This is a genomic window from Idiomarina sp. 28-8 (assembly GCF_000320945.2).
GTDB classification, from domain to species: Bacteria; Pseudomonadota; Gammaproteobacteria; order Enterobacterales; family Alteromonadaceae; genus Idiomarina; species Idiomarina loihiensis.
Window position 1 is genome coordinate 868,999 of the sequence record NZ_DF266789.1, and the last position, 57,671, is coordinate 926,669.

54 protein-coding genes (1 of these 54 running past the window's edge) are annotated in these 57,671 nt (G+C 46.5%); 31 read left to right on the plus strand and 23 right to left on the minus strand.

The genetic code is table 11. The features are described 5' to 3' along the window. Together pepQ and RJ32_RS04300 are read right to left on the minus strand one after the other, a co-directional pair. Positions 1 to 796, minus strand: partial view of a Xaa-Pro dipeptidase gene (gene pepQ / locus RJ32_RS04295; RefSeq protein ID WP_034819381.1) — the 5' portion only. The gene continues 563 nt to the left of window position 1, outside the view; 796 of the gene's 1,359 nt are visible here — the first part of the coding sequence; it begins with the start codon at positions 794 to 796; its stop codon lies beyond the left edge, outside the window. A gap of 11 nt (positions 797 to 807) precedes the next feature. Further along, positions 808 to 2,757, minus strand: a complete 1,950-nt coding sequence (locus RJ32_RS04300; protein WP_034819392.1) for a transglycosylase SLT domain-containing protein — start codon at positions 2,755 to 2,757, stop codon at positions 808 to 810. Between the two features lie 135 nt (positions 2,758 to 2,892). Here RJ32_RS04300 and fadB point away from each other — a divergent pair, with 135 nt between their 5' ends. From fadB to tusA, 3 genes are all read left to right on the plus strand, one after another. Next, the gene (gene fadB, locus RJ32_RS04305; RefSeq protein WP_034819394.1) at positions 2,893 to 5,049 is read left to right on the plus strand and encodes a fatty acid oxidation complex subunit alpha FadB; all 2,157 of its coding nucleotides are present in this window, start codon (positions 2,893 to 2,895) and stop codon (positions 5,047 to 5,049) included. A 20-nt stretch (positions 5,050 to 5,069) separates the two neighbouring features. Beyond that, positions 5,070 to 6,233 (plus strand): acetyl-CoA C-acyltransferase FadA, encoded by a 1,164-nt coding sequence (gene fadA / locus RJ32_RS04310; RefSeq protein ID WP_034819396.1) that lies wholly within the window; start codon positions 5,070 to 5,072, stop codon positions 6,231 to 6,233. A 217-nt stretch (positions 6,234 to 6,450) separates the two neighbouring features. Continuing rightward, positions 6,451 to 6,690: a sulfurtransferase TusA gene (gene tusA, locus RJ32_RS04315; protein ID WP_034819398.1), complete on the plus strand. Its 240-nt coding sequence runs from the start codon at positions 6,451 to 6,453 to the stop codon at positions 6,688 to 6,690. Between the two features lie 18 nt (positions 6,691 to 6,708). Here tusA and RJ32_RS04320 read toward each other — a convergent pair whose 3' ends face one another. Together RJ32_RS04320 and RJ32_RS04325 are read right to left on the minus strand one after the other, a co-directional pair. Then, positions 6,709 to 7,200: a GNAT family N-acetyltransferase gene (locus RJ32_RS04320; protein WP_034819400.1), complete on the minus strand. Its 492-nt coding sequence runs from the start codon at positions 7,198 to 7,200 to the stop codon at positions 6,709 to 6,711. 16 nt (positions 7,201 to 7,216) lie between these two features. Further along, positions 7,217 to 7,816: a DNA-3-methyladenine glycosylase I gene (locus RJ32_RS04325; protein ID WP_034819402.1), complete on the minus strand. Its 600-nt coding sequence runs from the start codon at positions 7,814 to 7,816 to the stop codon at positions 7,217 to 7,219. 93 nt (positions 7,817 to 7,909) lie between these two features. Between RJ32_RS04325 and glyQ the strand changes: the two genes are divergently transcribed. Both glyQ and glyS read left to right on the plus strand, forming a co-directional pair. After that, the gene (glyQ, locus tag RJ32_RS04330) at positions 7,910 to 8,830 is read left to right on the plus strand and encodes a glycine--tRNA ligase subunit alpha (RefSeq protein ID WP_034819530.1); all 921 of its coding nucleotides are present in this window, start codon (positions 7,910 to 7,912) and stop codon (positions 8,828 to 8,830) included. Positions 8,831 to 8,842: 12 nt separating this feature from the next. Beyond that, complete coding sequence (glyS, locus tag RJ32_RS04335; RefSeq protein ID WP_034819404.1) at positions 8,843 to 10,909, plus strand: glycine--tRNA ligase subunit beta; 2,067 nt, start codon at positions 8,843 to 8,845, stop codon at positions 10,907 to 10,909. 93 nt (positions 10,910 to 11,002) lie between these two features. On the opposite strand, the gene gyrB is transcribed toward glyS, so the two are convergent. The 4 genes from gyrB to dnaA are packed head-to-tail and all read right to left on the minus strand — an operon-like array spanning position 11,003 to position 17,012. Then, entirely contained in the window at positions 11,003 to 13,420 is a 2,418-nt protein-coding gene (gyrB, locus tag RJ32_RS04340) for a DNA topoisomerase (ATP-hydrolyzing) subunit B (protein ID WP_034819406.1), read from the minus strand. A gap of 15 nt (positions 13,421 to 13,435) precedes the next feature. After that, complete coding sequence (gene recF / locus RJ32_RS14720) at positions 13,436 to 14,500, minus strand: DNA replication/repair protein RecF (protein ID WP_011233267.1); 1,065 nt, start codon at positions 14,498 to 14,500, stop codon at positions 13,436 to 13,438. 12 nt (positions 14,501 to 14,512) lie between these two features. Then, a complete protein-coding gene (gene dnaN / locus RJ32_RS04350; protein WP_011233266.1) occupies positions 14,513 to 15,616 on the minus strand; it encodes a DNA polymerase III subunit beta in 1,104 nt (367 codons plus the stop codon). A 31-nt stretch (positions 15,617 to 15,647) separates the two neighbouring features. Beyond that, a complete protein-coding gene (gene dnaA / locus RJ32_RS04355; protein WP_011233265.1) occupies positions 15,648 to 17,012 on the minus strand; it encodes a chromosomal replication initiator protein DnaA in 1,365 nt (454 codons plus the stop codon). A 405-nt stretch (positions 17,013 to 17,417) separates the two neighbouring features. Here dnaA and rpmH point away from each other — a divergent pair, with 405 nt between their 5' ends. The 6 genes from rpmH to RJ32_RS04380 all read left to right on the plus strand — a co-directional run bounded on the left by rpmH (position 17,418) and on the right by RJ32_RS04380 (position 22,626). After that, the gene (rpmH, locus tag RJ32_RS04360; protein ID WP_011235863.1) at positions 17,418 to 17,552 is read left to right on the plus strand and encodes a 50S ribosomal protein L34; all 135 of its coding nucleotides are present in this window, start codon (positions 17,418 to 17,420) and stop codon (positions 17,550 to 17,552) included. Further along, entirely contained in the window at positions 17,545 to 17,922 is a 378-nt protein-coding gene (gene rnpA / locus RJ32_RS04365) for a ribonuclease P protein component (RefSeq protein ID WP_034819410.1), read from the plus strand. The genes rpmH and rnpA overlap by 8 nt, the downstream gene beginning before the upstream one ends. After that, a complete protein-coding gene (gene yidD, locus RJ32_RS14485; protein WP_011235861.1) occupies positions 17,874 to 18,185 on the plus strand; it encodes a membrane protein insertion efficiency factor YidD in 312 nt (103 codons plus the stop codon). Before rnpA ends, yidD begins: the two co-directional genes overlap by 49 nt. Beyond that, the gene (gene yidC, locus RJ32_RS04370; RefSeq protein ID WP_034819412.1) at positions 18,182 to 19,843 is read left to right on the plus strand and encodes a membrane protein insertase YidC; all 1,662 of its coding nucleotides are present in this window, start codon (positions 18,182 to 18,184) and stop codon (positions 19,841 to 19,843) included. Before yidD ends, yidC begins: the two co-directional genes overlap by 4 nt. A gap of 55 nt (positions 19,844 to 19,898) precedes the next feature. Then, positions 19,899 to 21,275, plus strand: coding sequence for a tRNA uridine-5-carboxymethylaminomethyl(34) synthesis GTPase MnmE (gene mnmE / locus RJ32_RS04375; protein WP_034819413.1), 1,377 nt, complete (start codon positions 19,899 to 19,901; stop codon positions 21,273 to 21,275). Between the two features lie 169 nt (positions 21,276 to 21,444). Then, positions 21,445 to 22,626, plus strand: a complete 1,182-nt coding sequence (locus tag RJ32_RS04380; RefSeq protein ID WP_034819414.1) for a site-specific integrase — start codon at positions 21,445 to 21,447, stop codon at positions 22,624 to 22,626. A 41-nt stretch (positions 22,627 to 22,667) separates the two neighbouring features. Here the strand turns inward: RJ32_RS04380 and RJ32_RS04385 are convergent, their stop codons facing one another. The 4 genes from RJ32_RS04385 to RJ32_RS04400 all read right to left on the minus strand — a co-directional run bounded on the left by RJ32_RS04385 (position 22,668) and on the right by RJ32_RS04400 (position 26,505). Continuing rightward, positions 22,668 to 23,012 carry an AlpA family transcriptional regulator gene (locus RJ32_RS04385; protein WP_034819415.1) on the minus strand — a complete coding sequence of 115 codons (345 nt, stop codon included), beginning with the start codon at positions 23,010 to 23,012 and terminating at the stop codon, positions 22,668 to 22,670. 60 nt (positions 23,013 to 23,072) lie between these two features. Further along, positions 23,073 to 24,749 carry a DUF927 domain-containing protein gene (locus tag RJ32_RS04390; RefSeq protein ID WP_034819416.1) on the minus strand — a complete coding sequence of 559 codons (1,677 nt, stop codon included), beginning with the start codon at positions 24,747 to 24,749 and terminating at the stop codon, positions 23,073 to 23,075. A 15-nt stretch (positions 24,750 to 24,764) separates the two neighbouring features. Further along, the gene (locus tag RJ32_RS04395) at positions 24,765 to 24,962 is read right to left on the minus strand and encodes an AlpA family transcriptional regulator (RefSeq protein ID WP_034819418.1); all 198 of its coding nucleotides are present in this window, start codon (positions 24,960 to 24,962) and stop codon (positions 24,765 to 24,767) included. A gap of 331 nt (positions 24,963 to 25,293) precedes the next feature. Next, positions 25,294 to 26,505, minus strand: a complete 1,212-nt coding sequence (locus tag RJ32_RS04400; protein WP_233420303.1) for an MFS transporter — start codon at positions 26,503 to 26,505, stop codon at positions 25,294 to 25,296. A gap of 98 nt (positions 26,506 to 26,603) precedes the next feature. On the opposite strand from RJ32_RS04400, the gene RJ32_RS04405 reads away from it, so the two are divergent. Further along, positions 26,604 to 27,392, plus strand: a complete 789-nt coding sequence (locus RJ32_RS04405) for a helix-turn-helix transcriptional regulator (protein ID WP_034819422.1) — start codon at positions 26,604 to 26,606, stop codon at positions 27,390 to 27,392. A gap of 453 nt (positions 27,393 to 27,845) precedes the next feature. Here RJ32_RS04405 and RJ32_RS04410 read toward each other — a convergent pair whose 3' ends face one another. From RJ32_RS04410 to RJ32_RS04445, 9 genes are all read right to left on the minus strand, one after another. Next, positions 27,846 to 29,945 carry a DUF262 domain-containing protein gene (locus RJ32_RS04410; protein ID WP_034819424.1) on the minus strand — a complete coding sequence of 700 codons (2,100 nt, stop codon included), beginning with the start codon at positions 29,943 to 29,945 and terminating at the stop codon, positions 27,846 to 27,848. Between the two features lie 27 nt (positions 29,946 to 29,972). Then, on the minus strand, positions 29,973 to 30,293 hold the full coding sequence (locus RJ32_RS04415) for a hypothetical protein (protein WP_034819426.1): 321 nt from the start codon (positions 30,291 to 30,293) through the stop codon (positions 29,973 to 29,975). A gap of 50 nt (positions 30,294 to 30,343) precedes the next feature. Continuing rightward, positions 30,344 to 33,259, minus strand: coding sequence for a TrlF family AAA-like ATPase (locus tag RJ32_RS04420; RefSeq protein ID WP_034819435.1), 2,916 nt, complete (start codon positions 33,257 to 33,259; stop codon positions 30,344 to 30,346). Between the two features lie 207 nt (positions 33,260 to 33,466). Further along, on the minus strand, positions 33,467 to 34,039 hold the full coding sequence (mobI, locus tag RJ32_RS04425) for a conjugative transfer protein MobI(A/C) (RefSeq protein ID WP_034819437.1): 573 nt from the start codon (positions 34,037 to 34,039) through the stop codon (positions 33,467 to 33,469). A 109-nt stretch (positions 34,040 to 34,148) separates the two neighbouring features. Beyond that, entirely contained in the window at positions 34,149 to 34,304 is a 156-nt protein-coding gene (locus tag RJ32_RS15050) for a hypothetical protein (protein WP_162838081.1), read from the minus strand. A gap of 41 nt (positions 34,305 to 34,345) precedes the next feature. After that, positions 34,346 to 34,975, minus strand: coding sequence for a recombinase family protein (locus RJ32_RS04430; protein ID WP_034819439.1), 630 nt, complete (start codon positions 34,973 to 34,975; stop codon positions 34,346 to 34,348). Between the two features lie 120 nt (positions 34,976 to 35,095). After that, the gene (locus tag RJ32_RS04435; protein WP_034819441.1) at positions 35,096 to 35,485 is read right to left on the minus strand and encodes a hypothetical protein; all 390 of its coding nucleotides are present in this window, start codon (positions 35,483 to 35,485) and stop codon (positions 35,096 to 35,098) included. 70 nt (positions 35,486 to 35,555) lie between these two features. Further along, entirely contained in the window at positions 35,556 to 35,969 is a 414-nt protein-coding gene (locus RJ32_RS04440; protein ID WP_034819443.1) for a hypothetical protein, read from the minus strand. Then, positions 35,962 to 36,810: a hypothetical protein gene (locus tag RJ32_RS04445; protein WP_034819445.1), complete on the minus strand. Its 849-nt coding sequence runs from the start codon at positions 36,808 to 36,810 to the stop codon at positions 35,962 to 35,964. Before RJ32_RS04445 ends, RJ32_RS04440 begins: the two co-directional genes overlap by 8 nt. Before the next feature lie 254 nt (positions 36,811 to 37,064). Here RJ32_RS04445 and RJ32_RS04450 point away from each other — a divergent pair, with 254 nt between their 5' ends. The 4 genes from RJ32_RS04450 (at position 37,065) to RJ32_RS04465 (ending at position 43,969) form a co-directional block, all read left to right on the plus strand. Next, a complete protein-coding gene (locus tag RJ32_RS04450) occupies positions 37,065 to 40,388 on the plus strand; it encodes a VPA1262 family protein (RefSeq protein WP_034819446.1) in 3,324 nt (1,107 codons plus the stop codon). A 586-nt stretch (positions 40,389 to 40,974) separates the two neighbouring features. Next, the gene (locus tag RJ32_RS04455) at positions 40,975 to 41,346 is read left to right on the plus strand and encodes a hypothetical protein (protein WP_051018726.1); all 372 of its coding nucleotides are present in this window, start codon (positions 40,975 to 40,977) and stop codon (positions 41,344 to 41,346) included. A 34-nt stretch (positions 41,347 to 41,380) separates the two neighbouring features. Further along, positions 41,381 to 41,827 (plus strand): hypothetical protein, encoded by a 447-nt coding sequence (locus tag RJ32_RS04460; protein WP_034819448.1) that lies wholly within the window; start codon positions 41,381 to 41,383, stop codon positions 41,825 to 41,827. Positions 41,828 to 42,289: 462 nt separating this feature from the next. Then, positions 42,290 to 43,969, plus strand: a complete 1,680-nt coding sequence (locus RJ32_RS04465; RefSeq protein WP_034819450.1) for an FUSC family protein — start codon at positions 42,290 to 42,292, stop codon at positions 43,967 to 43,969. Here the strand turns inward: RJ32_RS04465 and RJ32_RS04470 are convergent. After that, positions 43,958 to 44,203 (minus strand): GIY-YIG nuclease family protein, encoded by a 246-nt coding sequence (locus tag RJ32_RS04470; protein WP_034819452.1) that lies wholly within the window; start codon positions 44,201 to 44,203, stop codon positions 43,958 to 43,960. The two genes, RJ32_RS04465 and RJ32_RS04470, sit on opposite strands and share 12 nt — an antisense overlap. Positions 44,204 to 44,279: 76 nt before the next feature. Between RJ32_RS04470 and gloA the strand changes: the two genes are divergently transcribed. Beyond that, positions 44,280 to 44,834, plus strand: a complete 555-nt coding sequence (gene gloA / locus RJ32_RS04475; RefSeq protein ID WP_034819454.1) for a lactoylglutathione lyase — start codon at positions 44,280 to 44,282, stop codon at positions 44,832 to 44,834. A gap of 74 nt (positions 44,835 to 44,908) precedes the next feature. Here gloA and RJ32_RS04480 read toward each other — a convergent pair whose 3' ends face one another. Continuing rightward, positions 44,909 to 45,406 (minus strand): beta-lactamase hydrolase domain-containing protein, encoded by a 498-nt coding sequence (locus tag RJ32_RS04480; RefSeq protein ID WP_034819456.1) that lies wholly within the window; start codon positions 45,404 to 45,406, stop codon positions 44,909 to 44,911. A 58-nt stretch (positions 45,407 to 45,464) separates the two neighbouring features. On the opposite strand from RJ32_RS04480, the gene RJ32_RS04485 reads away from it, so the two are divergent. The 14 genes from RJ32_RS04485 (at position 45,465) to RJ32_RS04550 (ending at position 57,651) form a co-directional block, all read left to right on the plus strand. After that, a complete protein-coding gene (locus RJ32_RS04485; protein ID WP_034819458.1) occupies positions 45,465 to 45,914 on the plus strand; it encodes a flavodoxin domain-containing protein in 450 nt (149 codons plus the stop codon). 393 nt (positions 45,915 to 46,307) lie between these two features. Beyond that, positions 46,308 to 48,203: a tRNA uridine-5-carboxymethylaminomethyl(34) synthesis enzyme MnmG gene (mnmG, locus tag RJ32_RS04490; protein WP_034819460.1), complete on the plus strand. Its 1,896-nt coding sequence runs from the start codon at positions 46,308 to 46,310 to the stop codon at positions 48,201 to 48,203. A 9-nt stretch (positions 48,204 to 48,212) separates the two neighbouring features. Further along, positions 48,213 to 48,833, plus strand: coding sequence for a 16S rRNA (guanine(527)-N(7))-methyltransferase RsmG (gene rsmG / locus RJ32_RS04495; RefSeq protein ID WP_034819462.1), 621 nt, complete (start codon positions 48,213 to 48,215; stop codon positions 48,831 to 48,833). 48 nt (positions 48,834 to 48,881) lie between these two features. After that, the gene (locus RJ32_RS04500; RefSeq protein ID WP_011235851.1) at positions 48,882 to 49,673 is read left to right on the plus strand and encodes a ParA family protein; all 792 of its coding nucleotides are present in this window, start codon (positions 48,882 to 48,884) and stop codon (positions 49,671 to 49,673) included. 19 nt (positions 49,674 to 49,692) lie between these two features. Next, positions 49,693 to 50,568 carry a ParB/RepB/Spo0J family partition protein gene (locus RJ32_RS04505; RefSeq protein WP_011235850.1) on the plus strand — a complete coding sequence of 292 codons (876 nt, stop codon included), beginning with the start codon at positions 49,693 to 49,695 and terminating at the stop codon, positions 50,566 to 50,568. 169 nt (positions 50,569 to 50,737) lie between these two features. Beyond that, on the plus strand, positions 50,738 to 51,124 hold the full coding sequence (locus RJ32_RS04510; protein WP_011235849.1) for an ATP synthase subunit I: 387 nt from the start codon (positions 50,738 to 50,740) through the stop codon (positions 51,122 to 51,124). A gap of 12 nt (positions 51,125 to 51,136) precedes the next feature. After that, complete coding sequence (gene atpB, locus RJ32_RS04515) at positions 51,137 to 51,934, plus strand: F0F1 ATP synthase subunit A (RefSeq protein WP_011235848.1); 798 nt, start codon at positions 51,137 to 51,139, stop codon at positions 51,932 to 51,934. A gap of 64 nt (positions 51,935 to 51,998) precedes the next feature. Continuing rightward, positions 51,999 to 52,256: a F0F1 ATP synthase subunit C gene (gene atpE, locus RJ32_RS04520; protein ID WP_011235847.1), complete on the plus strand. Its 258-nt coding sequence runs from the start codon at positions 51,999 to 52,001 to the stop codon at positions 52,254 to 52,256. Between the two features lie 37 nt (positions 52,257 to 52,293). Beyond that, positions 52,294 to 52,764 (plus strand): F0F1 ATP synthase subunit B, encoded by a 471-nt coding sequence (gene atpF / locus RJ32_RS04525; protein ID WP_011235846.1) that lies wholly within the window; start codon positions 52,294 to 52,296, stop codon positions 52,762 to 52,764. Positions 52,765 to 52,781: 17 nt separating this feature from the next. Further along, entirely contained in the window at positions 52,782 to 53,315 is a 534-nt protein-coding gene (gene atpH / locus RJ32_RS04530) for a F0F1 ATP synthase subunit delta (protein ID WP_011235845.1), read from the plus strand. A gap of 14 nt (positions 53,316 to 53,329) precedes the next feature. Then, the gene (gene atpA, locus RJ32_RS04535; protein WP_011235844.1) at positions 53,330 to 54,871 is read left to right on the plus strand and encodes a F0F1 ATP synthase subunit alpha; all 1,542 of its coding nucleotides are present in this window, start codon (positions 53,330 to 53,332) and stop codon (positions 54,869 to 54,871) included. Positions 54,872 to 54,925: 54 nt separating this feature from the next. Then, positions 54,926 to 55,789: a F0F1 ATP synthase subunit gamma gene (atpG, locus tag RJ32_RS04540; RefSeq protein WP_011235843.1), complete on the plus strand. Its 864-nt coding sequence runs from the start codon at positions 54,926 to 54,928 to the stop codon at positions 55,787 to 55,789. A gap of 42 nt (positions 55,790 to 55,831) precedes the next feature. Further along, positions 55,832 to 57,217 carry a F0F1 ATP synthase subunit beta gene (gene atpD, locus RJ32_RS04545; protein WP_011235842.1) on the plus strand — a complete coding sequence of 462 codons (1,386 nt, stop codon included), beginning with the start codon at positions 55,832 to 55,834 and terminating at the stop codon, positions 57,215 to 57,217. Between the two features lie 17 nt (positions 57,218 to 57,234). Continuing rightward, positions 57,235 to 57,651 carry a F0F1 ATP synthase subunit epsilon gene (locus RJ32_RS04550; protein ID WP_011235841.1) on the plus strand — a complete coding sequence of 139 codons (417 nt, stop codon included), beginning with the start codon at positions 57,235 to 57,237 and terminating at the stop codon, positions 57,649 to 57,651. The last annotated feature ends 20 nt before the right edge of the window (positions 57,652 to 57,671 follow it).

The window sequence follows — 57,671 nt, forward strand, 5'->3', positions numbered from 1 at the left end:
GTTTAGACCAGGTACGGCTAATGTCGGCGGCATAACCGCAAACCTCGGCGCCAGCGTCAACCAGCATCGACTTGAGCGAGCCTGAAACTTTTTTATCAGGCATCCAGTGATGCAAAACGCTGGCGTTTTCATTTTGTCCAATAATATGATTGTAAGGCACTTCATTCTGCCCTTGCCGAGTAGCTGCCATATATTTCAGTAGACAATCAAACTCCGACTCACCGTTAAAAAAGGCGTCAGCGGCCGCAACATGGCCTTCAGCCGCAATATGATTAGCCTGGGTCAAACAGGCAATTTCGTAGTCGGTTTTAAACAAACGGTGATAATGAAAGAAATGAAGCACGGGGTCTGGGTTTATATTCTCAAAGCCCAAAGCCTTGGCAACCTCAATATGTTCACCAAGGTAAGCCGCATTTTTCTTATCGTAAGGAAGTAGTTTTTCAATGGCCTCTGGCGAACTGATGTGTTCCACGTGGAACTCTTCTAACCAGGGAGCCCCCTCTAGGCTTGTCGCCGTATGCCAAAAGTCCGGAGAACTTAATAAAACTAATGTCGGCCGCGTGTTGGGCTTTAAAATAACCCAGGCATTAGGCAACTGAGTTTCCGGGCACCAGGCTTTAAAGTGAGGATTTGCACGGAAAGGATAATTCATATCATCCAAAAACCAGCGCTTTTGCTGGCCTGAGTGAATAGCAACTAAATCTAAATTTTCTCGTTTAAAAAGTCGTTCAGCACGAGTCTGAAGCTGCTTTATATGGTCAGGAAACAACGGCCACAAATCTGCTATCGCAGTCATATTGGATCGCCTTATTCAGTATCAACAATTGTCATATCAACAACTTGCTCAAACAAATTATCCTCGTTACCACCCAACATCCTATAAATTTGCTGATAACTCAATACCGCTTTTACATAATCTCTGGTTTCATGGTACGGAATGGTTTCGACCCACTCATCGGCAGCAACAGGCTCGTCGGGTAACCAGTCTTTGACTCTATAATAGCCTGCATTATAGCTTGCCGTAGCTAATAACCAATTATTCTCAAAGCGGTGTTTCAGTCGACTTAAATAGTCAGTGCCCAGGCGCACATTCACAGCGGGGTCGTTCAACCGCCGCCAACTATTGTTTTTAGTGTCCAGTTGCTTTGCAGTACCAGGCAGAATCTGCATTAGTCCCCTTGCACCGGCACTTGAATACGCATCATGCCTAAAGTTACTTTCCCGGCGCGTAATAGCTAAAGCCCAGTTTTCATCAATTCCTGCGGCCTGTGACGCCCGCCCTAATATGTCTTTGTAGGCTAAAGGGAAACGAATGCCCACAGCGTCAAAGTGCCCTATTTGCGCTAACGTCCATATTGCCTGATCGTGCCATCCCCACTCGCTGGCGAGATATGCTGCTACCTTTTGCTCCTCGCCATCAAGCTGCGTCAATAAATGGTTCCATTCGCGCCGGGCGTCGACCCAACGCTCCAGTTGAATCAGTTCATACGCACGTTGCACGCTAGGATGATTACGAATTTGTTCAAGCTGAACAACACTGACTTCAAGTTTCTCTTGTTCAAGGCTCACCGGCTTCTGCAACCGCGCTGCCGCCAGAAAACCGTAGTAATGCCGTTCGTCGGCTAAATCTTCGTACAGCTTTTGTGCGGCCAAAGCGTTACCGGTTATCTCCTGTGAGCGAGCCAGCCAGTAACGCCATTGATTACCCTGCCGAATGGCAACCGGCAAACTTTGAATCGCGTCTCTCAGGCCCTCGTAATCTTTGTCCTTAAGATAAATAGCCAAACGCCACTGTAAAACTCGTTCATTTAGCGCGTTGACCGGAACGCGATCATGCCAGACACGAGCTTCGGGATGAGAGTTTAAGCTTAACGCAACAGCAAATTCTTCGGCGATGCGGCCCTCTTGCTGTTCGGTAAAGGGCAGTTGTGAACTCAGCTTTTTATAGCTTCGCAGAGCAATGTTTTCATCACGCCAAACCAGCTTGGTTAAAGCATAGGTGACTATTTGTGCCTCTTTTCCAGGATAGCGCCCCTTGTACCAGGAGTCGTCCTCTATAGCGGCGGGTGAATACCTCACCTTGTGATAAAACTCACCCAGATACTGCTGTAATTCCGGCAATAAACCAGTTAAATACGGGAGCAGAGTCGGATTACCATGCTCAGCTGCCAACTCCAGTCTTTCCCAAACTTTGTCTTCGGTACGCCCACCCAATTCTTGCCATTCGTCCAAAATTGGATCGCAAGCCGAAGGAAGCGAAAACCCGTGCTTCCAGATAGCATCAACCTGACGCCTGAAAGGCCCGTCGTCCAGACCCTTTTCACGCTGCGACTCAATAAATTGACAACGGTGAGTTAAGGTTCCCGGATGCCGGAAGTCCCGAATAAAACGAGAATACTCCTCCTGCCCTGCCAAATAAGTAAGCCAGGGCTGTCTTAGTTGCCAGTCGAGGGGCGTCTTTTCATACTTATCGAGAAAAGCCAGAACGCGGTCTTCATTGGCCAGGTATCCAATTTGCTCAAGTCGAGCCAATTCCAAGTACGGTAGCAAAGGGTAATCTTTCAGCTTTTTAAGTAATAGCCGATACTCACCCAGACGACCACGCTTAGCCGCGTACTCTGCTTTTTTGAATAGCTCACGCTGCTGCTCCCGTTGCTTTGTATCAACAGGTTCAGACTGAACCGCACCAATGCTTAACAGGGACAACACGAAAAACAATGGCGCACTGTAACGTATGATAAACGACTGCTTTTTCATTAATTCAAACGCATGTTTAAATAACCGTTGAAAAATTGGCGTATTCGCGCCAAACTCTCTCTACCTTAACCCAAAGCTATAGCAGAATCAGTTTCTTTATAGCAACAAATTAATGGAAGTCGTGGGAGACCCAAGATGATCTATCAAGGTGAAAGCATTCGGGTCGATTTTATCGAACCAGGTTTCGCAGAATTACAATTTGATGCGAAAGGCTCGGTTAATAAATTCGACCAGGCGACATTAGAAGAATTCAGTGAAGCACTGACAAAATTACAAAACACTAACGACCTGCGCGGCGTCATTGTTACCAGCAGCAAGTCGACCTTTATTGTCGGCGCTGATATTACCGAGTTCCTGACACTGTTCTCTGATCAGGAGAAAACCCGCAGCTGGGTGGCAAAAGCCTCGCGCGTATTTGACCAATTGGAAGACCTGCCTGTACCAACGGTTGGTGCGGTAAAAGGTTTCGCATTAGGCGGCGGTTGTGAAGCATTGTTAGCCTGTGACTACCGTGTAGCAGACACCACAGCAACTATCGGCCTGCCAGAAGTTAAACTGGGCCTTATTCCTGGCTTTGGCGGCACCATGCGTTTACCTCGCGTGATTGGTCCGGACAACGCTTTAGAATGGATAACTACTGGTAAAAACAACAAGGCACTGGATGCACTGAAAGTCGGCGCAGTTGATGCCGTTGTTGAACCAGAAAACCTGACTAAAGCTGCTCTTAACCTGGCAAAACAGGCAGCAGCCGGTCAACAGGACTGGAAAGCGAAGCGTCAGCCAAAACTTGAACCGTTAAAAGCTAACGACACTGAGTTGATGATGACTCTGGTGACCGCTAAAGGCTTAATTGCAGCGAAAGCAGGCAAGCACTATCCGGCACCGCACAAAGCGTTAGAAGCAATTGAAAAAGGTGCCCGCGAGCATCGTGAAGGCGCGCTAACAGCTGAAAACAACGCGTTTTTCGACCTCACTCAAACCGAGGCATGCCAGGCACAGGTCGGTATCTTCCTGGCCGATCAGGCCGTTAAAGGTAAGTCGAAGAAGTACGCTAAAGCCGCAACCAAAGAAATCAAAACAGCGGGTGTTTTAGGCGCTGGTATTATGGGCGGCGGCATCGCTTACCAGTCTGCGTCCAAAGGCGTACCTGCGGTGATGAAAGACATCAAGCAAGACGCTTTAGACCTGGGCATGAAAGAAGCCGGCAAGATCCTGAAAAAAGGCGTTGAGCGTGGCAAGGTTAGCAACGAGAAGATGATAAAAGTCTTGTCGTCTATTACCCCGACCTTGCTGAACGATTCCGTTAAAGATGTCGACATTGTGGTTGAAGCCGTTGTTGAAAACCCGAAAGTTAAAGGCTCGGTGCTTGCTGAAATTGAAGGTGTGATTGGTGATGACGCTATTCTGACTTCAAATACTTCGACCATTTCTATTACTGAACTGGCTAAGAACCTGAAGCGCCCTGAGAAATTCTGTGGAATGCACTTTTTCAACCCGGTACACAAAATGCCGCTGGTTGAAATTATCCGTGGTGAGAAAACCTCAGATGACACCGTTAATGCGGTAGTCGCTTATGCACTTAAGCTAGGCAAAACTCCTATCGTTGTTAACGACTGCCCGGGCTTCTTAGTAAACCGCGTATTGTTCCCTTACCTGGCAGGCTTTGCCGGTATGGTTGATGAAGGCGTTGATTTCGTCGGCATCGACAAGGTTATGGAGAAGCAGTTCGGTTGGCCAATGGGTCCTGCGTACTTAAGCGATGTTGTTGGTATAGACACAGCTGATCATTGTACCGTTGTTATGGAAGCAGGCTTCCCGACCCGCATGAAACGCGACGAGTCCAGCGCCATTGCTAAACTGGCAGCTGCTGAGCGTTACGGTCAGAAAAACGGCAAAGGCTTCTACGTATACGGTACGGACAAAAAAGGTAAGCCAACCAAAGAAGCCGATCCGGCGACTTATGAGTTACTAGGCTGTGAACAAGGCAAAAAGCTGGACGCAGACGAAGTCATTGCTCGCTGCATGATCCCTATGGTGAACGAAGTGGTTCGCTGTCTGGAAGAAGACATTGTTGGTTCTGCTGCAGAAGCCGACATGGCGCTGCTTTATGGCTTAGGCTTCCCTCCATTCCGCGGCGGTCCTTTCCGTTACCTGGAAACGCTTGGCATGGACAACTTTATTCAACTGGCAGACAAGTACGCGCACCTGGGTGAAATTTATCAGGTTACCGACGGCATGCGCAAAATGGCTAAAGCCGGTAAATCTTACTTTGACACAACCAGCGCGAAGTAAGGCTTGAGGAGGTTATTAAAATGAAAGACATCGTCATAGTAGATTGTATTCGTACGCCAATGGGGCGTTCAAAAAATGGTGTTTTCCGCCATACTCGTGCCGAAGACCTCTCAGCTGCGCTGATGAAGGGCTTACTTGAGCGTAACCCGGAAGTTGACCCGGAAGAACTGGAAGACATTTACTGGGGTTGCGTACAGCAAACCCTGGAGCAAGGCTTTAACATTGCGCGTAACTCGGCGCTTATTGCTGGTATTCCGCATAAAGTGGCTGGTGTAACGGTTAACCGTTTGTGTGGCTCTTCAATGCAGGCTCTGCACGACGCAGCCCGCGCTATTATGAACGGCGACGGCGACATCTTTATGGCCGGTGGTGTTGAGCACATGGGTCACGTACCAATGACTCATGGAATCGACTTTCACCCGGGCATGAACAAGTCTGTAGCGAAAGCCTCTGGCAGCATGGGTATGACCGCTGAACTATTGTCTCGTAAGTTCGGTATTACCCGTGAACAACAAGACGAATTCGGCGCTCGCTCTCATCGCAAAGCGCACGAAGCCACGGTTGAAGGCCGCTTTGCTAAAGAGATTTACCCAATTAACGGCCACAATGCCGATGGCGAACTGGTACGCGTGACTGAAGACGAAGTGATTCGTCCAGAAACCACCGCAGAAGGCCTGTCACAGCTTCGCCCAGTGTTTGACCCTGCTAACGGTACGGTAACCGCAGGTACTTCGTCAGCCTTGTCTGACGGCGCCGCTGCCATGTTGGTTATGTCTGCTGACAAAGCCAAAGAACTGGGTCTGACGCCACGCGTTAAAATCCGTTCAATGGCCGTTGCAGGTTGCGATCCTTCCATTATGGGTTACGGCCCGGTTCCGGCAACAGAAAAAGCACTGAAGCGTGCTGGTGTGTCTATTGACGACATCGATGTTGTTGAACTGAACGAAGCCTTTGCCGCACAGTCACTGCCTGTTCTTAAAGGCCTGAAACTGTTCGACAAGATGGAAGAAAAAGTGAACCTGAACGGCGGTGCTATCGCTTTAGGTCACCCATTAGGCTGCTCTGGCGCACGTATCTCAACGACGCTAATCAACTTAATGGAAGAGAAAAACGCGAAGCTTGGCTTAGCAACCATGTGCATTGGCCTTGGCCAGGGTATTGCTACTGTCTTCGAACGCGTTTAAAAGAAACAGCAAAGTTAGGGCGGTTTAACACTTTAACTGCTCTGAGGAAGGGGGGAGCGAAGGCTCGCCCCTTTTTATTGTCAGGAAATACTCAGAAACACGCCGTGAACCCATCCCTGGGGGCTTGACTGCAGCAATCCATCACTCCCCCCTCACCTCTTAGTCACGAAAGTGTTAAACTACTCGGTAATTTCGCTTAACATCTTTTAAAGAAGTCATGACCCAGATTAACTGCGACAAAGAACTCGATACCCTTGGCCTTAAATGCCCGGAGCCAGTCATGCTGGTAAGAGCTGCTATTCGTAAAATGAAGGTTGGTGAGGTATTACTGATTATTGCGGATGATCCCGCAACAACCCGGGATATTCCGGGCTTTTGCGAGTTTATGGAGCATGAGTTGGTGGAGTCTGAGACCGAAGAAATGCCCTACCGCTACTGGGTTAGGAAATCTCATTAATAGCCTGACGCTTAGATGTCAGGCTTTGTCTTTATTTAAGTACATTTCCCAAAACTCGGCCTGACCTACGTCACCTAATTCATAAGGTGCGAAGCCGAAGTTCTCATAGGCTTTTTTCGCCCGGTCGTTGTTCTCAAGCACTTCCAGTGTCAGCTTCACGCAACCGCGAAATTCCGCCAGCGTTTTCACTTCTTCTAAAAGCTTTTTAGCAACGCCCTGCCCCCGATATTCGGGAATAACGGCTATGTCATGAATATTCATTAGTGGTTTAGCAGCGAAGGTTGAGAAGCCTTCTACACAGTTTGCAACGCCAACCGGAGTGTCACCATCGTAGGCCAGCAAAGAAAACACATGGTCTCGCTTTGCCATTTCATCTATCAGGCTTTCTTTAACTTCATCTGATATGCCTTCACCGCCACCCATTGGGTCTTTGGCATAAGCATCTAACATAGCAATAACGGCATTGCGGTGTTTGGGGTTGCTGTAATCCGCAAGAGTAATTTCTATCATTCTTCCTTCGCTCATTTTACAACGTAAACTGTTTCATTTGGTCAGCAACAGGCTGATAACAATGACAGCTAGTAACATGGTCGTTCACCATACCAACTGCTTGCATAAAAGCATAGCAAATGGTCGGTCCGACAAACTTAAAGCCTTCCTTTTTTAACGCTTTTGCCATGCTTTGGGAAGCTTCTGTTTCTGTTGGGATCTGATTTTGCGCCTGGTGCTCATTAATAATCGGTGAGCCGCCTACAAACTCCCATAACCACCGCTCAAATTTGACGCCCTTTTCTTCCATTCTTAAATACGCTTCAGCGTTAGTAAAAATGGCATCAATTTTGGCCTTGCTACGGATAATATCACGGTTGCTGTACAACAATTCACGATCAGCGTCACTCATTGCCACGATAGCTTGTGGGTCAAAACCTAAAAAGGCTTTCTCATAGCCGGCCTGTTTACGCAGAATGGTTAACCAGCTAAGCCCCGCCTGCTGCCCGTCCAGACACAGTTTGGCAAAAAGTTCTATCGGGTCGCTTACCGGACGCCCCCACACATTGTCATGATAAGCACGGTAGTCGTCAGTGGATTCACACCAGGAACACCGTTCTGGCTGATTATTTGTCATACCTTCCCCTATAACCAAGGCGATTCAGAGGGTATAATCTACGCATATTTCTCGACCTTCGGTCAACCACAAATAACAAAGCAGAGAATGCGTATGTCGACGTACGATGTGAAAACCTTTCAGGGGCTTATTCTTGCTCTTCAGGATTACTGGGCTCAGCAAGGCTGTGCCGTGGTTCAGCCACTGGATATGGAAGTGGGCGCGGGTACCTTTCATCCAATGACCTTTCTGCGCTCATTAGGCCCGGAGCCTGCCAGTTTTGCCTATGTGCAACCTTGCCGCCGCCCTACCGACGGCCGTTATGGCGAAAACCCGAACCGCCTGCAGCATTATTATCAGTTTCAGGTCATTATGAAGCCATCGCCTAAAAACATTCAGGAGCTTTATCTGGGTTCTTTAGAAATGCTGGGCTTTGACACACTGACTCATGACATACGCTTTGTAGAAGACAACTGGGAATCGCCTACTCTGGGTGCCTGGGGTCTGGGCTGGGAGGTCTGGCTTAACGGTATGGAAGTCACTCAGTTTACTTACTTCCAACAGGTTGGTGGTATTGAGTGTCGCCCGGTGGCCGGAGAAATCACCTACGGTCTTGAACGTTTAGCTATGTACATTCAGGGCGTGGACAGCATTTATGACCTGGTCTGGACAGACGGCCCGCGCGGTAAAATCTTGTATCGCGATGTTTTCCATCAGAACGAAGTTGAACAGTCGACTTACAACTTTGAATACGCCGATGTTGATGTGCTGTTCCGCCGCTTCGACGACTGCGAAAAAGAATGTGAACTGCTAATTGAAAAATCGCTGGCTTTACCCGCATACGAGCAGGTTATGCGCGCATCTCACGCCTTTAACTTACTGGATGCCCGACACGCGATATCTGTAACCGAAAGACAACGCTACATACTTCGCGTCAGAACCATGGCAAAAGCCGTTGCCGAAGTCTATTACCAGACTCGTGAAGCTCTTGGCTTCCCTTTAGCCGACGATAAAAACAAACCAGCAGCGAACTAAGGAGAGCAGAGCGTGCAAAAAGAAAACTTATTGATTGAGTTAGGTACTGAAGAGCTTCCTCCAAAAGCCTTAAAGTCGCTGCGTGACAGCTTAAAGTCGGGTATTGAGTCAGGCTTAAAAAGCGCCGAACTGAGTTTTGATAGCATCAAGGCGTATGCAACCCCTCGCCGACTTGCCGTGCTGGTGAAACAAGTTGAAACCGAACAGCAGGACAAAGAAGTCGAGAAGCGCGGGCCAGCAGTAAATGTAGCCTTTGATGATACCGGTAAGCCAACTAAAGCTGCCGAAGGCTGGGCACGCTCAAACGGCATTACGGTAGAGCAGGCTGACCGGCTTAAAACAGACAAGGGCGAATGGCTGCTGCATAAGGCGACAGTAAAAGGCCAGACACTAGCTGACTTAGTTCAGGGTATCTTAGAAGCAGCAATTAAAGCTCTACCTATCCCAAAACCGATGCGTTGGGGCGACAGCACGGCGCAATTTATTCGTCCTGTGCACACACTCACTGTTATGCTGGGTAGCGAGCTTATTGAAGCTGAAATTCTGGAAACGAAGAGTGCCCGCTTTATCCAGGGTCATCGCTTCCATTCGCCCCAAGGTTTTGAGCTCGACCATGTCGACAACTACCTAACTAAGCTTCATGAAGCGAAAGTGATCGCTAACTTCGAAGAGCGTATTGAAACCATTCAGTCGGAAGTATCACGTCTTGCCTCAGAACTCGGCGGCCAGGTTATTCAGGATGACGAGTTAGTTGAGGAAGTTGCGGCCTTGGTGGAATGGCCGGTTGCTTTAACAGCTAGTTTCGATCAAGGCTTCCTCGCGGTACCAAAAGAGCCGCTTATCGTTACCATGAAAGACGACCAGCGTTACTTTCCGGTGGAAGATGGCAAAGGTAACTTACTGCCACAGTTTATTTTCATTACCAATATTGAAAGCCGTGACCCTCAACAAATCATTAAGGGTAACGAGAAAGTCGTTCGCCCTCGCCTGGCGGATGCACAGTTTTTCTTTGAGTCCGATAAGAAAGTCCCTTTAGAGTCGCGAGTTGCTGCACTGGATTCTGTTCTGTTCCAAAAACAACTGGGTAGTATTGGCGATAAGGCTCGTCGTATATCGGTATTAGCAGGTAAAATTGCAAACCAGTTAACTGCCGACGTAAAAGCCTCAGAACGAGCCGGTCTGCTGTGCAAGGCCGATTTGGTTTCCGATATGGTTTCTGAGTTCCCTGAAACCCAGGGCGTTATGGGTAAACACTATGCGTTAAACGACGGCGAAAGCCCGGTAGTAGCCGAAGCAATAGAACAGCACTACTGGCCTCGTTTTTCCGGTGACGAACTGCCTTTAACTAAAGAGGCTTGTGCCGTTGCTTTAGCTGACAAACTCGACACACTGGTCGGTATATTCGGTATTGGTCAAGTACCTAAAGGTGACCGTGACCCATTCGCTCTGCGCCGTGCCGCTCTTGGCTTATTACGTACCCTGGTAGAACGAGAGCTTTCATTAGACTTGCATGAACTGTTAGCGGCATCCGTCGAAGGTTTTGGTGACAAGCTATCGAATAGCACCGTAGCTAACGATGTTTTCGAATTTCTACTCGGTCGTTTTCGTCCCTGGTACCAGGATCAAGGCATCTCTGTCGATGTTATTCAGTCCGTACTTGCCCGCTCACCCTCTAAGCCAACGGACTTCGACCAAAGGGTAAAGGCGGTTCAGTCATTTAAGTCTATGGATTCTGCTGCCAGCCTTGCCGCTGCCAATAAGCGGGTGGGTAATATCCTGGCAAAATCTGACGAAGAGATATCCGGTAACGTGGATGAAGCTCTTCTACAGGAAGAGTCTGAAACAACACTTTATCGTTTGGTTAATCAAACAGAAGGCGTCGTTAAGCCACTAATTGCTGATGGTAAATATAACGACGCCCTCACGCATTTATCCGAGCTTAAAGAGCCTGTGGATGCGTTTTTTGAGCATGTCATGGTCAATGCCGATGACGATAAAGTCCGTATTAACCGCCTCAACTTGCTGTTCCGCTTGCGTCAGCTGTTCTTAGAAATAGCGGATATTTCTTTGCTTCAGTAACTAACGCTTTGATTTTTAATAAATAAAAAGCCGGCTTCATTTTCATGAGCCGGCTTTTTTGTTGCCTGTCGCTTGCTAATGTCGCTGTTAAGCCTAGACGTCCAAATTGGCAACCTTAAGAGCATTGGATTCAATAAAGGCTCTACGCGGTTCAACTTCGTCACCCATTAACGTGGTGAACAGCTGATCAGCGCCAATCGCGTCTTCAATCGTTACCTGAAGCATACGACGAGTATCAGGATCCATCGTAGTTTCCCACAGCTGGTCAGGGTTCATTTCACCCAGGCCTTTATAACGCTGAACGTATAAACCACGCTTAGATTCACCAATAAGCCATTCCACAGCTTCAACAAAGTGTGTAACTGGCTGCTTCTTCTCACCGCGAAGCACATAGCCATCCGGCTCAACCAAAGAGTCAATCTCTTCGCCAAGCGTCACTATTTGTTCGTAGTCTTTAGACATTAAGAATTCATAGTTCAGCGGGTAATCCGTGTCGACACCGTGTTGACGAATCGTCGTCGACGGTAACCACATCTTACGTTCAGCATCTTCATGCAGAGAAACGGTATAAGTTGCCGAATTAATTTCACGGGCGGTTAAGTCATCGTTTAATGTTTTAACCCACTTCTCCATGTAATCTTTATCTTTCAAACGATCATCCGTTAAACGAGGAGCATAGAACAGACGCTGTAAGAAACGCTCAGGCATACGACGACTTAAACGCTTAATATTTTCCTGCGCCATCTGATAGCCGTTAACCAAAGTTTCGAGCTTCTCACCAGAAATACCTGGCGCAGTTTCATTAACGTGCAGCGATGCATTATCCAGAGCCAAACTGGTTAGATAGCGGATCAATGCAGGGTCATCTTTAATATAAACTTCCTGCTTGCCCTTCTTCACTTTGTAAAGCGGGGGCTGAGCAATATAGATGTATCCGCGCTCAATAATTTCGGGCATTTGACGATAGAAGAACGTCAACAACAAAGTACGAATGTGAGATCCGTCAACGTCCGCATCCGTCATAATAATAATACGGTGATAACGTGTTTTATCCGGGTTGTACTCATCACGACCAATACCACAGCCCATAGCAGTAATTAATGTACCAACCTCGACTGAAGACAGCATTTTGTCAAAACGCGCTTTTTCTACGTTAAGAATTTTACCTTTAAGTGGCAAAATCGCCTGGTTTTTACGGTTACGGCCCTGCTTAGCGGAACCGCCTGCAGAGTCACCCTCCACAATATAAAGTTCAGACAGTGCCGGGTCTTTTTCCTGACAATCGGCCAACTTACCAGGTAAGCCCGCAATATCCAGAGCACCTTTACGTCGTGTCATTTCACGTGCTTTACGAGCGGCTTCACGAGCTCTTGCTGCATCAATAATTTTATTGATGATAAGTTTCGCTTCGCCTGGGTTTTCTAATAAATAGTCCGCTAACTGCTCGTTCATTGTCTGCTCAACAGCAGATTTCACTTCTGAAGAAACCAGCTTATCTTTTGTTTGAGACGAAAACTTAGGATCAGGAACTTTAACAGAAATAATGGCGGTTAGACCTTCACGCGCGTCGTCACCTGTTGCAGAGGTTTTGGATTTTTTATTATAACCCTCTTTTTCCATGTAGGTGTTCAATGTACGCGTCAAAGCGGCACGGAAACCGGCTAAGTGTGTACCACCATCACGCTGTGGAATGTTGTTGGTAAAACAATAGATGTTTTCCTGGAATGAATCATTCCACTGCATGCTGACTTCAACACCAATACCGTCTTCTCTTTGTATTGTGAAGTAAAAAGCCTTCTGGTGAATTGGCGTTTTATTCTTATTCAAATAATTAACAAAGGCAGCAATACCGCCTTCATATTTAAATAAATCTTCGCGGTCGTCACGCTCGTCGCGCAACCGAATACCAACACCAGAGTTAAGGAACGAAAGTTCGCGCAGGCGCTTGGCCAGAATATCGTAGTGAAATTCAGTATTGGTAAAAGTTTCATGGCTAGGCCAAAAACGCAGTTCTGTACCCGTTGTATCAGTATCGCCAACAGGTTTTACATCACTGTCAGGCTCACCCATATGATAAGTCTGTTCGTAAACCTGGCCTTGTCGACGAATAGTCAGTTGCAGCTTTTCAGATAGCGCGTTTACAACAGAGATACCCACCCCGTGCAAACCACCGGAAACTTTATAAGAGTTGTCGTCGAATTTACCGCCGGCGTGCAATACGGTCATAATAACCTGTGCAGCTGAAACACCTTCTTCTTCATGTATATCAACTGGAATTCCGCGACCATCATCCTTCACGCTAACTGAACCGTCAGAGTGAATGGTAACCATAATTTCTGAACAGTGACCCGCTAAGGCCTCGTCAATAGAGTTATCGACAACTTCAAAAACCATGTGGTGCAAACCAGTTCCATCATCCGTGTCACCAATGTACATACCCGGGCGTTTGCGAACCGCATCCAACCCTTTCAGAACTTTGATACTCGATGAACCGTAATTATTTTCTTCCATAGTATTATCTCGATATCATTCGTTTATTACCCCATGTTCCACGTGGAACATTCGGGGTGATTTTTGAAATTTATCCGACAACTGCTTTCCAGTAATTGCGGTGATAAACACTTGTGCGTCTAGATTTTCTAACTCACGACAGAGTAACGCCTGATTTTTTGAATCAAGCTCTGACGTTAAATCATCGACTAAATAAATGCAGGGTTGCCTTTTTATTTTTTGGTAATGCTTCCCTTGCGCTAACTTTAAAGCGGTAATCGCGGTCTTTAATTGCCCGCGAGACAGGCGATGTTTTACTTCCACCCCATCCGCTATCACTTTTATATCTGCCTTATGTGCCCCAACTGAGGTAAAGCCGTATTTCTTATCTTTCTCTGTATGGCTTTCTAAGGCGTCAAATAAGCTTTGGCTAGTATCCCAGCCCGATTTTAATCGAACCTCCATTGTAACATCGGAGAGAAAAGATTTCGCTAGTTCTTGTATATAATCATTCAGTTCTTCTAGGTATTTTTCGCGACTTTTACTAATGCGCTCACCATAATAAGCTAACTGCTCTTTCCAATACCTATCTTCTCTTACAGGAAGCGAGCGTTGCTTGAGTAAGCTGTTTCTTTGCTTCAGGAGTTGAGTATATGCAACCCAGTCAGAATAAAAGGAGTGTTCCACGTGGAACACTCCCCAATCTATAAACTGTCTTCTCTGTCCTGGACCTTCCAGCAGAATATCGACGGACTCTGGCGTTAAGAGTTGTACCGGTACCAAGCGGGCGACATCTGACATGCGTTGAACGTTGGCGCCATTCAACCTAAGCGACTGTTCACCATCGGTACTACGTCTTACACCTATAGCGTAATCTTGGGAACGGCAAAATACGGTGAAACCAGAGTTCCCTTCTTTAATCAACTGACGAAACCCTCCCGGCCGAAAAGAACGTCCAAAACCGAGTAAATAGATAGCTTCAAGCAAACTGGTTTTTCCGGAGCCATTATCGCCGGTTATGATATTAATTTTGGGGCTGGGAGATAGAGCCACCTCTGAAAAATTTCGGAAGTGGCTTAAATTCAACGTCTCAATGAACATTTATGAGGCAGGTTACAAACGCATCGGCATAATAACGTAACAGCAAGACTCGTCGTGCTGAGGTTCAATTAATGCACTACTGTTTGAATCAGACAGTGTAAAAGAAACCTGTTCGTCATCAATGTTATTCAAGACATCGAGCAAATAGCTAACGTTGAAACCAATTTCCAGATCATCACCTTGATAATCCACTTCTATGACTTCTTCCGCTTGTTCCTGCTCGGGGTTCGTTGCCGTAATGCAAAGTTCACCACTACTCAAGTTTAAACGCACACCGCGAAACTTTTCATTAGAAAGAATTGATGCTCGCCCAAAGGACTGCCGCAACGCATCGCGATGGGCAACAATAACTTTGTCTCCACCGCTCGGTAAGACACGACGGTAATCAGGGAAACGACCATCTACCAGCTTACTCGTAAAAACAAGCTCTGGCGTTTCGACACGAATATGGTTATTTCCTATCGACACTGACACTTCCTGATCGTCGTCACCTAACAAGCGAAGTAATTCGACAACACCTTTGCGCGGAACAATCACCTGGCGTTGAGCCAAACCTGGCTGGTCAATAGCACAAGTGCTCATGGCTAAACGGTGGCCATCGGTCGCTACGGAACGCAACATACCGTTATCGGTTTCGAACAACATGCCGTTTAGATAATAGCGCACGTCCTGATTCGCCATGGAGAAATGCGTTTTCAACATTAAATCTTTTAATACTGCCTGCTCTGTTACCAGATGGATGTCACTTTTCCAGTCGTCGATATTTGGAAAGTCATCTGAAGACAGGGTACTCAATTTAAATTTACTGCGACCAGACTTAACCGTGGCACTGTCTTCCTGAGAGGTAAACTCGATGGTAGAGCCCTCAGGTAAGCTGCGCACAATATCCAGCAACTTCTTGGCCGGTACAGTAACAGCCGCATCCATATCCGCTGACTCGAGCGGTACAGCCGAAACCAGTTCAACCTCAAGGTCTGTTCCGGTTAATTTAAGCTGACCATTATCGACCTGAAGCAACAAATTCGACAAAATTGGTAAGGTATGCCGCCGTTCAACAGCGCCACTTACAACCTGCAGCGGCTTTAAAAAAGCATCGCGGTTAATTGAAAATTTCATGACTGAGTCCCCTGTTTATAACGACATACTTTTATGACGACAATGTACGAATTAGATTTCGATAATCTTCTTTAATGTCGTGCTGCGCATCTTTTAATTCTTGTATCTTCCGACAAGCATGCAAAACCGTTGTGTGATCCCGACCGCCGAACGCGTCGCCTATTTCCGGTAAGCTATGATTAGTCAGTTCCTTAGCTAAGGCCATTGCTAACTGCCGCGGACGCGCTACAGAGCGGCTACGGCGTTTTGATAAAATATCGGCTAACTTAATATTATAGTATTCCGCCACCGTCTTCTGAATATTATCAATAGTAACCAATTTTTCCTGAGCGGCAATTAGGTCACGCAAAGCTTCGCGGACAAAATCTATAGTTATAGGCCGTCCTGTGAGTTGCACATTAGCCACAACCCGGTTCAATGCACCTTCCAGCTCCCGAACGTTTGAACGCAAACGTTTAGCTATGAAAAAAGCAACTTCGTGTGGCATATGTAAGCCACGTTCGTCAGCTTTACGCATTAAAATAGCCACCCGGGTTTCTAATTCCGGGGGTTCAATGGCAATGGTAAGGCCCCAGCCAAAACGAGATTTCAGTCGATCTTCAACTCCGTCTATTTCTTTCGGATAAAGATCGCTGGTCATAATGATTTGCTGATTACCTTCCAACAACGCATTAAAGGTATGGAAAAACTCTTCCTGCGAGCCTTTTTTATTCGCAAAGAAGTGAATGTCATCAATCAATAACGCATCTACCGAACGATAGTAACGCTTAAACTCATTGGTTGAACTGTTACGAATAGAGTTCACCATGTCCTGCACAAAGCGTTCGGCCCGAATGTAAAACACCTTGGCGTCCTTTTTGTGCGCCATAATGCCATTACCGACCGCATGCAAAAGGTGAGTCTTACCCAAGCCGGTACCACCATAAACAAATAGGGGGTTATAAACGCCGCCAGGATTCTCTGCTACCTGAATAGCAGCCGCACGCGCCAGCTGGTTTGATTTACCCTCAACAAAGTTATCGAAGGTGTATTCCGGATGAATATTGCTTTCAAAAGGCACTTCCACATCGGTATTACCGGATGAGAAGTTAGGTGTTTTTCTGCGGGTTGCAGCAGCGCGTTGCGGTGAACCGCTGTCACGCTGTGTTGGTGACGCTTCCCCAACTTTTAAAACTACATTAGGTACTTTGTCGTCACACAAAGCTTCTAAATAGGTATTAATGGTTTTCAGGTACTTGTCACGCACCCAGTCTACCGAATAAATATTCGGAGCAAACAAGGTTAATGTTTCGCCATTGAGTTTGGCTTGTAGGGGTCTGATCCACGTGTTGAACTGCTGTAACGGTAACTCCGATTGCAGTCGCTCTGCACATTGTTGCCAAAGCGAATTATTCACACTCTTCTCCTGGATCGTTTCTTTATAAACATAACCAAAGATTGTACTTCACTCAGCTAATATTCGCTAGCATAAACTGCCTGAAAACAGCGTCAATAAAGGAGTTAAAAAATAGCCATTGAAACCAAAACTGGCGCATAAATTGCTTAAAAGTCTATATTCCCCTAAAACATGAAAACAAAGCAAATAGTGAATAACTGTTATTTTATCCACATTATTAATGTTATAATCTCAACAGATTGTGGATGATATTATTTTAGGATTTATTGCCTAAAAAAGCCTCTGGTCATTGACTCAACGAGAAAAGATCGGTAAGATCCGCGCTCTAAAAAATTCCGTTCACGTTTGGTTTCAACTTATTCGGCCAGCGTGGGAAATAGCAAACTGACCGATGGAATATTAGTTATGAAAAGAACATTTCAACCAAGCGTATTAAAGCGCAAGCGTTCACACGGTTTCCGTGCTCGCATGGCAACAAAAAATGGCCGCAAAGTACTGGCTCGTCGCCGTGCACGTGGTCGTAAAGTACTGAGTGCATAAAAGTATCTCATACGGAAGGGAGTTACGTCTGTTAACTCCCTCTCATTTCCAGACTGTATTCTCAAACCCTCCTGTAAAAGCCGTTACTGCTCATATCACTATGTTGGCAACCCCCAATGAGTTAGGCCATCCACGTATTGGTGTTACCGTCAGCAAAAAGCGAGCTAAGCGCGCAGTTGACCGAAACCGCATAAAACGACAAATACGTGAAACCTTCCGTTTAAGCCAACATAAAATTCCCGCTTTCGACATTGTAATTATTGCTAAGCAGGGTATTGTCGAGCAGGATAACGCCGCATTACGGGATACGTTGAATTATTTATGGCGAAAATTAGCAAAGCGTTGCGAACAATACCAATCGCGTTCATAAAGGTTTATCAGTGGTTTATCAGTCCACTGCTGGGCCCGCGTTGTCGTTTTTATCCATCTTGCTCACATTATGCCTGTGAGGCCATACAAAAACACGGTACAATCCGTGGCATTGGCCTTGCTGCAGTAAGAATCAGTAAATGTCACCCAGCTCATGAGGGCGGCTACGACCCGGTTCCACTTGCTAAGCAAGACGCCAAGCCAGAAAATAACAGCGAATCCGAATCTTTACTAAATCAGCCAACAGAGACGAAATCACTATGAATTCGCCACGCACGATATTATTTATTGCCTTTTTAGTGGTGTCTTTCTTCCTATACCAGAATTGGATGGTGGAAACCGCACCCGGAACAAAAGCACATGAAAACGTTACCTCAACACAATCGAGCAATAACGCTGAAAACAGCGATGTGCCCTCAGGCAGTTCAGCCGTTTCGGCAGACGTCCCGGAAAGTGATCAGCCGGTTGTAGCTCAGCGGGCTGAAACCACAGTTCACGTTCGCACCGACGTGTTAGATGTTGAGATAGATACCCGCGGTGGTGATGTTGTTTCGACTCACTTACTCAAGTTTGCGAAAACTCAGGGTTCTGAAGAACGCTTTCAACTTCTGCAAAACAGTTCAAACAACGTTTACGTCGCTCAGTCAGGCCTAATTGGCCCGGACGGAATTGATGGCAAAGACGGCCGCCCTTCTTATAACTACGTACAAGAAAGCTACGAGTCTACAAGCGAGGTTATTGAAGTTCCTTTAACCTATACGGCTGAGAACGGCGCTGTTTATCGTAAAGTATTTACCTTCACGCCAGGAAAATACACTGTTGATGTTCGGTACGAAGTAGAAAATAACACCAGCAAAACGCTTGAAACCCAATTTTACGGCCAATTAAAACGTTCCGTACACTCAGGCGAAAGTGGCAGTATGATCATGCCTACCTATTTTGGTGCAGCTTATTCCTACGATGAAGACAAGTTCGAAAAATACGATTTCGACAGCATGCAGGACAAAAAGCTGAACGTTACTTCGCAAACTGGTTGGGTCGGAATGCTTGAGCACTATTTCGTGTCAGCCTGGGTGCCGAAACAAGGTCAGCAAAATCGTCTTTATTCTCGAGTAGCCAATGGCAGCCAGGCAATTATCGGTGTCATTTATCCAATGACTGATATTCAGCCAGGCAGCTCCAAAACGATTGAGTCTCAAGTATTTCTGGGTCCAAAAGACCAAGACGCTATGGCTGAAGTCGTCGAGTATCTGGACTTAACCGTCGACTATGGTTTCCTATGGTGGTTAGCTCAACCGATATTCAAACTGCTGCAGTTCTTACAAAGCATCGTTATTAACTGGGGTCTGGCTATTATCCTGACCACAGTTATTGTTAAAGCGCTATTGTTCCCGCTAACTAAGGCACAATACGTTTCAATGGCTAAGATGCGCATGCTGCAGCCAAAAATGACGGCTCTGCGTGAACGTTATGGTGACGACCGACAGAAGATGTCAGGCGCCATGATGAAGCTCTACAAAGAGGAAAAAGTAAATCCTCTGGGCGGCTGTCTGCCTATGCTGTTGCAGCTTCCAATCTTCCTGGCGCTATACTGGGTGCTATTGGAAAGTGTTGAGCTGCGCCATTCTGCTTTTGTGTTCTGGATACAGGATCTGTCAACCAAAGACCCATACTACATCCTGCCTATTTTAATGGGTGCCAGTATGTTCTTAATGCAGCGACTGCAGCCAACACCGACGGCTGACCCAATGCAACAGAAACTGTTTCAGTATATGCCGGTTATCTTTACCGTATTCTTCCTGTGGTTCCCATCGGGTCTGGTACTGTACTGGCTGGTCAGTAACTTGATTACCATTGCGCAAATGCTGATCATTTACCGGGGCTTAGAGAAGAAAGGGATTAACGTTCGAAACAAGAAATAATCCAACATTAAGGCCCGGCTAATGCCGGGCTTTAGTCCTTTGGGGAGCAGCAAAAATGCAAACTGAAACAGATTTTGACGACACCATAGTAGCTCAGGCAACGCCTCCCGGACGCGGCGGTGTTGGTATTGTTCGCGTGAGCGGAAAAGCCTGTAAAGAGGTTGCAGAAAAGCTGTTAGGTCACTGCCCCAAGCCTCGTAAAGCCGAATACCTGCCGTTTTACGATTTACAGAAACAACTGCTGGACGAAGGCATAGCGCTCTTTTTCCCGGGTCCAAACTCCTTTACCGGAGAAGATGCCTTAGAACTGCAAGGCCATGGTGGGCCGGTTATTATCGACATGATAATTCGAGCAATACTGGAAATTCCCGGCATTCGCCCTGCTCGTCCCGGTGAATTTAGCGAACGTGCATTCTTAAACGACAAGCTCGATCTCACCCAGGCGGAAGCCATTGCCGACTTAATTGATACCAATTCAGAGCAGGCCGCAAAAGCCGCCTTACAAAGCCTAAAAGGTGAGTTTTCTCATAAAATTGATCAGTTGGTAGACGCCGTTATTCACCTGAGAATATACGTTGAAGCGGCTATCGACTTTCCTGACGAAGAAATCGATTTTCTTTCAGATGGTAAGGTATCCGGCGATTTAGCTGAAATTATCGACCAGCTGTTCCACATAGAACAGGAAGCCAAGCAAGGCACGCTCATGCGCGAAGGTATGCGCATTGTTATTGCCGGACGCCCCAATGCGGGTAAGTCCAGCTTGCTTAACGCGCTGGCGGGTCGTGAGTCAGCTATTGTAACGGAAATAGCAGGAACCACTCGCGATGTTCTGCGTGAGCATATTCAAATAGACGGCATGCCGTTACATATTATCGATACCGCAGGTTTACGCGAAAGCCCCGACCACGTTGAGAAAATAGGTATTGAGCGCGCCTGGGATGAAATACGCCAGGCTGACCGCGTGCTGTTTATGGTCGACAGTCAGGAAACCTCTGCCATTCATCCCGACGATATTTGGCCAGAGTTTTTCGCACAACTACCCGAGGACATGCCCTACACCGTTATTCGCAATAAAGTCGACTTATCGGAAGAGCCTACAGGTATAGATGAACACAACAACATTCCGGTTATTCATCTTTCCGCCAAAACCGGACATGGCATTGAATTGCTTAGAGAACACCTAAAACATTGTGTTGGTTACAGTGCAACCTCCGAAGGCAGTTTCATGGCAAGACGCCGCCATTTAGAGGCTCTGGCGAAAGCAAAAGTACATCTACTGCAAGGTCAGGAACAGTTAGAAGCCAATATGGCAGGTGAAATATTGGCCGAAGAACTGCGCCTAACTCAGCAGCACCTCAATGAAATTACCGGTGAGTTCACTTCTGATGACCTCCTTGGCCAGATTTTCGGTTCGTTTTGTATCGGGAAGTGAAACGGCCAAAAAGATCGAAAAGCATCCAATCAAATACAAATAAGCCTTTGTTTTATAAATAAAATTATTCTATTTCTTTGCAGGCAATTTGATCCGTTTTGCCCCCTCTTGCTCCGTGTGTGCTCCGAGTATAAGTTTTCGGAGCACTCGGAGCACAAAAGGAGCAAACATGAAAATCACTATCCAGAAACGCGAACCAGACAAGAACGGCCACCGTGCCTTGCGACTGGTCTACTACCACGGTTCCAAGACAGGCCAGAACGGTTCTCGGGCGCAGAAGCGCTCGTATGAGCCCCTGAACCTGTTCCTCTACGACAAACCCCGCCTTCCGGCGGAGCGTGAGCACAACAAGACGGTTAATCAGAAGGCTGAGGCCATCAGGGCAAAGCGGCTGTTGGAAAGCGAGTCGTCACGACATGGATTGGATGATCGGACCAAGCTTTCTGCCAGCTTCTTCGATTACTTCGACCAGCTGACCGACGAGAAAGCTTCCGGAAGCAAATCCAACCATTCGATCTGGATCTCCACCCGTCATCACCTGCACCGCTACCATGGCTTGTCTGAACTGACCTTTGAACAAGTCGATAAGCGATTCCTGGAGGGGTTTCGGCACTACCTTCAGCATGAAGCCACCACCAAATCCGGTACCAAACTGGCCAAGAACACGACCAGCAGTTACTTCAACAAGGTTCGGGCAGCGCTCAACCAGGCCTATCGGGACGGCATTGTCCGCGACAACCCGGTTCAACAGGTTAAGTCCATCAAGCCGGAAAACACGAAACGGACTTACCTGACCCTGGAAGAGGTCCGGGCTCTGACCAAAGCCGAATGCCGGTATGACGTGCTGAGGCGGGCTTTCCTGTTCTCCTGCACTACAGGCCTTCGCTGGTCAGATATCCACAAGCTGGTCTGGGGTGAGATAGAGGAATTCGCCGATGGCCACTACCGCATCATTTTTCGGCAGAAGAAGCTGGTGAACGCCGGGAACTCGCTGCAATACCTGGATCTTCCAGACTCAGCGGTGAGATTGTTGAATCTGGAGAATCGCGGAAAGCCAGGTGATCGCGTATTCAAGGGTCTGAAGTATGGCTCCTATACCAACGTTGCGTTGGCACAATGGGTCATGCGCGCGGGTATCACCAAGAGTGTGACTTTCCATGCCGGACGGCACACCTTTGCGGTCAATCAACTGGCCAGGGGTGTGGATATCTACTCGTTGTCCCGGCTTCTGGGCCACAGCGAGCTCAGAACCACGGAGATCTACGCGGACATACTCGAAACTCGCCGTACAGAGGCCATGAGGAGTTTTCCTGACATATTTGAGGAGACACTGGACGGAGAGCCTAAGTGACGAGAGGGGCTTTCACAGCCCCTCTTTCCTCCTGCCCCACATCAAACACTCCGCCGTCCTGGTCTTCGGTGGCTCACCAGGTGCTGAGCAGCCGACTGCTCGATCTCGTCCGCCGTCGCGATCCGGTTGGACTGGAGCCACTTCAAGGTGTCTGCGCGGCGAAAGAAAATCCGGTGACCATTTGGCTTGAAATGAGGGATCTTCTTTTGGGAGGTTAACTGGTACAGGGTGCTTTTCTTCAGCCCAGTGTATTCCGCACACTCCTCAAGGCTCATGATCTCCTTGTCGGCCTCCGGGGCCTTGCTACCATTAATATGGTCCAAAATGATTTTTTTGAGGACCATCATGTCCTGCAATACTCGCTGTAACATTTCTTTTTCTGTCATCGCTATACCTCTACACCGCCATAACCAAAGTGGGAAAACTGGGAAATTGGGAACACCGTGTCAGTCCTCATGCTCAATCCTCTCCAGTTCTTCAAGTTGCCGTCTAACTTGGTCAGGCCTGAGCGCGAAAAATCGCTGCAAATCTCCATTGACTCTGGTTTTGTAGGTCCCACGGGAGCGCTCATTACTCACCAGGCAGTCACGCTGTAACAGCACCTCCACTTCCCTCATGTAATGGGTCGGCAGCCCGAGCCGCTTCAGGAAGTGCGATTTATAGATCAACCACAACTCGCGTCCCTCGTGTGAGCGTCGAAAACCAGCTCCCCCCTGGCCACTCGCTTGTTCAATATCACTGAGACTGCGCTCCCAGACTTTCATGGCCCGCTCCAGCGCTTTGAGAAGCCGGAATTCCTCCGAATTTCTGGAGTGGCCTCTATTATCCAGCCAAGCCTTCAAGGTTCGGTGGACGGCTGCCAAGGACTCTTCCTCGCTCCAAGGGAGAATGAAATTCCTACTACCGAGACAAAGTGCCGCCCCTATGAGCGCAAACCGCCTGATGACCCGTTGCACCTGCGATGCCATCTGGTCTCGTGTCCAAATACCGCTTAGGCGACCAATTTCGTGACTCAGGTAGCTGTTCAGCTCGTCATGACGCTCGGTCAGTAAAGAGATCCACTCGCGAATTATGGTGCCGTGGTAGCGCTGACAAGCTGATTTCATCTCGTCCACAAACTGCTGAGGGTGCTTATGACCGTGTAGTTCATCGAACGCGCCGTAGGTCCCAAACACTGGGAGCTCCACCAGTCGAATCTGCTGGCCTGCACGTAACGGCTTACCGATCTGCTGGAGTAGCTCAGCAATCCAGACTTCACCGCTGCTCAACACCAGCGTTCGCCAATGCGAGGTCGCGGCCAGCTCGCCGGAGACGTTAGCCCGTAACTTTCCTGATCCGTTCATGATCTGATAGATCGCCGTATCGATGTCTTCTGGGCGAGCCATGCCAATCTCATCTAACGGCAACAACATGTCGTTGTGCTCTGATGAGACTGCCGCTAACCCGTTACTGGTTGAGATCCAACTGCGAACATAGCGGTTTCCCCCATACACGCTAGCCGCCAACTGCAACAAGGTGGTCTTTCCGGTCGACGATGCTCCAACCAAGTGGATGGCGCCATTTTCCATCCCAGCAGAGGCAATCAATGGCGCAGCCAGCGCCGTGCCAATACTGAATATTGCTAACGGGTTGCCTCGGCATAGCTGACCGACATAAGTCTGCCAGTCGCTGAGACTTCCAGACTCCTCTAACGTCGCAGAGCCTGATAATTGGCCTACGAAATGGTGCGGCTCGTCAGCGGAGCCGATAGTCCAATTACTGGTGGCAAATACTCCATCGTGCCAACCCGTTCGATTAACCACCGTCGCCGGTTCGGCCAGAGCCATCTGTTCCAACAGATAGTGCTGAAGCCGGCTCCAACTTGCCTGCCCGGGTGTCAGTGGATAACCGGTATCAACCAGCATATCTCGCACCTGTCGGGCATTATCGCTGTTGAGATCTCGGGCATAGACGACCTCGCGTAGCTTCACACCATCGAAATTCTGCCATTCCAGCAACGCTCCGTGTCCGTGCCGCCTGTCGGTTAACCTGGTGCGAGCCATTACCTGAATCCAGCCGCCGACACGCTGCCAATGGTCCCCTGATAAGGCATAGAGCCCGTCATCTTGCAGTTTGTATTGCATATCACGCAGCTCCTCTCACAGCTTGTCCAGCCACGCTTTTACGTCCTGGTAGCGAAAGCGAACGGCTCGCCCATGGGGATTCGGCTTCACAGGTGCCGGGAACCGCCCCTGTTTTACATAGCGGCGCAGCGTTGCCTGCGATGTTTTCAGGACGGTGCAGACTTCTTCATAAGTCAGTAGACGCTCAGTCGAGGTATTTGATTGTTTCTTCATGACTACTCCAGTTCGGTTGTGAATCGTTCGGAGCAATCATCGGAAATATTCGTCTTAGGGGAGAACCGCGGAATTGCCCAAAAAGGGCGCAAAGGAGAGGTCGGCTAATAAGCCATTGATTATTAATAGATAAAAATCACAAGAAACCAGAAAAAGAACGTCATAATCGCAAAATTAGGGCTTACATGAGTGGGTTTTGTGCATTTAATGACCAAGTTAGCTGCATGGCTTTCACATGTGAAAGTCATTCTCCGGTCTCAGAATCATATTTTGATTCACAGCCACTATTCCTATCCTAGCCAGGATAGGAATAGGTTTGAGGAAATCAGAGTTAGATACCAATTCTACGGACGTTAATACACTGCAATACGGCTCCAATTACAGCCACAGCTCCCGCTCCAACAGGCAATGCCCAGATCGGTAAATCCATCGCCAGAGCCATACCACCTGCCGCAGCACCAATAGCGCTTCCTAAATACAAAGCCGATTCATTAAGTGCTACAGCTAGATTTCCGTCACCCTTAGATTCCCTCACATGAATCAGCTGATTATTCTGGGGAACCTGCAGTGCCCATCCAACGGCCCCCCACAGAATGATTGGCACCATTGCCAACCAAGCATTCCAGGACGCAACTACTGGTAGAATAGCCAGAGATATTGCCAGAATTAACATAATAGCCAATGTCATCTGGGGTCCTTTAACGCGATCAGCGAGAGGTCCTACTAAGAAGCTGCCAAGCACACCTCCAATCCCCCAAACCCATAGAAACGGCGTGATCGAGTCAACGTCCCCGTATTCAGAAGAAGACATAAGAGGAGCCAAAAAGGTATACATCCCTAAACTGGCGATAGCGGCAAGCAAAGATACTGACAGGACCACGATTACCTGACCATCTACCAACAAGGACAACTTTTTACGTAACGGTACGGCATCTGAACTTGGCAGCTCTGGTAGTCGCCAAGCCAACCCGAGAAACGCTATCATTCCAAGTAATGTCACCAGCCAAAGCGCGGAGGCCCAACCGAGTTTTTCCGCCAGTACAAGTCCTCCCGGAACGCCCAAAACAGTACCTGCCGCCATTCCTCCCATGATAATAGCTATTGCTTTGCCACGAGCTGAGGATGACAGTGACGCCGCGATCGCGATCCCCATTGCAAGATAAACACCGGACCCAACCCCTGCTAAGGCACGGAAAGCAAGCAGAAAGTAAAAGTCTGTGGATAGTGCGCTCGCAGCGTTTGACAGAACAAATAACCCAAGCGCAGCTAATAGCCCATTTCGTTGCCGGTTTCCTGGTAACAAAGCCACAACGATCGGTGACCCAATGCCATAGGCGAGAGTAAAAGCTGTCACAAGCTGAGCAGCCACGCCAACGGAGACTCCGAAAGACTGTTCAATCAGAGGTATTAACCCAGCGGTAACATAAGAAGCCATACCCAGCGCAAAAGCGCCTAAAGCAATTAAGTAAACTATGAGTGAATTCGAGTTTGTCGTGATCGTGGGCGCACTCTCTGGGACGCACATTTCATTATTTGAGCTCATAAATAGACTCTCCTAGTGGAAAAGCCGTCATTCTATAAGCAGCATTAAGGTGTTACAATTTAACCATTTATGCTATTACTAAAAGCAACAGGAAACACATGAGTAAGTTAGAGCGTACAAGAAAGGAGCTAGCTGCTTTCTTGAAATCACGGCGAGAACGTCTGGCTCCTACAGACGTGGGGCTCCCTAGTGGGGGGCGTAGACGGACACCAGGGTTGCGGCGTGAAGAAGTTGCCGCTCTATCAGGGGTGGGACTCACTTGGTATACATGGCTCGAACAGGGGCGAGATATTAGTACGTCTTCCTCGTTTCTCGATAACTTGGCCCAAGCGCTGAAACTGGATGCCGCCGAACGTAGGCATCTGTTTTTGCTCGCTCATGACAGGCTGCCGCCGGAACCTGGCAAGACTTACTGTAAAGTTCCGCCTTTAATATTGAGGCTGATGAGAGACTTATCGCCTCACGGCACTTATGTACTTAACCTACGGTGGGATGTGTTGGCTTTCAACGAGGAGGCCGACCGGCTTTTTGGCTTCAATCGCCATCCTCCTGGGCAACGCAACCTGCTTTGGATGCTATTCACAGATCCCGCTCTCCGCGAACGTCTGGTTGACTGGGACAATCAGGCGGCTCAGATGTTATCCAGTTTTAGGCGAGACTACGCTCACGCAACGCAAGAAGCGGATATCCAGGCTCTGGTTACCAATTTACAGAAGGCTTCTCCTGACTTCAGGCAATGGTGGAATCGCCATGATGTTGACGCCCCGTGTCAAGGTGTCAGGGATATGAAAATGGAGAGTGAGACTATCTCTTTTGAACACACTTCAATGACCGTCGATGCTGATCGTCATCTCCGATTGGTTGTTTATGCACAGAGGATTGAGTAGTTGCACGCAATTATTTCGGGAGAGAAATAAAATATTATAAAGGCCCTTTCAGAGCCCCATCCACGTCGTATAAGTAAACGTCGATTCTGGAAAACATTAAGAAATGCGCAACGAGTCCTTTTCGAGGCTCTTCGGAATGGGTCAGGCTCAGAAACACTGGCATGGAGGTTATTGGACTAAGAGCCCGTCGTTTCCACCTGATTTGGAAAACTCACGCACTGGGATTCCGACGACAACTTATCCAGATTAATAGCGTATGTGCAGATCATATCTCCAAGAGGCCGCCTAATAGAGCGCATGGAATGAGCTCAAAGTTATCCAAATCAGATAGGTATGTGTAGCGATTGGAAAGTTCTCCAGGAGAGTCCCCTACCGCTGTTGGAGAACTCTCACTCAGTGTCATCATCCAGCCACTACTTTCCGCCCCAGTTGTCGGGGCGCTGTTCTCACCGCTCAATCAGCATCGTTCCCCATCTGCTTTTCGAACGCCTGTCGAATGAGCCCCATTACATAGGCAAGCTCAGATTCCTCACTAAACCCTACTTCCACATCGCCATTTCCCCAACGTCCGAGGTTGGTCACGTCACGAGCCATCCCTTTCGGATCGCTCAACTCGTGAAACGGCATATTCAAAGACAGTCGCAAACGGGTCTTTTGCGGGACCACATCGACAAAGTTCGTCTCGGCTTTGAACGCTATATAGAGCTTGAGGACTTCTTCAGTGACGCTCGTGTCGAGCGCCAGGACTTCCTTTCGGAGCTGCTCAAATAGAGCGCGCATTGGGGTCCCGTTTGCGAGTTGAGGGTGATCCTCAAGGTTGTAGGCTTCTGGTTTGACGGCCACGTTGCGGTAGGTATCGAGGATCTCGTCCGGCAATACCGGAGCCGCCCAAACCCGCACCGCTTCCTGGGCCAGCTTGGCGGCCCGATTCTTAATTGAGTCCTCATTCCATGCTTCTACAGCTCCCAAGCCCTCGTTGAGCCGTAGAGGGCTTTGTTTGAATCCGCCCTGCATATCGCGCTTCTCGATGAAAGCTCGGTCGCTGTACTCTGAGTTGTAGCCCGTAAGAGTCAGATTACCCAGCGTATGCAGCCAGGTTTCATGCACACGCTTCCATTCCGGACCTAGCTCATCCTTCCATCTAGCAGACAGATTCTCATTCTGCGGCATGATGTGTTCGATCGTGTATTCGTCGACCGGAACCCGTTCCTTGCGCTCGAAATTCTCCAGGCGGCGTAACCAGTAACTCCGACTGCGGAAGTTATAGAGATCGCGTACTGCCAGTTCCCTTTTGAACTCTTCGTCATTCGGAAAACGCCTGTATGACTTCAAACCGAGCAGGTGAGCCTTGATGCTCTCCAGGTAACGGTTCTTCTGCAATGATTTGTGAAAGGTCGCAAAGCTCTTGTTCAGCGAGTTTGTGGGGATGGCACAAACGGCACGACGGAACACATAAGCCTCGATCAGCCGAATAGCGCTATGAAAGTCATCTCGGGACAGATTGTCTTGTTGGTAATCATGGTAAAGTTCCAGCAGAAACGGATATGCCACGTCGACTTTTAGTTCCCGCAGGTCCTTAAATGCCATTCCGAGCTGTTTATCTGTTTCTTTCCCCAATGCCATCGCACAAAAATACCGAGCGAAAGCATGTATTTCAGCAACCAATGAATCGACACCAGCACTCGCAACTTCGGCGCGACGTGAATGCTGTTTGAAAGCCTCGTATACCTCATCTAACCGTGGAATTTCCCCGGTTTTAACCGTGAGGTAGTGGCGCATGAAGCTGTCAAAGTAAACGCCATAGCCTTCTTGCCCGAATTCCACCTCCATCGGACGCCAGTGATCGCGATAGAGCCGAGTTTGATGCTTCGGCTCCAGTCCCATCAGCACATAGTTCCGGATCAGGTCAGCCTGGCTCAAAGCTTTTCCTGTGGAATTCATGCTCTCAAAAATGAGTTGCGGGTTATCCTGGTCTCGGCTCAGCGCAATATCAACGATGATGAGCTTTGAAAGGCCCCGGCAGAGGGTTTCCAGTTCCCCGTTAAGCCGCTGAATTTGGCTGTTGAAGAACTCGAAGTTTTCCTGGATTCGAAGAGAACCGTCATCAGGTAACGGCTTCTGCGTGACCAACGCCAGAAGGCTCTCTTTGTCCGTCTGGGTCAATAGCAGTTTGTACGCTCGCTCACCGTCTTCCAACGGGTTAAGCAGGTAGTAATTGCGCAGCTTCTTAGCCGAAAACCCCTCCAGAGGTTCTGTGTCCCCAAGGTGTCGAGATAGCGCCTCAAGAATCAGCATGGTGGTAGTCAGTCGCTGTTGCCCATCAATGACCAGCAATGGTGATTGACTGGACACCTGATAAAGCCCCTTCTCGATGTAGACCACCGAGCCAATGAAATGTGCTGATATACCATCGTTGGTACCGGCTCGCATAATGTCGTCCCACAGTTGACGACATTGCTGTTCAGACCAGGAATACGTTCTCTGGTAGATCGGAATGACAAATTGTGGCGACTTCTTCAGGAAGTCGAGCAACTTGGCTTCTGTAGCTTTCATAACGGACGTTATCCCTTTTTTGTTCTGTTACTGCGTCTCAACGCTGGTTTTGACCTGGTTATACACAGCCCGCATCAGGTACTGAGAAGCGATATTACGGAAGGACTCGTCGTTCATCAGGCGTATGAAGATGTCTTCGTTGCCGTCCATGCGCTCTACAAACAAGTTCTCAAGCTGCTTGTTAAATACCGGTTCGAAGTTCTCCAGGCTGTTGGCCATGACGGCCTGGCGAAGCTGCTCGTTGGCAACGGCGGTTTCCTTCACCTGATCGAAGAACAGCTGATCCGCCGGGGTAAACTCAGTACCAAACCGCTCATTGAGCTTGTCGACCAGTGTCGATAACTGCACCTCTTCCTCTGCCTGGCCGGTATCGACCTCGGTCGGGCCTTAATTTGTCCTTATCGCTTGAAAGCGTACTTACGCTCTCGCTCTTCGAATGCAAGTTGTCCCCCCTCTAGAACCTCGCAAATATGCTCTCTAATGCCGAATTTCTTAAGCAATGAGGGCGCATCTGGTTCGAAAAACGTGCACTCCATGGCGCCGGAAACATATTCGAATCTAAATTGCTCGTTTTCCATATCATGCTGCTGGCCAGCCTGATTCGCGACGATAACACATTCGGAATCTGTGGATACAACCATATTAGCGTTGTGAGTGACCATGATGATTTGTCTTCTCTCTTTCCTTTCCCTAATAAAGTCGCGGAGTTCATTATAAACTGTGCGGTTATCTAAATTATCTTCAGGTTGATCTATAAGTATAGGGTGAGAGGAATTGCTCAAGTGTAGTATGAGATGGAGAAGCACCAGTCCTCGCTTACCGGGCGACATGCTGATAATGTCGTCATTTTTATAAAGCAAGTTAAAAGATATGTAAAAGCAATCCTGAAGTAGATTTCTAAGGATTAGTTCCTCGTTCGCACTCTTTCGAACTTTATGGGCGATCTGGGAGAAATCTCGAACCTTCTCACTCAGGGTGAATATAGAGTCTAAATGCGTGTCTTTTGAGTAAATATAATTGTTTTCACTATCAATCGAGTCGCCTAGAATACTTGCAAGGCTTCCTCTGGCATCAAAACAGTTTATGAAAGAATCGAAACTATTGTGATCGAATTCCAGGCTAGCTTGAAGCGTTATATTTTCATTGTCGATCTTCGCAGCACCATTGAAAAGCGCCTCTATTTCACCATATGTGTCAAACAACTGCTCATACAGGGCTTTAAGCTGATCAGAAGCTGCTTTCCCTTGTTCGAGAGTGCTTTTGACCTTCTTGCCTGCTTCTTGAATAGCTCTAAGCTTAGCTTCTTCCCGTTTTTGCGCCTCTAGAAGTCCCTTCAATTCGTTTTGGCTTTTTACTTTAGACGAGAATTTTTCAAGACTTTCCGTGGTATTTATAATTCTTTCATCTAGCGAGCCTATCAAGCTATTAGCGCGGCGAATGTTCTTTCCCGCTTCTATTGGCAGGTCATCAATGATTTTCTGAATCTTAGCCAGTGTTATCTGAACAAGGCGGCTTCCAGTGTGAAACCGTTTTTTTTCTGACTCTTCAGAATTCGTCATAAGAGCTACGTTTCTAAACGAATCTTCCATCTCTCTTACTAATTCATTTTTTAGCTCAGTGTGTATTTCAATATATCTTAAAAGAGACGAACGCCTTTTTTCGCTAACTGACAATCTGTCGCTAAGCTTTTTATAAATTTTTCTTTCGTCAGGAGTAAAACCTGATGATTTTTTTATTTTTTCTATTTTTTCTTTTATTTTTTCTTTTTCATTATTTACCGAGTTCTCAGCTCCTATTTTTTCCTTTTCGCCCTTTTCTTTTGCATACTTGTGTCTGAGCGATACAAGTTTTGTAACCTGTGTGCTGATGCTCTCATTCAACGAATCACATTTTTTAAAAAGCTCTTCAGCACCTAGCTTTATTTCCCTGTCTTGATATAGAATTTCGAGTACAAGCTCATTGAGTTGATCTCGACCACTTTCCTCGGCTAATTTATTTATATATAGCTGAGGTATGTAGGTTATTGGTCGTTGTTCGTTTGTTTCTCTAAAGCTTTGTTTAGTGTTGTCGTTCCAAGTGATTTCAAAGTCGAAATTTGATTCATTTTCAAATTCTGGATAAGTACTTGCCTTTGCTAGATCACACTTCTTTACGGTTTCCTCTTTATTTGCCGTCCTTGAAATATGATAGAGTAAAAGCGATTTCCCTGAGGATTTGCCACCAATAATCGAATTTAAATCCGAATTTAATTCTATTTTATATTCAGGAAAAATATTTTTCCCACTGGAATCTTTGAATCGAACAGAGTCTATAACTTCATAGCTTACCTTATCGCCAGGGCAAGTATCTTGAATAGCAACCCGTGACCTCGGCTCAAATACTACCTGCTTGAGGCCCTCAAAAGTAAGATCAGCCTTTATCCAAGTGTTATTTTCTTCGTCAGGCTCAAAAAGTGTTTCGTATGCATGTGCATCGGAGCCCCATATACAAGCTTTAGGTAAGCCAAACTCTTTTCTGAAAGAGGAAGGATTATCGTGATAATCTCCGAGCAAGAAGCTTCTCGTACGCTTGTTAGATGAGAATATCAGTTGGCTCTGTTGAATAAGTGTCTTCCGCGTACCGTGACCGGCCGAGTTCCAACTTACTCTGCTAAGGTCTTCGTCACAAGGCAAAGCTAACAAGTAGTTTTTTTTGAATCTTCCATCTTCGGTGAGTAGTTCAGCTATTTCGCTTGTATTGACCGACGCATTGCAGATCCCTACCGCAAGGGCAGATTGGCCTCTAAACTCGGGGTGTTCTTCAATTAGTCTGTTACCATATTCTATCAAGTTTTCTTTGGTTAAGGCTCTTCTCTCTGCTTTGAGCCCTGTTTCAGCGTGAGTTTCAAACTGTATTCTAGATAAAAACTCGCTTTGGATTAATGTGGGAGACAATTCATTGGAAAGGATAACGTGGAAGTTGGTCCGCCTATTCCATTTTAAGTCGACCTCTTTGCCTACTACTAGTTTGTCCAAGCGAAACTCGAGATTCGGGAAAATAGCAATATTCTTAATTTTCCTGATTTCATCCTCATCAAATAGCTCAGCTAGTTTATCATCGTTGAGAATATAGTCTTCGACTACTTTTTTATAGCCGTCAAGAAGGCAATAGTCGGTCAGGCCAATGGCACTTACATTATGATCTATTGCTGATCGAAAGAGTTTTCTGACGTAATTGTCGAAGTCGTCGCCGAACTGGTTGTTCAGAATTGAAAATGGAGTATGGACATGGAGGTCCCACTTTCTCCAAATTGATCCTTTTGAGCAGTTTTTCACATATCCCTCGCAGTCAACCGTAAGAATTGCTTTTTATTGTCAAACTATCGTATACACAGGTCGGCGCGAATACAAAAAAATCTAGGCCTTTCGACAAGTCTTGTACCCAGAGCATTACGTAGTTCAAGCCAAATACTGTTTGTAATCATCCTCTAAAATAGATGCATAAAGCCCGTCGGAAGGGGACGGGCCTGAATGGTTTTTTGTTTAGGATTCCGGGGGCTGAAGGCCATCGAAGTGCGCCTCCAAATTGTCCAACTGCTTCAGGTTTGCCCTGACGAGACGTCGCATGTGAGTGAGGTTTGCATTCATGATACGCACTATCTCAAACCCGGCTTCGGTCTCCTCAATGATGGGCCTTTCCCAGTCGTGAGCGCGGTTAAATGCGGGTTTTGAGTACCGATGTTTCAGGGCTCGGCGGATGTGTTCACTGAAAACCGCATGCCCTTTACCGTTTTTCACTCTTACGAAGGTGTTGTAATACCAGTGCATCTCCAAGCTGCCGTGCAGCATTCTCACCCGGCAGCCGTGATGGCCAGGGTAGCCTCTCGTTTCCTTGGTTCGATGAGCCTCATTATGTGTCCAGAAATAGTCCGACAGTCGCTGAGCGAGATAGCGTAGGCGTGCTCGCTCCATATCCAGACTTTTGGATAGCGATTGTAGATACTGTCTGCATTGATCAAGCGCCATTCGGCGCCCCTGTTGATGGTCAAACTCCCCGGCGCGAGCCACCTCATGCCACTTATCGGTGATTTCCTGAATGGTTTTGGGTTTGCTCATTAGCATTCTCCTGTTGGTTGATGTTCAAGAGAAATGCTACTGGCCGCAGAGACAAACCCACGGGTCTGTAATTTGCCAATTTGGGCAAAAGTAGCCGTTTACCCCCAGATTATCTGGAATTTTTATCGACCTGGCGGCGTGTTTTAAACTTCCGGTTGAGAAATGCTTCCAGCTTGTCAGCATTCAGGTATGTGATGCCGCAGATCGCCAGGATAACGGCGACAAAGCCGAGGAAAGCAATGAGTGTGACGGACATATCGATCATGTGAGTTCTCCTGTTTTCGTTCTTTGATTGCAAATTGCAGCCTATGCTGCATCTGACTGCTTTTGTTCCTTTGCGACAGAGGCAATCAGATGGCGCGAACAACCCAGGATGTCCTGGATTTCACTATAGCTATGACCGGTGCGCAGTAAACTGGCGATGTGTTGTCGCCTCTTCAGATCAGGTTGGCGACCCTGATACTTACCCTCGCTGCGGGCCTTTTTGATACCCTGATTCTGGCGGCGGCGTCTGTCCTCGTAATCTTTGCGGGCTACCGCTGCCAGCATGTCGAGCATCATGCTGTTGACAGCCTGCAATATGGAATCGGTGAAGCCGGTGTTATCCTTCTTGTCCAGTGCAAGCCAACTCGTGGGCAGTTCTGGCGAGACAATTGCCAACCGTTTGGCTGACAGCTTCTGTTTGAGCGTATCCCAGTCCCGCTGTTTAAGGCGGGCAAGCCGGTCTATCTGCTCCACCAGTACAATGTCACCTTCACCGGATTCGGCAATCAGTCGCATCAGTTCGGGGCGATGCAATGTGGCTCCGGAGACATTCTCGGTATAAAAGGCAGCAATGCGCTGACCGTGTTGCTCGGCAAACTGGATTAGCGATGCTTTGGCCCGCTCGGCATTTTGTTCCTGGGTCGATGCTCTCAAATAGGCGCGTATAAACATTAATGCCTCCTCAGTCTGTTATAAGTGGTTCCGCTTGGCCGGTCTGTTTTAAATGGTTCCTTGTCATGTTGAACGGCCTGAATTGTTGGTTCTCCTGATGTGTACCCATAAGGAACCACCTCAAGAGTCGAAAAACTGCCCGAACGGATCATCCTCCCGGAGGATCGGATTGACTCTGAAGTCATCGAACAGATCGCCTGCGCCTTCTTGACTCCCGGTGTCGGAGGTTGTCGTGCTGCTTGGACCGTTTTCTTCCCTACCACCGCCTCGACTAAACGACGCCATCTTTTTCTCGAATTCAGGAAACGTCATTTCCCCATCGGGTCCCTTGTCGAAAACCGTCTTGTAAGCATCGACTGCGGCCATTGCGAAGCGAATGAGCAGTACGACCACCCAAAGCAGGAACAATAGATACCATGCGTAAAGCGCTGCATCGGTACCCCTTAAGGCGAGCTCCACAACGCCGATCCCGGCGAGCCCCACTGCTACTATTTTTATCACCCTCACCATGGTTTCAGTCCCCGATAGATCTTTACTTCGAAGCTACCAGAACCTGAGAAAATGCAAGTTTTGCCCGACGTCAGGCCGCAGCGGCTTGCCCGGCCAGCCATGGCAGTTTCACCTTGCTGTAGGCATCATTTGTCATCGCCCTCAAATCTTCCGTGTTCAGGCGTGAAACCAGCCACGCAGTGCCTTGATATCGAACGCGCGGATAGTTGGATGGCTGAAATACGCCATGAGGGAGGTCGTCCTCATCACCCAGCCACTGTCTGAGCCGCAGATCGATACACCAGCCCTGTTCGAGCTCAATCCAGCAATGGGGAGCGGTGGCTATTCGGCTCAGCCGGTCCTCTGCGTATCCGATACGACATTGATGGAAGATGCCTTGCTCGCTCAGGGCATTGCTGATCACAAAGGTCATGCAGTCGCTATCGATTTTGGCGTCTTCAAGCGGCAACAGAGCGAACTCAAGTTCATCATGCCAGTCACTCATGATCTGGCTCCTTGAACATCAGTCGCTGGCCCTGCTCGTAAAGCACAGGGTACGGCAGCGGTTCGCTATCCTGGATGACGGTGCCGGGAGGAAAATACATCAACATCCAGGATGGTAAGGCACCACTGACCGTGCGATAGAACTCATCCACAGGGAAGCTGAGTTGCTCACCTGATTGCCGGAAAACGAGGCGAGAATAATTCTCTGGATGATTAGCCGCGATGTTGTAGCTTTCGGGCTCAGCACCTTCCACGTAGGCTGGAGACTTCCAGAGATTCGGCGTTTTGATGTTGTAAGCAACCACACATTGACCTGCACCGCATCCATGCTCAGTGCTTTCAATGGACCAGAGCATCAGTGGATGGCCATCAATCTCAGGCGTCTCCACGTTACTGAGTTTGGTGGCGCTCAACGCCATATCATTGGCAGCTAATCGGATGGCCTGGTCCACCAGATCCACATACTGCTCATATGCCTGAGCCTCCGAAGTGGCCATCGACGCAGGCATCCATCCCATCAGGCTTGGTCTCGCCGACGGATCATCCGGTGTCATCATGATGTCAGTAGCGTTGAACAGAAACGTTTGGCTACCCGAGAGATGTCGAAGCGGTGCATCGAATGAAGTCGCCAGGCTGGCGAGATTCAGTAATGGCACCGACATGCCTTTGCTGTAGGAGCGAGAGCCATCCCCAGAATCACGCAAGTCCATATCGTAGATGCCACCGGCTCTTGCCAGGTTCAAAGCCCGAGACTCTTCCGGGTTGTAAGCTCGTGGGATGGCCGCGCAGCCAGCCAGGGCAGCGACGAATATTGCCGTAATTAAGGGTGCTACTCTTTTCATTATGTCCTCCTGCTTTTATTAAATATTCTCATGAGGTTGAGAATATGCAAGAGAAAAAAACAAAAATAATCCTTGTAAATCAATAGTTTGTACTAACAGAACAAAGTTCCTTGAGCTCAAACATATAAATCGGCAGGTACACTGCCGTCACGTTGAAACTCATGCCATTGTAAAACACTATAAAATGATAGATGGTAACGGCGAGGGACGTACCAATTTACAAAGTTGATACAAGAGCATAAATCGAGGCAATAATGAACAAAGGATTTAACGATAATGAGGTCAGCACAACATTAAAAGACCTAATAGGCGACACTAGACTGGCTCGTTTATTCCATGATGACTCTCGACCATGCGCAGTACAGCTTTGGATTCTTCAAATTCTTTCCACAGAAACAACTAAAAACCGGATTATCTATGGTCGTGTAGTACCATACTCACATTCTAATAACTCTTGGTCTTTCAGCAATAACGACAAATTTTCGACTCTTGAACATTGCAGAGCGAAAATCACTCGCCTCAATCTTTACATCGATAGCAATTTGTTAAGTGATTTTCTGGAAATGCTTTGTAATGGAGTTAAGATTTCCACGATCAGCAATACTTTAGGTCTTGAGCGAAGCAATAAGTTTGATGATAAATTCGGCACAATATTTTTAGATCCAAAAAATTTAGTTTATAAACCCGTAACATATCTTATCAACAAGGATGCGTTCGAACTTCACTCGACTACTAGCCCCCATGGAGCAGCGGGTGCCATGAGCGCATCGATCACTCAAGTAGATAAATTATCTATCTTCCAAGCAGATCATAATTATCGATCCGACCTAATAAAGTTTATTGTCGAACATCTAAACTTTGACACTGGCTTGAACTTTGAACAGAACGATAAAGTGCGGTTTGGTGATATCGAATTTCTTGTCTTCCCGACTTTAGATGACAAAGAGAAAAATTTACTTGAAGTTTTTTGGGGCGATAAAAGACGAAAGTTAAGCGTTAAATTCGACTCCAAAAATCTTCCTAATTACTCTGGTTTTATATTCAGCATTAAGATCTTTAACAGCAGCCAAATTATATACTCAAGAATTGCAAATGCGAAAAAGTACGACAACCGCATGTATATGCGCGAATTCGATATTGATAAAACAATTAGATCCATCGCTGACTCTACTGAACTAGAAATCTATGGTTTTAATGCCGAAGATAACGAAGAAAATATATTATGTTGCAGGTGGCGTACCGGATATATTCGAGAAATTAACTTTCAAGCTAATGTGGCCGGTGGTAATTCAAGCTCCGTTAAATTTGATTGGTTAGATAACACGGTAAAAGAAAAGCAATCAAGCCGCGTGAAAGCAGTACTAACTAAAAACACAGGAAATCATGGGTTTGCTAGCCAAGTTGGCGGCCGAGAAGCCGACCCTTGGATTGCTATAAACCGCGAAATAAGCCCTATTTTCAACAAGCTGCACCCAAAAAAATCCGATGCAAGGTTTTTCGAACGTTATGGACCAAGCGATGGTGAAGGCCGTTTACAGTTTGTCGAATGGTTCAAATCTCTTTTTTCAAAATATAATGACAGTCAAATTATAATCTTTGATCCGTATTTTGATTCAGCCGGATTATCGTTGCTTTCTTTATATGCTGCGCCTAAATGTAATTACATTGTGTTTACTTCACTACCAAAGCAAAAAGGCGACGAAGAAAATCCTACTAATCGTAACAGAGTAGATGATCTAGTTACTGCTTGTGAAAACAACAAACGAACTCTCTCAAAAATAAACCTCAGAATCATTGGCTTAAAAGATGGTAAACTCCATGACCGATATATTCTGATTATAGGGAGCGACGGCCTACCAATAGCTGGATTTAATTTGTCTAACTCCTTGCAGAAGGTGGCAGAGAACTATCCCTTACTTATTACGCCGATACCATCTGATACTTTATTAGAGGTCGAAAAATATAAAAGCAGTCTTTTGAAAGAATTAGAGGCAAAAAAATCTGATTCTGAAGAAAATAACCCTGGATTAACCGAACTCTATGTTTCTTCCGATGCTCCCAGGAAAACTGTAAGATACGAGCCACTAAAGATACTGAATAATGAATTAGCAGGCGACATCCTATCAATATGGGCTAACGAGCCTTCATTAATAGGATTATACGGTGCACCACTGAAAGACAAGTTGATATCTCTTGAGCTATTAGAAGGGGACTCACTTAACTTGATCGATCCTCAGGGGTTCTTAGCCTGGGTAAAGAAAAAGGTCAGCTCTGAAGATTTCATGGATCAATGGGAAGTGGTTGGTGAATTTTTGGCAAACTCTAGAGCTGGTGATACAGATTTTCAAGAAATATTAAGTGAAACCTCGTTCTTAGAGAATCTCCTGGGGTACCTTACTAAATCGATACAGCGGACCCATAAAGATCTGGATTCTGATATAACTGTCTTAGAACCTCACCTATTTCAAAGACCAATTGAAAAGCTGCTGTGTAGCTCTTACCAGCTTCATCATATGTGTCATATGACTAAATATACAGCACTTACTTGGCCAGAATATTTTGCAATAAAACTGCTTTGGTCCTATGACCCAAAATCATTGTTAGAACTGGTTGCTGAAGAATCGCCTAAAATTCCGAAAGAGCCGGATCATGCTGACATAATTAGGCTGTCATTGTTAAGCCAAATTGTTAGCGAGATCTCCCTATCCATAGAGCTGCTACCAAACTATTCCCGCACATGCACTTTATTGAATAGTTGTAACGGTTTAATTCGATGGATGGGCTTATATGCTCTAGAGCAGATGATTCATCAAACTAAAGACGTCACATCAGAGCTGGGCTTGCTTTCAAGATTTGACCACACGGAAAAGGTAAGATATTTAGGTTGGTTGGTTAACAGATCGGCAAATGATGAAAGAAAACGTGATCAATACGAGAAATTATTAGTCGCACTCAAAAACGAACTACCAGAACAGCTATCTGAAAGTGATTTGAGGCACGTAATCGATTCGATGAGAGGCCATATGCGCCAATTACCATGGACAGAACCGTGGTTGTTTCGGGATCTAGTTTTACCTCTACTTCAAAGTGAGCAAGCTGATACGGATGATGCCTGCAAAATCTGGCTCGAGGAAATCGTTTCATTGATAGGCCCAGCTGAAAGCAGGAATTCAAGACTGTTCCAACTTTCACGGGAAGGGCAGATGACAAATACTTGCGCATTTATCTTCGCTCATAGTACGCCTGAGCAACAAAGAAAAGTAATTGGTATGATTCGACCCATCTTAAATAAGCAGAAAAGAGTTTTACAACAACCTCTGGCAAGTACTTCCAACTGGTCTTGCTGGAACGATGCTTTGGTAGTCTCAATGTGGATATTGGCATTCACTAGGTGGTGCCAATACTATTTAACCGAACTGAAGCAAGCTAATGTAGAATTAGATAACTTGTCAGGAGACGCATACGACCTTGCTATGTTAAGACCTATGGAAGAATTGGAATCAGAGGGGGTAGGAAAAGACAGAGAGCTCGCCTTATTTCTATCCCAAGCTGAAGATCTTATTTCGAAGTCGGAGTAACTCTACTGTCATAGGGGCGAACAACTTGGCAGTCGGTCATACCACTCAATTAGGAGTGGATATTGACAGATGCAGAATAATCGAACAGGAGATACTTTATGTTCCCAGTTTCCCACTTTTCCCGGTTCATTGATGGGGCACCGGCATTCGGATCTACGGAAACTTGCAAATATTTACACTTTTTTTCGCACATTCCAGCACTCCGAGAGTGCTCCGTAAAACTTGCAAGTTACTGTTTTTAAAAGATAATAAACATTCTGTATTGGTAAATAGATCAGTACCTCAATACGAGTCTGAAAATACCGACGAGAACGCCGCAAAAGATCAATTGCCTACATCTGATTCTCCGCATTTGCACCGAGCCGGAAGTACTGTCTGCCGCACTTGAAACTAAAGGCGAGTTCCCAAACTGGTGTAACGCAAAAAATAGTCCATAACTATAAGAAACCCTGAGCTTATCTCATCCTGACTCGCAATTAGCGGTTCGTATAATTTTTTTAAATTTAACATTAAATATACTTGCTACTTTGATATCTATAACTATTCTTAGTCTATGTGAATCGATAAAGTTATAGGTACAAAACACATGAACATTAGCCATTCAACCATGGATTTATTTTTCGCCTACAATCGTGAGGTGGGTAATGTATCGTCATTGGAAAAGGCGATAACGAAATTCGCTGACTACGCAAATAACGGTCAAACACCTGAAATGAGAGAACGATATGCTCAGGCAGTTAAGGATATTAAAGAACACCACCTCCCCAAAGCTAGGGAGCAATTGGATAGTTTAGGAAAAAGCCTAAAATTAGAAGATGGGAAATTAGGTCAGCCACTTTCTCTTGAAGAGCTTGAGGAAACTAAGAAAGATAAAACCCGCTTGAGTTATAGCCATTCTGGAGATCTTCAATCTTATCTGGACGATCCCTCTGGTGAATATGTTTCAACAAAATCTTAAATTAATGTACTAATCTCTAAATAAGGAAATTTATATGAAAAAGTATTTACTGTCAGTATTAGCAATAACGTCAGTATCGGCATCTGCTGCAATTAACGTTAAAGTCAACAATAACTCAGACTACGAAATGGAATTGCTTAGTTACGACACTCAAGTTTCTAATTACGTTCCTAGTCCTTCGTCAACGATTACAACTGGTGGCTTAGATCAATTTATAGCGCTTCCAGTTTACCCTGGAGTTGTAGAAATAGTTGATATGGAATACGGTTTTTCAGACAGTAGCTATGGTCCAAAATGCCATTTTCGCTTTACTACAATAAATGATTATAGTAGCGGCAACATGATTCCACAGGATGTTATCGCTGAAGATGAAGACGGCACTTATAATGATCGTGCAAGATGTTCTGGTCGTTTGACAAGCTTTAATCTGGCGACAGGTGAAGCTACTGTTGAGTTTAATATGGATAGAACTAAGTTCTAACGTCTGATGTGAAACTCTGGCAAATATGATGTTGTTAGAGTATCAAATTTTTGCAGACTCACTAATCAAACGGCCGTCAGGCCGTTTTTTGTATAAATTGAGCTTTGGCTATTCGTAGCGCCGTTGTGTCTATGTTTGCCAAAGACAAATCCCACGTGCACATTAACTTGCTGACCTCCAATCTATACTCAGTATTCACTTTTAGAGCCACTTTGGATGCGCTATTGAATATTCAGTTTTTACGCCTGATGTTTAGTATTTCCTGGCGTTTCAGTGCTTCAATACCACCTTTTCAATGAATCGCTTAGCGGCATTACTATTGTAATTTTACGCTCGCCTACTTTTGCAATAACATCAACCGTCAAATTCCGAAATATTACTGGCAAGCCATCCAGAATCCGATCCATTATAATCAACGGCAATATAATAAATAACCAAGTTTCCATAAGGTAAGGGACACCAGTGAAAGACAAGTTAGCGCAATGGGGGTTTGACTATGTTCGCCTGCGGTTTGGCTTTCGAACCGGCGTTGCTGCCTGCTTATCTCTTATTATTGCCTGGGCTATGGGCTTAGAGCATCCGCAATGGTCTGCTATGACGGTTTGGGCTGTTTCCCAGCCAACTCGTGGTCTTCTTATAGAAAAAGCCGCATACCGGGCGTTAGGAACTCTTTTAGGGACTATGTTCGGTATGGTGCTGGTGGTTACTGCCGGCGGTGAGATCATTTGGCTGGTGGCCGGCCTAACTCTGTGGGTATCGCTTTGTGTTTACACGGGTAATTTACTGCACGGGCTCATTTCTTACGGCACCATACTTGCCGGTTATTCAGCGTCCATGGTGGTGTTGCTAACACAAAGCTCAGACGCACTCATGCCGCTGGGTGTTGACCGTTTACTCACGGTTTTTGTCGGCATTATGACATCACTCGTTATTGGCTGGGCTTTTACTTATAAAAGAGCGGAACAAAGCTTAATTAACCAACTTCGCCGACAAACCGCGGCTAACTTGTACGATATTAGCCGTTACTTCGCCGAACCGGATAATAACGATTTGAACCTTGCCGATAAATTATCAAAACTGGCAGCACTGGAAGCCCAACTGCTCGATCACGGTACCGGCTCTGTCAGTGCTCATGAATCGGCCAAAACGTTACGTGTAGTTATTAACAGCCAATTGGGGTTTTTGGCTGAACTGAATATCCAGGAGCCAGAAAAAAATTTGGAAGTAAGCGATTACTTACTCGACGCGTCAAATAAATTAAATGCTTCCGCTAAACGAACTGAAATTATAGAACCTCTTAAAAATGCTCTGGAATCCATTAAAAACGCCGCATTGAAAAAGCGTTTTAATGAATTCGTTGAAGCAACCAATGACCGGTTATCTTTTCGTGATTCAGGCAAAACCGCCACTTCTACCTTACTCAGCAAAACCATTTTGCATCGCGACTGGTTGGGTGCACGCCAGGCCGCCATACGAACGTTCGTTATTATGGGGCTCATTGGCGCAAGCTGGTGGTATACCGAATTATTTCAATTCGCTTATTTAATGCTGGGTGCTTCAGTTATGTTGACGCTATTCTCCACCGCAGACAATCCGGCATTAACCATGAAATATGTATTTTTTGGGCAGTGTGCCGGCGCGCTGGCAGCCGTACTTATACAGGCAACAGTCTGGCAATATCAGGATTCCATTTTATGGATGCTGGTTGCTTTAATGCCGGTTATTTTGCTGGCGGGTTTTCCTATGGCTCATCAAAAAACGGCGAACGGCAGTATGGATTTCAACCTGGTCTTTCTACTGTTAATGCAGCCCTCTATCAGTTATTCGTTCCACCTTGGTCATTCGGCGAGTATTGCTCTGGCAGTCGTTGCCGCTCCTCTTCTTTCATTAATTGCTTATCGACTTATTTATCCAACCAATTTAAAAGCGCGTTATCAAAGCTTACTGCAAACTCTGACCGAAGAAATTGACCAACTGAACAAAACAAAACTCACCGAAAGCCAATACAACCGACGTAAAGCACGTTTCTACCATCGCGTAATAAAGCTTACCCAAATTAGCGACAAACTGGGAATAAAAGACAAAAACGCCATTCTCGAGCACCTTTTAACGGGTCAGAAGCGGTTAAATTTAACCGGCTAACTTTGCCTTTTTAGCGCGCGACCAGCGTTTTATTTCATATTCCCGCTGGCATGCTTTCGTTCTATTTGGGTGCTCCTCACTCCAGACAAGTACTACCGGACGACGCGCCCTGGTGTACTTAGCGCCTTTTTTATCGTCCGTATTATGCTCAGTCACACGCCGTTTAATGTCAGTTGTAACACCGGTATAAAACGTATTGTCTGCACATTTAATTAGATAAACCGCCCAGCTCACGACTTGAACTCTCTCCTGCTAAACCCAATACATAGTGTAACAACAGTTACTCAATGAACCGACTAAGGATGACATTATGAGCAGACATTTTGATGAAGCCAAGGGTCTGTCTGAACAACATGACCCCGCAACACACGACTTTGTGTTTAACCAGACTATGTTCCGCATTAAAGACCCCGAGCGCACCTTAAAATTTTACAGTGAAGTTCTGGGCATGACCCTGGTCAAACGCCTGGATTTCCAGGAAATGGAGTTTACGTTGTATTTCATGGCTGCCATGTCGCCGGAACAACATAAAGACTGGTCAACCGACCACGACAAACGCATTGAACAGACCTTTGGTCGGCCGGCCATGCTGGAACTGACTCACAACTGGGGCGACGAGAACGACGACTCGGTGTCTTACCACAGTGGTAATGAAGAGCCCAAAGGTTTTGGTCACATAGGTTTCGCCGTACCGGATATCGATGCCGCCTGTGAGCGTTTCGATAAAATGGGCGTAGAGTTTCAAAAGCGCCCGAACGACGGGAAAATGAAGGGTATTGCCTTTATTAAAGACCCGGATGGCTACTGGATTGAAATATTCACGCCGGAACGCCAACCAGAATTACTGAAAGAGCACTTAAAATAACGATGGTACCTTGAAAAAAGGCCAGTTCATTTGAGCTGGCCTTTTTCTATTCTGTAGTACCTTTGCAATTCATTTTACTGTTCTGAAAGCATCGACTTCACTTTACTCTCCAGAGACGTCATGCCATGTTCACGTCCAATTTCTAACGCTTTTTCTACCGGCATTCCATCTAACCAACCGGCTCGCAAAGCCATTAAAGCGCCAACCCGGTTACTCGAAGCACAATGCACCAGCACCGTTTTGTCGCTGTTCTTTAATAAAATACGATCGATCAGGCGTGCGTTAGCAAGCGTTACTCCATCGGCTCCATTGACCGGAACATGGTAATACGCCATGCCATTACGGGTAACCACTGCGGCTTCCTCACTGTCGGTCATTTCTTTTTGTGAAAGCAGATTAATAACAACCTCACCACCTTCATCAGCAAAGTCAGCCAACTGCTCATTTGATGGTGTGCCCATCACCCATAACTTATCTGACACCTGTTTGGGTGACTCAATGCCGGCAAAAACATTCGTTGAAACTATTGCTACACTAAAAGCGACTAATACATTAACCAGAGCTTTTACCATTTGGGTTCTCCTGTATGATTCTCGTGTTTTTAATAGTAGCAAATGAGTTAGAAATTTTATGACTGTTTTACATCTTTTAGTGGGTACAACCTCCGGAAATACCGAGTTTTTAGCCGATACTGTCAGCGAAAAGTTAAATCAGCAGGGCATTGAAACCGAGCTCCATTACGAACCGGAGTTTGAGAAGTTACCCAGCGATCAACCCTGGTTAATTTTTCTCGCCAGCCATGGTGCGGGTGATTATGCCGACTCCATGCTCGATTTCTACGACGAAATAAAGGATCCCCAAAGCCCTAATTTAGCCGGACTGAACTATGCCGTAGTGGCTGTTGGTGAATCCTGTTATGACACCTTCTGCGAAGCCGGTCGACATTGCGATAAACGCTTACAGGAATTAGGCGGAACACAAATGACCGATCGTTTAGAAATAGACATGCTGGAAGACGATCCGGAAGAGAAAGCATTAAACTGGTTGCCCGCGATCGCTGATGCTGTAAAGGCTCTGTGATCATACCCACAGGCTTGTGCACAAGGATTTCAGCTTGTGACTAAGGTTGGAATAAGATCACTTAAGCACTGTCAGTGAAGTGGGTATAACACTGGGGATAAACTGATCTGTGTATAACTACCCTACTTATCCACGATCTATGATCCCGGTTCAAGGTCACTTATCTACAAAGAGTGATCTTGCTCTAGAACAGATAAAAAAAGGGCTTCAGCGATCTATTCACAGAAATCCGCTGACTAGTAGTAATAGTAATAAAAGATCTAAATAAGATCCTTTACTGATCTTCTTTAAGATCTTTAACAGCGCTGAACGAAATTTAACCATTTAGATTTAAGTGAAATCGCGTTAAAATAATCGGCTAACTTCCTATTCTTCAAACAAAGGTCACTTTGCATGTCACAACAGAGCCAACAACACTTTGACGTTATTGTTGTCGGTGGAGGACACGCCGGAACAGAAGCTGCGTTAGCCGCCGCTCGTTTAGGTGTTAAAACCCTATTGCTTACGCATAATATTGATACTTTAGGGCAAATGTCCTGTAACCCAGCCATTGGGGGAATAGGAAAAGGTCATTTAGTAAAAGAGATCGATGCACTTGGCGGCGTTATGGCCAAAGCAGCTGACAAAGCCGGAATTCAATTCAGAACACTGAATTCATCCAAAGGTCCTGCAGTGCGCGCAACCAGAGCTCAGGCTGATCGACAGCTTTACAAACAAGCGATCCGCTATGCACTGGAAACTCAGCCAAATCTGTCAATATTTCAACAAGGTTGTGACGATTTGATCGTCGAGAACGATCGCGTTACTGGCGTTGTTACCCAAATGGGTCTTAAATTCACGGCAAAAACCGTAGTGCTGACCGTAGGAACATTCCTGGGCGGACAAATCCATATTGGTCTGGATAACTACCAGGGCGGACGCGCAGGCGATCCTCCATCAAACGCATTAGCAAAACGTTTACGTGCATTGCCATTACGAGTTGAACGCTTAAAAACTGGTACACCACCACGTATCGCTAGCCACAGTGTTGATTTTTCTGTTATGCAGGAACAACCGGGTGATACCCCTACTCCGGTATTTTCTTACATGGGTTCTCGTTCTGATCACCCACAACAAATTCCGTGTTACATCACGCATACCAACGAAAATACCCACGAGATTATTCGTTCCGGGCTTGATCGTTCACCCATGTATTCTGGTGTGATTGAAGGCGTTGGACCACGTTACTGTCCTTCAATTGAAGATAAAATTGTCCGTTTTGCTGACAAAGGTTCGCATCAAATTTTTGTTGAACCTGAAGGCTTAGATACCTTTGAAATTTACCCTAATGGCATTTCAACCAGCTTGCCGTTTGACGTTCAGCAGCGTCTGGTTCAATCAATTAAAGGCTTTGAAAATGCGCATATCACACGTCCCGGCTATGCGATCGAATACGATTACTTTGATCCCCGAGATCTGAAACAATCTCTGGAAACCAAAGTCATTAACGGCTTGTTCTTCGCTGGCCAAATTAACGGCACAACAGGCTATGAAGAAGCCGGTGCGCAAGGGCTTATTGCCGGTTTAAATGCCGCGTTGCAGGCTCAGGACAAAGAATCCTGGGCACCACGACGCGATCAGGCCTACATGGGTGTGTTGATCGATGATTTATCGACTTTGGGCACTCAGGAACCTTACCGTATGTTCACTTCGCGCGCTGAATATCGCCTGTTGCTGCGTGAAGATAACGCTGATATGCGATTAACTGAAATTGGTCGTAATCTCGGTTTAGTGGATGATGAACGCTGGGCCGCGTTTAATAAGAAAATGGAATCAGTCGAGCAGGAAAAACAACGTTTAAAAACTACCTGGGTGCATAAAGATCATGCATCTGTAGAGCAAATTAACGCGCTGGTTAAAAGCCCTGTCACCAAAGAAGTCAGTGGCGAAGAACTATTACGCCGCCCGGAAATTCATTACAAAGATTTAGCCTTAACTGACTTTTTTGCGCCGGGGTTAGACGATCCTTTAGCGGCAGAACAAGTTGAGATCCAAATTAAATACGCGGGTTATATAACGCGTCAGCAGGAAGAAATAGCAAAACAACAACGTCATGAAAATACCTTGCTGCCCTCGCCTTTCGATTACGCTAAAATTAAGGGGTTATCGAACGAAGTGGTTGCGAAATTAAATGATCATCAGCCTGAGACCGTTGGTAAAGCAGCGCGTATTTCCGGAATTACTCCGGCGGCTGTTTCAATGTTATTGGTTCACCTGAAAAAGCAGGGTTTATTGCGTAAAAGTGCTTAAGGAAGAAATGTGAAAGAGCAGTTAAAGGGATTATTAGATCAGGCACAAATAAACCTGTCAGAAGCACAGATTGAGCAACAACTGGCGTTAGTAGGCTTACTGGATAAATGGAATAAAGCCTATAACCTGACCAGCGTGAGAAATCCGAAGGATATGCTGACCCGACATATTATGGACAGCCTGGCTGTTCGTAAGTATTTACATGGGCAGCGCTTCATCGATGTAGGTACAGGACCAGGGCTACCGGGTTTACCCTTAGCCATAGCCGAACCGGATAATGAATTTGTTTTACTCGATAGTTTAGGCAAGCGAATTCGTTTTATTCGTCAGGTTTGTCATGAGCTAAAACTAACCAATGTTACGGCTGTGCAGGCGCGGGTGGAAGACTATCAGGACGAAAAGCAGTTTGATGGTGTAATCAGTAGAGCCTTTGCCTCGCTTAATGATATGCTTTCGTGGTGTGAACATTTACCGGCTGAAAACGGTCGGTTTTATGCGTTGAAAGGGTTGTATCCGCAAGACGAACTGGAACAGCTGCCCGAGCAATATAAAATTGAAAGTATTGAGCAAATTAACGTTCCCGGCATTGACGCGAGCCGGCATATCGTCATTATAAGCAAACGGTCATAAAACAACCGACAGTCGACTATCCGACAACAACAAGAGGTTATAAAACCCGTGGCTAGAACCATTGCTATTGCGAATCAAAAAGGCGGAGTAGGAAAGACAACCACAGCAGTTAACTTAGCTGCGTCCATGGCTGCTACCCGTCGCAAAGTGTTGTTGATTGACCTGGACCCTCAGGGTAACGCGACTATGGGTAGTGGCGTTGATAAGTACGATGTCGAAAATACTATTTACGAATTGCTGATTGAAGAAAAGCCAGTCGGCGACGTTGCCGTAAAAGACACTAACGGTAAATACCATTTAATTGCAGCTAATGCCGATGCTACGGCTGCAGAAATTAAGTTAATGGAAGTTTTTGCGCGGGAACTGCGTTTACGTAATGCGCTTAAAGCCGTTCAGGACAGCTACGACTATATCTTTATCGACTGTCCGCCATCGCTGAATATGCTGACCGTTAACGGCATGGCAGCAGCAGATTCTATTCTGGTGCCCATGCAGTGCGAGTATTATGCGCTGGAAGGTCTTACCGCGTTGATGGAAACCATTCGTCAGCTGGCCGACGTGGTTAATCCGGGGCTGGAAATTGAAGGTATTTTGCGGACTATGTACGATCCGCGTAACCGTTTAGCTAACGATGTTTCAGAACAGCTTAAAAACCACTTTGGTGAAAAAGTTTACCGGACCGTTATTCCACGCAACGTCCGTTTAGCTGAAGCGCCTTCATTTGGTGCGCCAGCTATGTACTACGACAAGTCATCCACCGGGTCAAAGGCCTATTTAGCCTTAGCGGGTGAACTTATCCGACGTTCTGAAAATCGTAAAGAAGTAGCAAAAGAATCATAACAAGGGAATAAAGCGAATCATGTCGGCAAAAAAACGAGGTTTAGGTCGCGGTCTTGATGCCTTACTGACCAGTAATCAGCAAAACTCTGACCGTCAATCAGAGCAAGTGACGGAAGAAGTTAAAGGTGAATTACAGAAGCTGCCGGTTGAGTTTTTAAAGCCTGGCCGCTATCAACCTCGTAAAGACATGTCACCCGAAGCTTTGGAAGATTTAGCCGCTTCGGTAAAAGCTCAGGGGATAATCCAGCCCATTGTTGTACGCCCTGTTGGCAAAGACGAATATGAGATTATTGCGGGTGAGCGTCGTTGGCGTGCAGCACAGTTGGCAAAGCTTGAACTGGTTCCTTGTTTAATCAAAGACGTACCCGATGAAGCCGCAGTAGCTATCGCGTTAATTGAAAACATTCAGCGTGAAGATTTAAACGCGATGGAAGAAGCCACTGCGTTACAACGTTTGTTGGTCGAGTTTCAGATGACTCACCAGGACGTTGCTCAGGCAGTCGGTAAATCACGGACTACAGTGACCAATTTGCTGCGTCTGAATAACTTGCAGGACGGCGTTAAAGTGTTACTGGAGCGTGGTGATATTGAACTTGGCCATGCCAAGTTGTTATTGGCGCTGGAAGGCGAACAACAAGCCGACGTAGCACAACAGATTGTCGCAAAAGATATGACCGTACGTGACGCAGAAAAGCTCGTCAGACGTACAATAGACCCTCCCAAAGAAACCGAAAAACCAGAGCCAGACGCTAATATTGAGCATTTAGAAACCAAGTTGTCTGAAACCCTGGGAGCCAAAGTTTCCATTAACCATGGTCGTAAAGGAAAGGGTAAACTGGTTATCAGTTACACCAACCTGGACGAACTGGATGGAATTCTGACTCACATCAAATAATAATTTCCAATGCATTGATTGTTGTAGAACTTTTGTTAAATGGCATAGAAACCGTCGCCTACAGGCAAATTTGTTTGCAATTACATGGCAGATCTTTATACTAGCGCGAGTTTCGTTGTGGCTGCTTGAAAGCCTCAAAAAAATAGCCGCCAGTTAAAAGGTTTTAGTCGTGACACAGGCACTTAATGCGGTAGGTAAAAAGCTGGCAGGAAAAGTTGTAGGTACACAATTTATAGCGGTTTTGATAGCCGCACTTGTCACGATAGCAGTTTCAAATACACAGTCGGCTTTGGGTATTCTGTGTGGCGGATTAACCGTCGTAATACCAAGCGCTCTATTTGCACTTATCGCTTTTAGACACGCAGGCGCACGCGCTAATCAGAAAGTTGTACAAAGTTTCTTTTTAGGCGAAGGCGTTAAGCTACTGCTTACAGCAGTGTTGTTAACAATCGCATTGCTGGTAACAAATTTATATCCTGTGTGGTTATTGGTCGGTTTTGTCATCGCCGTCACCATGCAGTGGATAGCACCGGTTTTATTTTTAAAATCAACCTAACTGGGAAACAACATGATAAGTGGAGAACAAACTCCGACTCAGTATATCCAGCATCACCTCCAAAATTGGACGGTTGGTGAAGGGTTCTGGGCGGTGAACGTCGATACTATCTTCTGGTCCGTGTTACTGGGTGTGCTGTTTCTGTGGAGTTTCCGCAGAGTAGCGAAAAAATCCTCTGCTGGGGTACCTGGTAAATGGCAATGCTTTGTCGAAATGATTGTCGAGTTTGTTGACAACAGCGTCAAAGAATCCTTTCACGGTAAAGATAAACTGATAGCACCTCTGGCATTAACCATCTTCGTCTGGATATTCCTGATGAACCTGATGGACTTAATTCCGGTTGACTGGCTACCAACAGCTGCTATGTATGGCGGTTATTGGTTAGGCTTTGTTGAAGACCCGCATGATGTGTACATGAAAGTAGTACCAACAACTGACCTGAATACAACTTTTGCATTGAGTTTAAGCGTATTTGCGCTAATTATTATCTACTCAATCAAATATAAAGGTGTGAAAGGCTTCGCTAAAGAAATGACTTTCACTCCGTTTAATCACTGGGCATTAATACCAGTGAACTTTGTACTGGAAAGTATCACGTTATTAGCAAAACCAGCGTCACTGGCACTGCGTTTGTTCGGTAACATGTATGCAGGTGAATTGATATTTATTCTAATTGCAATGATTGGATTCTGGCAGCTACCGGCGCACTTTGCGTGGGCAGTGTTCCATATTCTGGTTATTACATTGCAAGCGTTTATTTTCATGATGCTGACCATTGTTTACTTAAGCATGGCGTCATCTGAACACTAGTGTTCGAAACAAAAGTTTTTAGCTTTACTTTTAACTTTAATCTACTGAAAAACTGGAGAAATCAATGGAAACTGTAGTTGCTTTTACTGCTATCGCTGTATCAATCATGATCGGTCTGGCTGCACTGGGTACTGCCCTGGGCTTTGGTATTCTGGGTGGTAAATTCCTGGAAGCTGCTGCTCGTCAACCAGAACTGGCACCACAGCTGCAAGTTAAAATGTTCATCGTTGCAGGTCTTATCGATGCTATCGCGATGATCGGTGTTGCTGTTGCATTGCTGTTCACGTTTGCGAACCCATTCTTAACCCAGGTAGCAGGCTAATCGTTATTCGACGGTCACCAACTGAAGGAGGTCCGTTGTGAATATCAACGCTACTCTAATTGGACAAACGATCGCGTTTATCGTGTTCGTGTGGTTCTGCATGAAATTTGTATGGCCACCGATCATCAAAGCTATCGAGGAACGTCAGAAGAAAATTGCTGACGGCCTTAATGCCGGTGAACGTGCTCAAAAAGATTTAGAGAAAGCCCAGCAAGAAATTGCCGAGCAGCTCAAAGAAGCGAAACAGCAAGCCGCTGAAATCATTGAACAGTCGAAAAAACGTGGTGCTAAAATTGTTGAGGAAGAAACTCAACGTGGCCACGAAGAACGTGAAAAAATCGTTGCGGCCGGACATGAAGAAGTTGCTGCTGAACGCAATCGTGTTCGCGAAGAGCTGCGCAAGCAAGTTGCCGTATTAGCGGTGTCTGGGGCTCAGAAAATCATTGAGCGTGAAATTGATAAAGACGCTCATAGTGACATTGTTGAAAAACTGGTCGCTGAACTTTAATAAAGGGGTTTGAGCTTATGTCAGAACTGACTACGGTCGCTCGCCCTTACGCAAAAGCAGCTTTTGATTTTGCTTTAGAACAGGGAGCGCTCGATAAGTGGGCAGAAATGCTTAGCTTCGCTGCTGCGGTGGCGCAAGACGAGACTATTGCCTCATTTTTGAGTAGCTCCTCGACTGTTGGGAAAACAACAGAGGTTTTCTTGGGTGTTTGCGGCGACGAGCTCGACGACAACGCTAAGAACTTCGTTAAAGTACTGGCTGAAAATGAACGTCTGCCAGTGTTACCAGCAGTTAGTGAGCTCTATCAGACGCTTCGTGCTGAACATGACAAAGAAGTCACTGTAGATGTTAAATCGGCAGTTAAACTGCTGAAAGCACAACAAACGGCTTTGATTAAAGCACTTGAGAAGCGCCTGCAACGCAAAATTAAGCTGAACTGCAGTGTCGACAAGTCCATTATTGGCGGACTTGTTATAGAAGCTGGTGATACCGTTATTGACGGCACCTTGCGCGGCAAGCTCGACAGACTTGCTTACGCACTGCAATCCTAATTGGGGACTTGAGCATGCAATTGAATTCAAATGAAATCGCAGAACTGATCAAACAGCGAATTGAGAAGTTCGAAGTCACCAGCGAAGCTCGCAACGAAGGTACCATCATGTCTGTTCAAGACGGTATCATTCGCATCCACGGACTTGCAGACTGTCTGCAAGGTGAAATGGTTGAGCTACCTGGTAATCGTTACGCTATCGCACTAAACCTTGAACGTGATTCTGTAGGTGCGGTTGTTATGGGCCCTTATGCAGACTTGCAGGAAGGCACCAAAGTAAAATCAACCGGTCGTATCCTTGAAGTTCCGGTTGGCGAAAAACTGTTGGGTCGTGTGGTTAACACACTAGGCCAGCCTATCGACGGTAAAGGTCCTATCGAAGCTGACGGCTATGAGCCAGTCGAGAAAATCGCACCGGGCGTTATTGAACGTCAGTCAGTTGATCAGCCAGTACAAACGGGTTACAAGTCAATTGACTCGATGATTCCGGTTGGTCGTGGTCAGCGTGAGCTTATCATCGGTGACCGTCAGACAGGTAAAACGGCTTTAGCAGTAGACGCTATTATCAACCAGAAAGATTCTGGTATTAAGTGTGTTTACGTAGCTATTGGTCAGAAGAACTCGACCATTTCAGCGGTTGTACGTAAGTTAGAAGAGCACGGCGCAATGGAAAACACCATTGTAGTTGCAGCTTCTGCTTCTGAATCCGCAGCCCTGCAATATCTGGCAGCTTACTCTGGTTGTACCATGGGTGAATACTTCCGTGACCGCGGTGAAGACGCTCTGATTGTATACGATGACCTGTCTAAACAGGCTGTCGCTTATCGCCAAATTTCACTGTTGTTGCGTCGTCCTCCGGGTCGTGAAGCATTCCCTGGTGACGTTTTCTACCTTCACTCTCGTCTACTTGAGCGTGCTGCGCGTGTTAACGCTGACTACGTAGAAAAATTCACTGACGGTAAAGTGAAAGGCCAGACCGGCTCATTAACTGCCTTACCTATCATTGAAACTCAGGCAGGTGACGTATCGGCATTCGTACCGACTAACGTTATCTCTATCACCGATGGTCAGATCTTCCTTGAAACTGACTTATTTAACTCAGGTATTCGTCCTGCGGTTAACGCTGGTGTCTCGGTTTCACGTGTTGGTGGTTCAGCACAAACGAAAATCATCAAGAAACTGGGTGGCGGTATCCGTCTTGCCCTGGCTCAGTATCGTGAATTGGCGGCGTTCGCTCAGTTCGCATCTGACCTTGATGAATCGACTCGTTCACAGTTAGAGCACGGTCAGCGTGTTACTGAACTGATGAAACAGAAACAGTACAAGCCTATGAGCGTGGCTCAAATGGCTGTATCAATTTATGCCGTTGAAAAAGGCTTCTTGAAAGACGTAGAAATCGACAAAATCATGGATTTTGAAGAATCTCTGCAATCTTTCATGGCGAGCGAATACGCCGAGCTAATGGCTGAGATTGATAAAACTGGCAACTATAACGACGACATCGATGCGCAATTGAAAGCTGCGCTTGAGAAATTCAAGCAAACGCAATCATGGTAATCGCACCTGGCCGCAATAGCGGCCATTTGTCGTTGAGTTAACAGGAGAATCGTCATGGCCAGCGGTAAAGAGATAAAAACTCAGATCTCGAGTATCGGTAATACTCAGAAGATCACCAGTGCTATGGAAATGGTCGCTGCGTCGAAAATGAAAAAGGCGCAGGAACGTATGGAGGCAAGTCGCCCCTATGCGGACACCATTCGCAAGGTGATTGGTCATGTGGCGCGCGGTAACCTCGAGTATCGTCATCCATTTATGGAAGAACGTCAGGTTAAGCGTGTGGGTTACATCATTGTGTCTACCGATCGTGGTTTGTGTGGCGGCTTGAACGGTAATGAGTTCAAAAAAGTCGTTAAACACGCTAACGAATGGAAAGAGCAGGATGTTGAAGCGGATTTTGCCGCTATAGGCAGCAAAGGAACCAGTTTCTTCAAGCGTTTTGGTAAGTTGAAAGCGCAGGTTTCAGGTATGGGCGATAAGCCAGAACTGAAGGAAATTACCGGTTCTATCCAGGTTATGCTGGATGCTTTTGAAGAAGGCAAAATCGATCGCTTGTACGTTGTATTCAATAAGTTTGTGAATACGATGACCCAGGAGCCGACCATTCATCAATTGTTGCCATTGCCGCAAGCAGGATCGGAAGAAGATGTGCAGACAGGTAGCTGGGATTACCTGTATGAGCCGAATCCGGAAAGTATCCTGGATACGCTAATTCGTCGCTTCGTAGAAATGCAAGTGTACCAAGGCGTAGTGGATAATTTTGCTAGTGAGCAAGCCGCTCGGATGATTGCGATGAAAGCTGCAACAGACAATGCCGAAGATATTATTGACCAATTACAATTGCGATATAACAAGGCTCGTCAGGCAGCAATTACGCAAGAAATTTCGGAAATCGTGTCCGGCGCCGAAGCGGTATAATGCGGCAACGGTTAACAGAATTGAAGAGTTAGAGGAAACGTCATGAGTCAAGGTAAGGTCGTACAAATTATCGGCGCCGTTGTGGATTTAGAATTTCCACAAGACGCTGTACCAAAAGTATACGACGCACTGAAAGTGACCGAAGGTGGCTTAGAAGGTTTGGTTCTGGAAGTTCAGCAGCAGCTGGGCGGCGGAATCGTACGTGCCATCGCAATGGGTACAACTGACGGTCTGCGTCGTGGTATCACCGCTAAAAATACCGGTGAATCAATCATGGTTCCAGTGGGTAAGAAAACCCTGGGCCGTATTATGGATGTATTGGGTAACCCAATTGATGAAGCGGGCCCTATCGGTGAAGAAGAGAAAATGTCTATTCACCGTGCGGCACCAAGCTACGAAGAACAGTCAAACACTAACGAACTGTTAGAAACCGGTATCAAAGTCATCGACTTGATTTGCCCGTTTGCTAAAGGTGGTAAAGTGGGTCTGTTCGGTGGTGCTGGTGTTGGTAAAACCGTTAACATGATGGAGCTTATCCGTAACATCGCTATCGAGCACAGCGGCTACTCAGTATTCGCTGGTGTTGGTGAGCGTACTCGTGAAGGTAACGATTTCTATCACGAGATGAACGATTCAAACGTTCTGGATAAAGTATCACTAGTTTATGGTCAGATGAACGAGCCACCGGGTAACCGTTTACGTGTTGCACTAACTGGTTTGACTATCGCTGAGAAATTCCGTGACGAAGGTCGCGATGTACTTTTCTTCGTTGATAACATCTACCGTTACACTTTGGCCGGTACTGAAGTATCAGCACTGTTAGGCCGTATGCCTTCAGCGGTTGGTTATCAGCCTACCCTGGCCGAAGAAATGGGTGTTCTGCAGGAACGTATCACCTCTACTAAGACAGGTTCAATCACGTCTGTACAGGCCGTTTATGTACCAGCGGATGACTTGACTGACCCATCTCCTGCAACAACCTTCGCTCACTTGGATGCGACTGTTGTACTTAACCGTGACATCGCGTCACTGGGTATCTACCCTGCGGTTGACCCGTTGGACTCAACGTCACGTCAGTTGGACCCACAGGTTATCGGTGATGAGCACTACGACACAGCAATGGGTGTTCAGGAAGTACTGCAACGCTATAAAGAGCTGAAAGACATCATTGCGATTCTGGGTATGGACGAGCTGTCTGAAGAAGACAAACTGTCTGTATCTCGTGCTCGTAAAATTCAGCGCTTCTTGTCGCAGCCTTTCTTCGTAGCCGAAGTATTCACTGGTGCTCCAGGTAAATACGTGTCTTTGAAAGATACTATTGCCGGCTTTAAAGGCATTTTGGATGGTGATTACGACGATATGCCAGAGCAGGCCTTCTACATGGTTGGTACCATCGAAGAAGCGGTAGAAAAAGCCAAAAACCTGTAACCGACCGGGAGGTTTGAATGGCAACACAAACATTAAATCTGGACGTTGTTAGCGCTGAAGACAAATTGTTCTCAGGCGTTGTACAAACGGTTCAGGTCACTGGTAGCGAAGGTGAGCTGGGTATTTACCCAGGTCACGCGCCCCTGCTGACTAAAATCAAACCAGGTATGGTTCGTTATGTCAGCGAAGCGGGCGACGAAGAGCTTCTTTATGTTGCCGGTGGTGTGTTAGAAGTACAGCCTGGTCACGTTATTGTTCTTGCGGACGTTGCTGTTCGTGGTGACGAGCTTGACTTGCAGGAAGCCGAAGCAGCGAAGAAACGCGCTGAAGAAGCCATTGCCGATTCAGGTTCTGATGTGACCTATGCAGAAGCTATTGCTGAGCTATCGCGTGCGTTAGCTCAAATCGATATTATTCGTAAGCTTAAGCGCTAAAACTTCTGCGTTAAAATACG

Bases quoted from the DNA above. Each gene is read 5' to 3' on its own strand.
- RJ32_RS04300 (WP_034819392.1), bottom strand. From the start codon at position 2,757: ATGAAAAAGCAGTCGTTTATCATACGTTACAGTGCGCCATTGTTTTTC.
- fadB (WP_034819394.1), top strand. From the start codon at position 2,893: ATGATCTATCAAGGTGAAAGCATTCGGGTCGATTTTATCGAACCAGGT.
- fadA (WP_034819396.1), top strand. From the start codon at position 5,070: ATGAAAGACATCGTCATAGTAGATTGTATTCGTACGCCAATGGGGCGT.
- tusA (WP_034819398.1), top strand. From the start codon at position 6,451: ATGACCCAGATTAACTGCGACAAAGAACTCGATACCCTTGGCCTTAAA.
- RJ32_RS04320 (WP_034819400.1), bottom strand. From the start codon at position 7,200: ATGATAGAAATTACTCTTGCGGATTACAGCAACCCCAAACACCGCAAT.
- RJ32_RS04325 (WP_034819402.1), bottom strand. From the start codon at position 7,816: ATGACAAATAATCAGCCAGAACGGTGTTCCTGGTGTGAATCCACTGAC.
- glyQ (WP_034819530.1), top strand. From the start codon at position 7,910: ATGTCGACGTACGATGTGAAAACCTTTCAGGGGCTTATTCTTGCTCTT.
- gyrB (WP_034819406.1), bottom strand. From the start codon at position 13,420: ATGGAAGAAAATAATTACGGTTCATCGAGTATCAAAGTTCTGAAAGGG.
- recF (WP_011233267.1), bottom strand. From the start codon at position 14,500: ATGTTCATTGAGACGTTGAATTTAAGCCACTTCCGAAATTTTTCAGAG.
- dnaN (WP_011233266.1), bottom strand. From the start codon at position 15,616: ATGAAATTTTCAATTAACCGCGATGCTTTTTTAAAGCCGCTGCAGGTT.
- rpmH (WP_011235863.1), top strand. From the start codon at position 17,418: ATGAAAAGAACATTTCAACCAAGCGTATTAAAGCGCAAGCGTTCACAC.
- yidD (WP_011235861.1), top strand. From the start codon at position 17,874: ATGGCGAAAATTAGCAAAGCGTTGCGAACAATACCAATCGCGTTCATA.
- yidC (WP_034819412.1), top strand. From the start codon at position 18,182: ATGAATTCGCCACGCACGATATTATTTATTGCCTTTTTAGTGGTGTCT.
- mnmE (WP_034819413.1), top strand. From the start codon at position 19,899: ATGCAAACTGAAACAGATTTTGACGACACCATAGTAGCTCAGGCAACG.
- RJ32_RS04380 (WP_034819414.1), top strand. From the start codon at position 21,445: ATGAAAATCACTATCCAGAAACGCGAACCAGACAAGAACGGCCACCGT.
- RJ32_RS04385 (WP_034819415.1), bottom strand. From the start codon at position 23,012: ATGACAGAAAAAGAAATGTTACAGCGAGTATTGCAGGACATGATGGTC.
- RJ32_RS04390 (WP_034819416.1), bottom strand. From the start codon at position 24,749: ATGCAATACAAACTGCAAGATGACGGGCTCTATGCCTTATCAGGGGAC.
- RJ32_RS04395 (WP_034819418.1), bottom strand. From the start codon at position 24,962: ATGAAGAAACAATCAAATACCTCGACTGAGCGTCTACTGACTTATGAA.
- RJ32_RS04400 (WP_233420303.1), bottom strand. From the start codon at position 26,505: ATGAGCTCAAATAATGAAATGTGCGTCCCAGAGAGTGCGCCCACGATC.
- RJ32_RS04405 (WP_034819422.1), top strand. From the start codon at position 26,604: ATGAGTAAGTTAGAGCGTACAAGAAAGGAGCTAGCTGCTTTCTTGAAA.
- RJ32_RS04410 (WP_034819424.1), bottom strand. From the start codon at position 29,945: ATGAAAGCTACAGAAGCCAAGTTGCTCGACTTCCTGAAGAAGTCGCCA.
- mobI (WP_034819437.1), bottom strand. From the start codon at position 34,039: ATGAGCAAACCCAAAACCATTCAGGAAATCACCGATAAGTGGCATGAG.
- RJ32_RS15050 (WP_162838081.1), bottom strand. From the start codon at position 34,304: ATGATCGATATGTCCGTCACACTCATTGCTTTCCTCGGCTTTGTCGCC.
- RJ32_RS04430 (WP_034819439.1), bottom strand. From the start codon at position 34,975: ATGTTTATACGCGCCTATTTGAGAGCATCGACCCAGGAACAAAATGCC.
- RJ32_RS04435 (WP_034819441.1), bottom strand. From the start codon at position 35,485: ATGGTGAGGGTGATAAAAATAGTAGCAGTGGGGCTCGCCGGGATCGGC.
- RJ32_RS04440 (WP_034819443.1), bottom strand. From the start codon at position 35,969: ATGAGTGACTGGCATGATGAACTTGAGTTCGCTCTGTTGCCGCTTGAA.
- RJ32_RS04445 (WP_034819445.1), bottom strand. From the start codon at position 36,810: ATGAAAAGAGTAGCACCCTTAATTACGGCAATATTCGTCGCTGCCCTG.
- RJ32_RS04450 (WP_034819446.1), top strand. From the start codon at position 37,065: ATGAACAAAGGATTTAACGATAATGAGGTCAGCACAACATTAAAAGAC.
- RJ32_RS04455 (WP_051018726.1), top strand. From the start codon at position 40,975: ATGAACATTAGCCATTCAACCATGGATTTATTTTTCGCCTACAATCGT.
- RJ32_RS04460 (WP_034819448.1), top strand. From the start codon at position 41,381: ATGAAAAAGTATTTACTGTCAGTATTAGCAATAACGTCAGTATCGGCA.
- gloA (WP_034819454.1), top strand. From the start codon at position 44,280: ATGAGCAGACATTTTGATGAAGCCAAGGGTCTGTCTGAACAACATGAC.
- RJ32_RS04480 (WP_034819456.1), bottom strand. From the start codon at position 45,406: ATGGTAAAAGCTCTGGTTAATGTATTAGTCGCTTTTAGTGTAGCAATA.
- RJ32_RS04485 (WP_034819458.1), top strand. From the start codon at position 45,465: ATGACTGTTTTACATCTTTTAGTGGGTACAACCTCCGGAAATACCGAG.
- mnmG (WP_034819460.1), top strand. From the start codon at position 46,308: ATGTCACAACAGAGCCAACAACACTTTGACGTTATTGTTGTCGGTGGA.
- RJ32_RS04505 (WP_011235850.1), top strand. From the start codon at position 49,693: ATGTCGGCAAAAAAACGAGGTTTAGGTCGCGGTCTTGATGCCTTACTG.
- atpB (WP_011235848.1), top strand. From the start codon at position 51,137: ATGATAAGTGGAGAACAAACTCCGACTCAGTATATCCAGCATCACCTC.
- atpE (WP_011235847.1), top strand. From the start codon at position 51,999: ATGGAAACTGTAGTTGCTTTTACTGCTATCGCTGTATCAATCATGATC.
- atpH (WP_011235845.1), top strand. From the start codon at position 52,782: ATGTCAGAACTGACTACGGTCGCTCGCCCTTACGCAAAAGCAGCTTTT.
- atpA (WP_011235844.1), top strand. From the start codon at position 53,330: ATGCAATTGAATTCAAATGAAATCGCAGAACTGATCAAACAGCGAATT.
- atpG (WP_011235843.1), top strand. From the start codon at position 54,926: ATGGCCAGCGGTAAAGAGATAAAAACTCAGATCTCGAGTATCGGTAAT.
- atpD (WP_011235842.1), top strand. From the start codon at position 55,832: ATGAGTCAAGGTAAGGTCGTACAAATTATCGGCGCCGTTGTGGATTTA.
- RJ32_RS04550 (WP_011235841.1), top strand. From the start codon at position 57,235: ATGGCAACACAAACATTAAATCTGGACGTTGTTAGCGCTGAAGACAAA.